The 57671-nt window shown below is 36.5% G+C and carries 49 protein-coding genes, 1 tRNA gene and 1 pseudogene (1 of these 51 running past the window's edge); 42 read left to right on the top strand and 9 right to left on the bottom strand.

Going from position 1 to position 57671, the window contains the following annotated elements:
* The 21 genes from A0F92_RS03790 to A0F92_RS03690 form a co-directional block, all read left to right on the top strand.
* On the top strand, window positions 1-5 hold the 3' end of the coding sequence (locus A0F92_RS03790; RefSeq protein ID WP_068241860.1) for a sulfate adenylyltransferase subunit 1. The gene continues 1237 nt to the left of window position 1, outside the view; the window shows 5 of its 1242 coding nt (coding positions 1238-1242); its start codon lies beyond the left edge, outside the window; it ends in the stop codon at window positions 3-5.
* A gap of 60 nt (window positions 6-65) precedes the next feature.
* Window positions 66-914: a serine O-acetyltransferase gene (locus tag A0F92_RS03785; protein WP_253810120.1), complete on the top strand. Its 849-nt coding sequence runs from the start codon at window positions 66-68 to the stop codon at window positions 912-914.
* A 16-nt stretch (window positions 915-930) separates the two neighbouring features.
* The gene (cysK, locus tag A0F92_RS03780) at window positions 931-1842 is read left to right on the top strand and encodes a cysteine synthase A (RefSeq protein WP_068241858.1); all 912 of its coding nucleotides are present in this window, start codon (window positions 931-933) and stop codon (window positions 1840-1842) included.
* Window positions 1843-1911: 69 nt separating this feature from the next.
* Window positions 1912-2766: a uroporphyrinogen-III C-methyltransferase gene (cobA, locus tag A0F92_RS03775; RefSeq protein ID WP_068241856.1), complete on the top strand. Its 855-nt coding sequence runs from the start codon at window positions 1912-1914 to the stop codon at window positions 2764-2766.
* On the top strand, window positions 2750-4444 hold the full coding sequence (locus tag A0F92_RS03770) for a diflavin oxidoreductase (RefSeq protein ID WP_068241855.1): 1695 nt from the start codon (window positions 2750-2752) through the stop codon (window positions 4442-4444). The genes cobA and A0F92_RS03770 overlap by 17 nt, the downstream gene beginning before the upstream one ends.
* Before the next feature lie 24 nt (window positions 4445-4468).
* A complete protein-coding gene (locus A0F92_RS03765; protein ID WP_068241853.1) occupies window positions 4469-6139 on the top strand; it encodes an NADPH-dependent assimilatory sulfite reductase hemoprotein subunit in 1671 nt (556 codons plus the stop codon).
* An 11-nt stretch (window positions 6140-6150) separates the two neighbouring features.
* A complete protein-coding gene (locus A0F92_RS03760) occupies window positions 6151-6861 on the top strand; it encodes a DUF2490 domain-containing protein (protein WP_068241850.1) in 711 nt (236 codons plus the stop codon).
* Window positions 6858-8420, top strand: a complete 1563-nt coding sequence (locus A0F92_RS03755; RefSeq protein ID WP_262490028.1) for a TSUP family transporter — start codon at window positions 6858-6860, stop codon at window positions 8418-8420. Before A0F92_RS03760 ends, A0F92_RS03755 begins: the two co-directional genes overlap by 4 nt.
* 109 nt (window positions 8421-8529) lie before the next feature.
* A complete protein-coding gene (locus tag A0F92_RS03750; RefSeq protein WP_068241978.1) occupies window positions 8530-8961 on the top strand; it encodes an RrF2 family transcriptional regulator in 432 nt (143 codons plus the stop codon).
* A 44-nt stretch (window positions 8962-9005) separates the two neighbouring features.
* Window positions 9006-11186, top strand: a complete 2181-nt coding sequence (locus tag A0F92_RS03745; protein ID WP_068241848.1) for a cbb3-type cytochrome c oxidase subunit I — start codon at window positions 9006-9008, stop codon at window positions 11184-11186.
* A 14-nt stretch (window positions 11187-11200) separates the two neighbouring features.
* On the top strand, window positions 11201-12229 hold the full coding sequence (locus tag A0F92_RS03740; protein WP_068241847.1) for a cbb3-type cytochrome c oxidase subunit II: 1029 nt from the start codon (window positions 11201-11203) through the stop codon (window positions 12227-12229).
* 19 nt (window positions 12230-12248) lie between these two features.
* Window positions 12249-12521 (top strand): hypothetical protein, encoded by a 273-nt coding sequence (locus A0F92_RS03735; RefSeq protein ID WP_068241844.1) that lies wholly within the window; start codon window positions 12249-12251, stop codon window positions 12519-12521.
* A 76-nt stretch (window positions 12522-12597) separates the two neighbouring features.
* Window positions 12598-13005 (top strand): cytochrome C, encoded by a 408-nt coding sequence (locus A0F92_RS03730; RefSeq protein ID WP_068241842.1) that lies wholly within the window; start codon window positions 12598-12600, stop codon window positions 13003-13005.
* Window positions 13006-13185: 180 nt separating this feature from the next.
* Window positions 13186-13464 carry a globin family protein gene (locus tag A0F92_RS03725; RefSeq protein WP_253810118.1) on the top strand — a complete coding sequence of 93 codons (279 nt, stop codon included), beginning with the start codon at window positions 13186-13188 and terminating at the stop codon, window positions 13462-13464.
* Window positions 13465-13522: 58 nt separating this feature from the next.
* Entirely contained in the window at window positions 13523-13984 is a 462-nt protein-coding gene (locus A0F92_RS03720; protein WP_068241840.1) for a hypothetical protein, read from the top strand.
* Window positions 13985-14009: 25 nt separating this feature from the next.
* Window positions 14010-14951, top strand: coding sequence for an iron-sulfur cluster repair di-iron protein (ric, locus tag A0F92_RS03715; RefSeq protein WP_068241838.1), 942 nt, complete (start codon window positions 14010-14012; stop codon window positions 14949-14951).
* A gap of 236 nt (window positions 14952-15187) precedes the next feature.
* Window positions 15188-15463 (top strand): hypothetical protein, encoded by a 276-nt coding sequence (locus A0F92_RS03710; RefSeq protein WP_068241836.1) that lies wholly within the window; start codon window positions 15188-15190, stop codon window positions 15461-15463.
* Between the two features lie 36 nt (window positions 15464-15499).
* On the top strand, window positions 15500-16330 hold the full coding sequence (locus A0F92_RS03705; RefSeq protein ID WP_068241833.1) for a DUF2249 domain-containing protein: 831 nt from the start codon (window positions 15500-15502) through the stop codon (window positions 16328-16330).
* 4 nt (window positions 16331-16334) lie between these two features.
* Window positions 16335-17597 carry a hypothetical protein gene (locus A0F92_RS03700; protein WP_068241831.1) on the top strand — a complete coding sequence of 421 codons (1263 nt, stop codon included), beginning with the start codon at window positions 16335-16337 and terminating at the stop codon, window positions 17595-17597.
* On the top strand, window positions 17594-17923 hold the full coding sequence (locus A0F92_RS03695) for a metal-sulfur cluster assembly factor (RefSeq protein WP_068241829.1): 330 nt from the start codon (window positions 17594-17596) through the stop codon (window positions 17921-17923). Before A0F92_RS03700 ends, A0F92_RS03695 begins: the two co-directional genes overlap by 4 nt.
* Window positions 17924-17931: 8 nt before the next feature.
* The gene (locus A0F92_RS03690; protein WP_068241827.1) at window positions 17932-18261 is read left to right on the top strand and encodes a 2Fe-2S iron-sulfur cluster-binding family protein; all 330 of its coding nucleotides are present in this window, start codon (window positions 17932-17934) and stop codon (window positions 18259-18261) included.
* Window positions 18262-18540: 279 nt separating this feature from the next.
* Here the strand turns inward: A0F92_RS03690 and A0F92_RS03685 are convergent.
* Window positions 18541-18613 (bottom strand) — tRNA-Lys (locus A0F92_RS03685).
* A gap of 134 nt (window positions 18614-18747) precedes the next feature.
* Between A0F92_RS03685 and A0F92_RS03680 the strand changes: the two genes are divergently transcribed.
* The 3 genes from A0F92_RS03680 to lpdA all read left to right on the top strand — a co-directional run bounded on the left by A0F92_RS03680 (window position 18748) and on the right by lpdA (window position 21965).
* Entirely contained in the window at window positions 18748-19551 is an 804-nt protein-coding gene (locus tag A0F92_RS03680) for an SDR family oxidoreductase (protein ID WP_068241824.1), read from the top strand.
* Window positions 19552-19578: 27 nt separating this feature from the next.
* Window positions 19579-20409: an SAM hydrolase/SAM-dependent halogenase family protein gene (locus tag A0F92_RS03675; RefSeq protein ID WP_068241821.1), complete on the top strand. Its 831-nt coding sequence runs from the start codon at window positions 19579-19581 to the stop codon at window positions 20407-20409.
* Between the two features lie 149 nt (window positions 20410-20558).
* Window positions 20559-21965, top strand: a complete 1407-nt coding sequence (gene lpdA, locus A0F92_RS03670; RefSeq protein ID WP_068241819.1) for a dihydrolipoyl dehydrogenase — start codon at window positions 20559-20561, stop codon at window positions 21963-21965.
* Window positions 21966-22165: 200 nt separating this feature from the next.
* Here the strand turns inward: lpdA and rplT are convergent, their stop codons facing one another.
* The 3 genes from rplT to A0F92_RS03655 all read right to left on the bottom strand — a co-directional run bounded on the left by rplT (window position 22166) and on the right by A0F92_RS03655 (window position 26195).
* Complete coding sequence (gene rplT, locus A0F92_RS03665; protein WP_068241817.1) at window positions 22166-22510, bottom strand: 50S ribosomal protein L20; 345 nt, start codon at window positions 22508-22510, stop codon at window positions 22166-22168.
* A gap of 43 nt (window positions 22511-22553) precedes the next feature.
* Window positions 22554-22751, bottom strand: coding sequence for a 50S ribosomal protein L35 (gene rpmI, locus A0F92_RS03660; protein WP_068241815.1), 198 nt, complete (start codon window positions 22749-22751; stop codon window positions 22554-22556).
* Between the two features lie 258 nt (window positions 22752-23009).
* Window positions 23010-26195, bottom strand: coding sequence for a sialidase family protein (locus A0F92_RS03655; RefSeq protein ID WP_068241812.1), 3186 nt, complete (start codon window positions 26193-26195; stop codon window positions 23010-23012).
* Window positions 26196-26710: 515 nt separating this feature from the next.
* On the opposite strand from A0F92_RS03655, the gene A0F92_RS03650 reads away from it, so the two are divergent.
* From A0F92_RS03650 to A0F92_RS03640, 3 genes are all read left to right on the top strand, one after another.
* On the top strand, window positions 26711-29188 hold the full coding sequence (locus tag A0F92_RS03650) for a gliding motility-associated C-terminal domain-containing protein (protein ID WP_167516787.1): 2478 nt from the start codon (window positions 26711-26713) through the stop codon (window positions 29186-29188).
* Between the two features lie 15 nt (window positions 29189-29203).
* On the top strand, window positions 29204-30187 hold the full coding sequence (locus A0F92_RS03645) for a PorP/SprF family type IX secretion system membrane protein (protein ID WP_068241808.1): 984 nt from the start codon (window positions 29204-29206) through the stop codon (window positions 30185-30187).
* Window positions 30188-30479: 292 nt separating this feature from the next.
* The gene (locus tag A0F92_RS03640) at window positions 30480-33185 is read left to right on the top strand and encodes an OmpA family protein (protein WP_068241806.1); all 2706 of its coding nucleotides are present in this window, start codon (window positions 30480-30482) and stop codon (window positions 33183-33185) included.
* Between the two features lie 292 nt (window positions 33186-33477).
* Here A0F92_RS03640 and A0F92_RS03635 read toward each other — a convergent pair whose 3' ends face one another.
* Window positions 33478-34632, bottom strand: a complete 1155-nt coding sequence (locus tag A0F92_RS03635) for an MFS transporter (protein WP_068241804.1) — start codon at window positions 34630-34632, stop codon at window positions 33478-33480.
* A gap of 212 nt (window positions 34633-34844) precedes the next feature.
* Between A0F92_RS03635 and A0F92_RS03630 the strand changes: the two genes are divergently transcribed.
* Window positions 34845-37769, top strand: a complete 2925-nt coding sequence (locus A0F92_RS03630; RefSeq protein ID WP_068241977.1) for a SusC/RagA family TonB-linked outer membrane protein — start codon at window positions 34845-34847, stop codon at window positions 37767-37769.
* 24 nt (window positions 37770-37793) lie between these two features.
* A complete protein-coding gene (locus A0F92_RS03625; protein ID WP_068241803.1) occupies window positions 37794-39098 on the top strand; it encodes a RagB/SusD family nutrient uptake outer membrane protein in 1305 nt (434 codons plus the stop codon).
* A gap of 52 nt (window positions 39099-39150) precedes the next feature.
* Here the strand turns inward: A0F92_RS03625 and A0F92_RS03620 are convergent, their stop codons facing one another.
* Together A0F92_RS03620 and A0F92_RS03615 are read right to left on the bottom strand one after the other, a co-directional pair.
* On the bottom strand, window positions 39151-41400 hold the full coding sequence (locus A0F92_RS03620; protein ID WP_068241800.1) for a Tex family protein: 2250 nt from the start codon (window positions 41398-41400) through the stop codon (window positions 39151-39153).
* Window positions 41401-41492: 92 nt separating this feature from the next.
* Window positions 41493-42818, bottom strand: a complete 1326-nt coding sequence (locus tag A0F92_RS03615) for an exonuclease domain-containing protein (protein ID WP_068241798.1) — start codon at window positions 42816-42818, stop codon at window positions 41493-41495.
* 111 nt (window positions 42819-42929) lie between these two features.
* On the opposite strand from A0F92_RS03615, the gene A0F92_RS03610 reads away from it, so the two are divergent.
* The 3 genes from A0F92_RS03610 to A0F92_RS03600 are packed head-to-tail and all read left to right on the top strand — an operon-like array spanning window position 42930 to window position 46707.
* Entirely contained in the window at window positions 42930-45566 is a 2637-nt protein-coding gene (locus A0F92_RS03610) for a valine--tRNA ligase (RefSeq protein ID WP_068241796.1), read from the top strand.
* A gap of 31 nt (window positions 45567-45597) precedes the next feature.
* Entirely contained in the window at window positions 45598-46206 is a 609-nt protein-coding gene (locus A0F92_RS03605; protein ID WP_068241793.1) for a phosphatase PAP2 family protein, read from the top strand.
* Between the two features lie 6 nt (window positions 46207-46212).
* Window positions 46213-46707, top strand: coding sequence for a GNAT family N-acetyltransferase (locus tag A0F92_RS03600; RefSeq protein WP_068241791.1), 495 nt, complete (start codon window positions 46213-46215; stop codon window positions 46705-46707).
* Between the two features lie 41 nt (window positions 46708-46748).
* Here A0F92_RS03600 and A0F92_RS03595 read toward each other — a convergent pair whose 3' ends face one another.
* Window positions 46749-47249 (bottom strand): Lrp/AsnC family transcriptional regulator, encoded by a 501-nt coding sequence (locus A0F92_RS03595; protein ID WP_068241788.1) that lies wholly within the window; start codon window positions 47247-47249, stop codon window positions 46749-46751.
* Between the two features lie 119 nt (window positions 47250-47368).
* Between A0F92_RS03595 and ahcY the strand changes: the two genes are divergently transcribed.
* Both ahcY and cysM read left to right on the top strand, forming a co-directional pair.
* Window positions 47369-48694 carry an adenosylhomocysteinase gene (gene ahcY, locus A0F92_RS03590; protein ID WP_068241786.1) on the top strand — a complete coding sequence of 442 codons (1326 nt, stop codon included), beginning with the start codon at window positions 47369-47371 and terminating at the stop codon, window positions 48692-48694.
* A gap of 150 nt (window positions 48695-48844) precedes the next feature.
* Window positions 48845-49726, top strand: coding sequence for a cysteine synthase CysM (gene cysM / locus A0F92_RS03585; RefSeq protein ID WP_068241784.1), 882 nt, complete (start codon window positions 48845-48847; stop codon window positions 49724-49726).
* Window positions 49727-49769: 43 nt separating this feature from the next.
* Here the strand turns inward: cysM and A0F92_RS03580 are convergent, their stop codons facing one another.
* Entirely contained in the window at window positions 49770-50681 is a 912-nt protein-coding gene (locus tag A0F92_RS03580) for a sugar phosphate isomerase/epimerase family protein (RefSeq protein ID WP_068241776.1), read from the bottom strand.
* Window positions 50682-50836: 155 nt separating this feature from the next.
* Between A0F92_RS03580 and A0F92_RS03575 the strand changes: the two genes are divergently transcribed.
* From A0F92_RS03575 to A0F92_RS03545, 8 genes and pseudogenes are all read left to right on the top strand, one after another.
* Window positions 50837-51673: a polysaccharide deacetylase family protein gene (locus A0F92_RS03575; RefSeq protein WP_068241774.1), complete on the top strand. Its 837-nt coding sequence runs from the start codon at window positions 50837-50839 to the stop codon at window positions 51671-51673.
* The gene (locus A0F92_RS03570; RefSeq protein WP_317038886.1) at window positions 51670-52191 is read left to right on the top strand and encodes a DUF2911 domain-containing protein; all 522 of its coding nucleotides are present in this window, start codon (window positions 51670-51672) and stop codon (window positions 52189-52191) included. Before A0F92_RS03575 ends, A0F92_RS03570 begins: the two co-directional genes overlap by 4 nt.
* 208 nt (window positions 52192-52399) lie before the next feature.
* Window positions 52400-54217: a BamA/TamA family outer membrane protein gene (locus A0F92_RS03565; protein ID WP_068241770.1), complete on the top strand. Its 1818-nt coding sequence runs from the start codon at window positions 52400-52402 to the stop codon at window positions 54215-54217.
* Window positions 54217-54339 carry a hypothetical protein gene (locus A0F92_RS15920; RefSeq protein WP_262490027.1) on the top strand — a complete coding sequence of 41 codons (123 nt, stop codon included), beginning with the start codon at window positions 54217-54219 and terminating at the stop codon, window positions 54337-54339. Before A0F92_RS03565 ends, A0F92_RS15920 begins: the two co-directional genes overlap by 1 nt.
* Window positions 54320-54672: pseudogene (locus tag A0F92_RS03560) on the top strand (YhcH/YjgK/YiaL family protein). The gene A0F92_RS15920 and the pseudogene A0F92_RS03560 overlap by 20 nt, the downstream one beginning before the upstream one ends.
* A gap of 61 nt (window positions 54673-54733) precedes the next feature.
* Window positions 54734-55525 (top strand): DUF2452 domain-containing protein, encoded by a 792-nt coding sequence (locus A0F92_RS15765; RefSeq protein ID WP_253810116.1) that lies wholly within the window; start codon window positions 54734-54736, stop codon window positions 55523-55525.
* Between the two features lie 396 nt (window positions 55526-55921).
* Window positions 55922-57286 carry a tyrosine-type recombinase/integrase gene (locus A0F92_RS03550; protein ID WP_068241766.1) on the top strand — a complete coding sequence of 455 codons (1365 nt, stop codon included), beginning with the start codon at window positions 55922-55924 and terminating at the stop codon, window positions 57284-57286.
* Window positions 57287-57309: 23 nt separating this feature from the next.
* Window positions 57310-57671 (top strand): DUF1016 N-terminal domain-containing protein (locus tag A0F92_RS03545; RefSeq protein WP_253810114.1); only part of this gene is annotated, 362 nt, incomplete at its 3' end.

Genomic DNA, 57671 nt, shown 5'->3' with positions numbered 1-57671 from the left:
AGTAAAAAGAAAGATATAGATGAATCTATTACAAAAATGTTGTAGGAAACTTTATTGAAAACCAGATGTTGTATACAATTATGGATGAAACATTATTTTTAGAAAAGTTATATCTGCGCAACGACAAATGTTTTCAGGTTTTTCCCGATAAAGCAGCAACCGAAAGTTTTGTATCTGATTTATTTCAATTATTGTTCATTCCAAAAAATAATGGAGAGGGTGGGTTGTTGGCGATACAACGCGATTATGCAGATTTAAGGGTACGCTTTCAAAGTATGATTAAAGGATTTATTCAGGAAGAATTGCCTGCAGACGCAATTATTCGCCGCTTTTTTGAACAATTGCCGAATGTGTATGATGCATTATTAGAAGATGCGCATGCCATTTTACAATCGGATCCCGCTGCACAAACATTGGAAGAAGTATTAGTAGCCTATCCCGGTTTTTTTGCTACAGCAGTTTACCGTTTTTCGCATGTGTTATGGCATTTGAATTTAAAGATTTTAGGAAGAATGTTTACAGAGTACGCCCATAGTAAAACCGGGATTGATATTCATCCCGGTGCACAAATTGGCCATGCTTTTTCTATTGATCATGGTACCGGTGTGGTAATTGGCGAAACCAGTGTGCTGGGTAATCATGTTAAATTATATCAAGGGGTTACGCTTGGTGCGTTAAGTGTTGATAAAAAAGATGCTGCCACCAAAAGGCATCCTACTATTGAAGATAATGTTGTGATATATTCTGGTGCAACCATTTTAGGTGGTGATACCATCATTGGCCATGATAGTATTATAGGTGGCAATGTTTGGTTAACCTATAGTGTAGAGCCATATTCGGTAGTGTATCACAAAAGTGAAATTAAAGTAAGAGATAATAATCCATTTCCCGAACCACTCAATTTTGTAATTTAAATTAATACATCATATCATGAAGGCAGGCAATATATTAGCAACTATTGGAAATACACCACATGTTCAGTTAAAAAAAATTTTTGGAACCCGACATCAGGTATGGATGAAATTGGAAAGAATGAATCCGGGTGGAAGTATTAAAGACCGGATTGCATTAGCGATGATTGAAGACGCAGAAAAAAAAGGATTACTGCATCCAGATAGTATTATCGTGGAACCTACTTCCGGCAATACAGGTATTGGTCTTGCTATGGTTGCTGCTGTAAAAGGATACAAAGTTATTTTAGTAATGCCGGAAAGCATGAGTGTTGAGCGCCGGAAATTAATGGCATTATACGGAGCCGAATTTGTGTTGACGCCTCGTGAAAAAGGCATGAAGGGGGCTATAGAAAAAGCGAACGAAATGGTATATGATAATCATAGAGCCTGGATGCCCCAGCAATTCGATAATCAGGCGAATACAAAAATTCACCATCAAACTACTGCACATGAAATTGTGGCTGATTTTCCGGATGGAATTGATTATTTGATAACGGGTGTAGGTACTGGTGGACATATTACCGGTGTTGCAGAAGTTTTGAAAGAAAAATGGCCATCCATCAAAATTTTTGCTGTTGAACCTGAATTATCACCTGTCATCAGTGGTGGTGCACCGGGGCCACATCCTTTACAAGGGCTTGGCGCAGGTTTTATTCCATCTATTCTCAATGTTAAATTACTAGATGGTGCCATTAAAGTAAGTAAAGATGATGCTTTTCATTATACGCAACAATTGGCAAAGAAAGAAGGCATATTGGCAGGTATTTCTACAGGTGCATCATTAGCAGCCATTGCACAACAACTATCTGACATTCCGGAAAATAATGCAATCCTTACTTTTAATTACGATACAGGCGAACGTTATTTATCTGTTGAGGGATTGTTTTAAAAACATTTTTATCTCTAATAAGATTAGAGATAATTTTTTGATATTTTATCCTACTAAAAAAGTAGACTAATGAAAACTACATACAAAGGAAAAGTAATCATCATTGGTGCAGGACCGGGAGATCCAGACTTAATTACTATAAAAGCGGTTCAATATTTACAACAGGCCAATGTGGTATTGGTAGACAGGTTGGTAAGTGAAGCCATACTGGAACGTTATGTAAATCCACATGCAACCATCATTCCGGTAGGTAAGCAATGCCGATATGGCTTGTCCACTTCGCAGGAAACCATCAATACTTTGCTAGTGCAGTATGCAACTTCACAACCATTGGTGGTGCGATTAAAAGGAGGAGATGTGTCTTTCTTTTCGAATGTACTAGATGAATTGGAAATTTTGAAAAAATATTCCATCCCTTTTGAAATTGTTCCCGGTATTACAGCCGCTTCGGGTGCTGCAGCTTATGCAGGTATTCCATTAACAGCTCGTAATTATGCCACGGCAGTCCGCTTTTTGACTTACTATAAAACAAATTTAATTCCTGATTCCTATTGGCACGATTTGGCCAAAACAGATGATACTTTGGTTTGGTATATGTCATCTGAAACTTTAGAACCTTTAATTGAACATTTACGGCAGTCTGGTATTGATGAACATAAATGGATATCCGTTATTGAACAGGCAACTACCTCTATGCAGCAGGTGTATGGTGCTCCTGTTCGTAATTTTTTATTGCAATTTGGTTCCATGCAATTTCTTTCTCCTTCATTGGTAATTATTGGGAAAGTGGCATCATTAAGCCATCAATTCAATTGGTTTAAAAGTAGTAATCCACAACATGCGCTTTATTTTCCATCCGTTACCGGCACTGCCGAACCTTATTTACATCATGAATTAATGCAACCTTATGTTAGCCGCACCTAAACTCAAAACAATCATTGATCTGGTTCAAAGCTCCAGTAAAGAAGAGCTTATATGGATAAACGGATATATTGCCGGAATTATTCAACAGGATACAACAGAAGTGGTTACTTTACCTGCTACAAACGTTAAGCCTAAATTAACCATTGTGTATGGAACCGAAACCGGTAATGCCAAACAATTGGCCACACAGTTTGCTTCGCTGGCTAAACAAAAGAAATGTTTGGTTAAATTAATTGGATTAGATCAATATACACCTAAAGATCTTGAAAAAGAATCTCTATTGGTAGTAGTTATTAGCACTCAGGGCGATGGAGAGCCACCTGCTGCTGCACTTTCATTTTATGAATATTTGCATCAAACACAAATTAACTTAAATCATTTGCAATATGCAGTGCTTGGTTTGGGTGATAGCAGCTATCCTTTGTTTTGTAAAACGGGTGAAGATGTGGATATGCAATTGAATAGGTTAGGCGCAAAAAGAATTCATGAACTGGCCAAATGTGATGTGGATTATGAAGTGGATGCCAATAACTGGTTTAATGGGCTCATTGAAAAATTGCTAACCAACAATTTTCCAGCATCAAATAATGCAGCATCTAAAAACGTTGCAATTGTATCCAAAACAGCAAAACAAACTTATAGCGGACTGATTGATAAAAAAATAGTATTGAACGATAAAGGTTCTTGTAAACAAACATTTCATATTGAAATTGCGGCAGATTCAGTTGATTATCAGCCGGGAGATTCCATTGGTGTTTATCCTGAAAATCCTGCTCATGTTGTGGATGAAATTTTACACTTACTTCAGGTACATCCAGAAAAAAAATTTTTATATAAAGATGAGTCCTATGCTATCGATACATTGTTGAGCAAAAAATTAAATATTTTGAACTTATCTGAAAAGATAATAAAAAAATATGCAGCATTAACGGAGCAGGATATTCCTGGAACCAGAATGGATTTATTGGATCTATTAAAAATTTATCCATTAAAAACTCAATCTCAATTAGAACCATTCATAGCATTATTGCAGGCGCAATCGCCCAGATTGTATACCATTGCTTCTTCACCTATTGCAAATGAAAATGCCATTCATTTAACCATAAATCTGGAAAGATTTTATATAAATGAGGCTGAAAAAAATGGTTTGTGCTCACATTATTTATCTGAAATGCCCCTCCAATCACCCATTCATTTTTTTGTGCAAAAAAACAAACGCTTCAAATTGCCACAGGATGATGTGCCCATAATAATGATAGCGCATGGAACAGGCATTGCACCTTTTCGTTCTTTTCTTTTGCAACGCGATAATGCAGGTGCAGAAGGGAAAAACTGGTTAATTTTTGAAGAAGATAATTTCACTACTGACTTTTTATATCAAACCGAAATTCAAGATTGGTATGCAACAGGGCATATACATCAGTTACATCTTTGCTTCCAACATAATGTAATGCAACCTGCAACATTAGTAGAAAAGTTACAGCATCATGCAGCCACTTTTATACAATGGATAGAACAGGGTGCCTATGTTTTTGTAAGTGGAGAAAAAGATTTTACAGGTGCAAAACTAGATCAGGCAATTATTGACATGATTGCAACTTCAGGAAAATATTCAAATGCAGTTGCTTTTTTTCAACAGCTAAAAAATGAAGGCAGGTTTGTAAAGGAAGTATACTAATTTTTAAAAAACAAAATTGTTTGTATGTCAGATAATATTAAACTTTCCAATATCGAAAAAATTAAAATGGCAAGTCGCGGATTACGTGGTACCCTTGCTGAAAGCTTGCAGGATGAACATACGGGTGCCATTCGGGAAGATGATCAGGCCCTCATCAAATTTCATGGAATGTATCAACAGGATGATCGGGACAGAAGAGAAGAACGCGCCGAAAAAAAATTGGAACGTTTGTATACATTCATGGTTCGTTTGCGATTAACGGGTGGTTTTATGTTGCCACAGCAATGGGTGGCCATACATCATGCCGCCGGTACGTATACTACCGGTGTTATAAAAATAACCAGCAGGCAAACCATACAATTGCACGGTATTATTAAAGCCAATATTAAACCAACATTGCAGGCATTTCATCATGCTGACTTAACAACCATTGCCACTTGTGGAGATATTAACAGGAATGTATTGTGCAGTGCACATCCTGCTTATTCACCTGTGCATGAACAAGTATTTGCCATTGCAGATAAAATCTGCGCCAGGTTGCTTCCTAAAACCAAAGGATATGCAGAGATATGGCTGGATGATCAAATAATATATGAACCGGAAGCAGAAAAGGATGATTTGTACCAAGACAGATACTTGCCCCGTAAGTTTAAAATTGCCATTGCAATTCCACCGAATAATGATGTGGATGTTTTTGCAAATGATATTGGTTTAATTGCGATTATTGAAAATAATGTGCTTATAGGATTTAATATAGCCATTGGAGGCGGTCTGGCATCTACACATGGTAATTCAGATACTTATCCGCGATTAGCAACGGTGATTGGATTTGTGCAGGGCGAGGAAAATGTTTTAAAAACAGTTTATGCTGTGGCAACCATACAACGCGATTATGGTAACAGAGCTGACAGAAAATTTGCACGTTTAAAATATACCGTTGATAAATATGGTATAGATTGGTTTAAAAAGGAAATTGAGGCCAGGAGCGGATATACATTTGAAACCGAAAAACCCTATCAATTTGTAGAAAGAGCAGATCAGTTAGGATGGCATCAAAACCACGTTGGTAAATGGTATTATACTGTTTTTGTTGAAAATGGCAGAATTACAGATACCCCCCACGTTCAATTAAAAACTGCTTTATTAAAAATTGCACAGGCAGGCATTGCAAATTTTCGGTTTACCTGTAATCAAAATGTAATTATCAGCGATATTGCACCGCAACATCAGTCAAGAGTTGCATCTATCTTAACTGAATATGGTATTATCACTCAAAATGAGTCTACTTCATCTGTTAGGCAACGGTCAATGGCTTGTGTAGCATTTCCTACCTGCCCTTTAGCTCTGGCAGAAGCACAACGCTATTTACCCGATTTGTTAACTAAAATTGAATTGCTGTTAAAAAAATACGAATTAGAGCAAGAAGCGATTATTATTAGAATGACCGGTTGCCCCAATGGTTGTGCCCGTTCTTATGCAGCTGAAATAGGCTTGATAGGCACTGCATACGGTAAATACAACTTATATCTTGGTGGCGATTATGAAGGATACAGACTCAATAAACTATATCGTGAAAATTTAGAAGAAGCAACCATTCTTGTAACTTTAGATAACTGCTTCCGGCAATTTAAATTGAACCGAAAATCAGGTGAACGTTTTGGTGATTTTGCGAATAATTATTTTTTTAATACCTAAAATTTTTTGCTTTGATCAGGCAAATCATATATACTATTTCATTTTCAGGGCTTTTTTGTAGTGTTGCAGCACAATCTGTGAATACAAGTACTTCCGCTGTTTGGGCCGGTTATTTTTTTTCAGCACCCGTTTCTGAAAAATGGAAAATTTCCGGCGATATGCAGTTGCGCTCCAAATACGGATTTTCGCAATTATCGCAAATGCTCATACGATCTGGGATTGCGTATTCAATCACACCGACATGGACAATTACAGCCGGGACTGCCTATTTTAAATCTGCCGGTCAGTTACATCTTGAAAATATTTATTTAGATGAATATAGATTATGGCAGGAAAATGCTTTTCAAATTCCAATCAATCACTTCACCCTCACGAACAGAACCCGTTGGGAAGAAAGATGGTTACAAAAAAAAGCTGTAGATGGCACACAATCTTTTGCTTATGCCAACAGATGGCGAAATAAAATGGCAGTTACATTTCCTGTTTCACCAATTTATGTTGGAGAAATCGGTACTGAATGTATGTTGGTTGCCAATAAAACCAATGTTGTGGATGTGTTGAGAATTTTTTCAGGTATTTATTATATGCATCATAAAACATTGAGCTGTCAATTGCAATATATGTACCAATGCCAATATAAGTCTGTCGGTGCGTTGGATTATAGAGATAACCAACATATCATTCGATTCAATATTTATCACGAATTCCATTCAAAGCCATGAATGTCGATATTATTCAACCATATTTAGAGGTAGCTCCTGCAAATGCAAACAGTACTGAGCAGAACAATTTGTTTCCCGTATTTTTCAAATTAGAAACAATGGCTGTATTGATAGTAGGTGGTGGAAATATTGCCATGGAAAAACTGCAAAGTATTGTACAAAATGCCCCTGCTACACCTATTACAATTGTAGCTACCGAAATTAAACCGGCAATTTATGCAATTGCTGCAGTCAATACGCATATTACTATTGTACAACAGAAATATGAACCTTCTTTCTTAAAAAATCAACAATTGGTGTTTGTGGCAGTAAATAATATTGAGTTGGCTGCAACCATTCGGGCAGATGCGCATGCAATGAATTTATTGGTGAATGTAGCTGATAAACCTGCACTATGTGATTTTTATCTGGGTTCAGTGGTGCAAAAAGGTAATTTAAAAATTGCCATTTCAACCAATGGTAAATCGCCTACCATTGCAAAACGATTAAAAGAACTATTGTATGAAATAATACCGGATGACGTAGATGCCTTGCTGTATAATATGCAACACATTAGAAATCAATTAGCTGGAAATTTTGCTGATAAGGTAAAGCACCTCAATCAGCTTACACAAACATTGGTTGCAAAAAATATGCAATTGAACGATATAAAATTACAGACCCCCAAGGAAAAAAAATGGCAACAAATTGTAAAATGGTGTTTGTTTGCTTTTGTGTTTATGATACTGGGGCATACAATTCTTTCATTGATTCCTGAATTTAGCTGGCGTGTGGGCTTGCACCATCTGGTACATTTAATTGATTGGCAGGTTTTTGCAATCATGTTATTAACCGGGTTTATTGCTCAACTGGTGGATGGTTCATTAGGCATGGGGTATGGCACCATTTCTACTACTTTTCTTTTGGCTAATGGTGTTAATCCTGCTATTGTAAGTAGCAGGGTGCATGCTGCCAGAGTTTTTTCAAGTGGTGTATCAGGTTATCAGCACCATCGGTTTGGTAACATTAATAAAAAATTGTTTAAAAGTTTAGTGGTGCCGGGCATGCTTGGTGCTGTATTGGGAGCCACATTGGCAAGTATGGTGCAGCAATATGCTTTTTATATCAAAATTCCATTATCATTTTACACTTTATTTCTGGGATATCATATAATATGCAAGGCATTTGCTGCACAACGTAATGGCAATAAAGTAAAGCGTGCCGGTTGGCTGGCGGGTATTGGCGGATTTACCGATGCTTTTGCCGGCGGTGGTTGGGGAACTTTGGTAACCAGTACATTAATTTCAAAACGTAAAAATCCGCGTTATGTAATTGGTTCGGTTTGTTTGGCTGAATTTTTTGTTGTATTTGCCAGCGCACTTACTTTTTTTATTGTATTAAAACATATTCCATTGTTTGATGTAGCCGGTTTAATTATTGGGGGTGTTTTGGCAGCGCCTATAGCCGCAAAATTAGCAGGGAGGTTGCCTGTCAAAAAAATGTATGTAGCGGTTGGTATAATGGTCATGATAACCAGTATTATCACACTATGGAAGGCATTACATTTCTTTTTTATTTAGCTTTTTTTAAAAACATCTGATTGTTAAAAAAAGAAATTTTTATTAATAAAAGATAAAAAACTCCTTTGTTTCTAATTTTATATTATTTTTGTGCCCACAAACCATGAATATGTTTTCAAAAACATGTGAATACGCTATCCGGGCAATTTTATATATTGCACAAAAGTCTAAACACGGCATAAAGGTTAGTATTAAAGATATTGCTAAAGGCATTGGCTCTCCGGAATATTTTTTAGGGAAAATATTACAAGACTTAAGCAGAAAGGGTTTAATACAATCTTTAAAAGGCCCAACTGGCGGGTTTTATTTAGATGAAAGTAATTTACAATATACACTGGCCGATGTTGTGAAAGCAATAGATGGCGATAAAATTTTTAACGGATGCGGATTAGGCTTAAAACAATGTTCTGAAAAATTGCCATGTCCCATTCATAACGATTTTAAGAAAATACGCGCTGAAATTTTTGAGTTATTGCAACGTGCCAGACTGGGTGAGTTTAATGAATTGTTGGAAAAAAAGCTGGCCGTTTTAAAAAGATAATTTTTTTGCTTTAATAAAAGATAAAAACCTCTTAATATATTTTTATGTTGAAAAAATTTAGACTATTTCTAATTGGTGCAATATTGCTGTTGGTTGCTTTTCCTTTGAACCATGTATTTGCACAGGATGGTATACCCAGTTCATTTAGTTTTCAATCCATTACAGGAATCATGCTCATCATTATTACATTATTAATTCTGGTATTACTGGCAGCCTTTGTACTTCAGTTAAAAGTAAAGGAAATGAATAAAGAACAACTTCAGTCTGATCAGGAAAATATTGAACAAAACATATCCACTTATATCAGTCGGTTTACAGCTGAGCAAATTGATCAATATTTTTTATGGAAGCAAAAAAGAAAGCGTAACAATCATCAAAATGAAAATAGTGGGGTGGGTACTGCAGGAAAGACGTTCTTGTTCTTAGTGTTCCTGTTTTTTGCACAGCAATTATTGGCGCAGGGCCCGGCTCAAACTGTAACCGGAGAGGCCGGAATTGTCATCACCACAATTCTAATTTTAACACCCATTTTATTGGGGATTATTATTATGATTGTAAAAGTGATGAATGTTTTAAAGCGATATCGAAATAATTTAAAAATTAAAGAAGCTGAAAAACTGGCGGAGTATCTGCAGCAAAAAGATGATGTGAATTTAGATGCAGCATTGATGCAAAGAAAAGCTGCTTTAGATTTTTCACTTCATAATAATGAATTATCAGGCAATGCCCCGCCGTTCGATAAACGTGGATTGATACAAACTGATCCTGATCAGACTGAATTGCCGATTGCCGCAGCAAAGAAACGTGCTTTGAAACGCCCCAATATTGACCCTGCTTTATCTAAATTGGTATTATGGTATATTGGTTGTGCCGCTTTTTGGCTAATTTTTGGAACAACAATAGGGGAGTACATCGGAATAAAATTTGTAGCACCAGATGCAGATCATATCAGTTGGTTAAGTTTCGGGCGTTTAAGACCTGTTCACACCAATTCGGTATTTTGGGGATGGGCTTCTTTAGGTATGTTGGGTTTAGGATACTATATTGTTCCAAAAGTGAGTAATGCACCATTAGCCAGTTTTAAAAAAGGATGGTATACGCTCTATTTCATTAATGCTGCAGTTATTTTAGGTTCAGTCTGTTTAATGGCTGGCATTAATAATGCCGGTGGCGAGTATCGTGAATATATTTGGCCGGTAATGGCATTGTTCGGAATAGGATTGGTGTTAACCCTCATTAATTTTTTACAAACTATTGCCAGGCGCACCACCAAAGAAATTTATATTTCTAACTGGTACATTGTTTCCGGTATTATGTTTGGGTTGGTCATTGCATTGGTTGCCTATCTTCCTTTTTGGCAGGATGCATTAGGCGAAACCATCATACAAGGTTATTATATGCACCAGGGCGTGGGTATGTGGTTTATGCTGTTTACTTTAGGTATTGTGTATTATTTTTTGCCACAACAACTGAATAGACCCATCTATTCTTATAGCCTTGGTATATTGGCTTTTTGGACTCAGATTTTATTTTATACGTTAATTGGCACACACCATTTTGTTTTCAGTGCTATACCCTGGTGGTTGCAAACTGTTGCTATAGTGGGTAGTGCAGGTATGGCCATTCCGGTAATTGCAGGTACCACCAACTTTCTAATGACATTTAAAGGAGCATGGTATAAGGTATCTGATAGTTATACTTTGCCTTTCTTTCTGGTAGGCATCATCTTTTATTTTTCGGGTTCTATGCAGGGAACGGCCGAGGCTTTTCGTTCTTCTAACCTAATCTGGCATTTTACCGATTTTACTGTTGCACATTCACATTTAACCATGTATGGTATCATTTCTTTTTTTCTTTGGGCAGGTATTTATGCAGTTGTACCGCGACTAACAGGAAAAGAGGCGCCACAGCTTACCATTGGTGCACATTTCTGGTTTGCTTTGGTGGGGTTATTATTTTATACCATACCATTAATGATTGGGGCTACATTAAAAGGGAATATGTGGATAGAAGGGAAACCATTTATTGATTCGGTAGTCATGATGGCGCCTTATTGGTTGTGGAGGGCTATTGGCGGAAGTTTAATGTGGTTTTCACATCTGCTGTTTGCGTACAACTTATATAAAATGTTTTCAGGAAATGTTGAATTGAATGTAACGGAGGTGGCCTTGGAAAAGTTAGTTGTAAACAATTCAAGTGAAAGTGGAGCACAAGCAATTATTTAATTTATTTAACAATTATGGAACTGTTTGATAATCATAAGAAGTTATTTTCAGCTGCGGCTTTATTCTTTATTGGCCTTACAATATTGGTTGCTATTTTGCCGGCCTGGCGCAATCAATACAACAATGCCCCATTGCCTAATGCCACGCCGATGTCTGAAGATGCCATTAAAGGCAAAGAAGTATTTATTTCAAACGGATGTGTTGCCTGCCATACACAACAGGTACGAAACATTGCTATGGATAAAGTTTGGGGTGAACGCCCCAGTATTGCTGCTGATTATGCAGGAATACATCGCCAGAGTATTTGGGTAAATACTGCTACTTTAATGGGTACTGAACGAACCGGGCCCGATTTAACCAATATTGGCTTACGCCAGCCCAGCAAAGAATGGAATCTGGTGCATTTGTATAATCCAAGAATTGTAGTAAAAGAATCTGTAATGCCTGCTTATTCCTGGTTATTTGAAATAAAAGAACAACCCGCTAAAAATGATGTAGTGGTTAATGTTCCGGATGCTTTTTTATATGGCCAAAAAGGGAAGGTGGTAGCTATGCCCAAAGCTTTACAATTGGTGGCTTATCTCGAATCATTAAAACAGACTAAATTACCCGATGGAAGCCCTTCTCCCGATTTTTTATACAAGCAACAAGTGGCTGCATCTGAAGCAAAAACAGGTACCAGTACCGGCGCTACCGTATTGAATGGAGAAGCCTTGTATACAGCCAATTGCCAAAGTTGCCATCAGGCTAACGGTGAGGGATTGCTCGGCGCTTTTCCTGCATTGAAGGGAAGTAAAGTAGTGCTGGATGATAATGCTGCCTTAATGGTCAATATTATTATGAATGGTTACACAGGAAGGGAAAAAGAGGGATTTGGCCCAATGCCTGCAGTGGGTACCAATAATAATCTTTCTGCAGATGAAATAGCTGCCATCATGAATCATGAAAAAACAAGCTGGGGTAATAATGCCAAAACCGTAACTGCCGACGAGGTGAAAAAATTAATGGATTTGGTAAAAGATTCTGCTACTGAAAATAAATAATAATAAAAATTTATTTGTTATGATAAAAAAAATATTTTTCGCAATTCTGCTTCTCCTCAATTTTACCGGTAAGGTATGGGCATGCGCTGCCTGTGAGGAACAGCAGCCCGCATTTTTAAAAGGAATTACCCATGGCCCGGGCCCGGATGGTAATTGGGATTATTTCATTGTAAGCATTGCTATGATAATTGTGTTGGCTACATTGTATTACTCGGTAAAATGGTTAATTAAACCGGGAGAAACCAATGCCAATCATATTAAACAAACGATATTTAAGAAAGATGGATTTTGAAACATTTGTTATTGTTGAAATTAAAAATGTTTAGTATCTATTGCAACCAATTTATATTATTTTAAACGCATGATTCATGAAAGATAAAAGCACTATTACGGTATTCCTTGATGATGAAGTGCAGCCCATTTCAACTTTTGAATCGCCTGTACGGTTTGAACTGGATACCAGAAAACTGGTAGATGGGGATCACGTACTTCGTATTGTAAGTAAAGATCCTACAGGTAAGGAGGGTATACGAATTATTCCCTTTGTTGTACGGAATGGCCCCGCCATTGAAGTAGAAGGAATTAAGGAAAATGCGGTAGTAGATGGTATTTTACCCTTAATGATTAATGCCTATGGAAAAGGAAATCAAAAAGAATTTTTAATTGTGGGCAGCGAATCTCCCAAAAGTATACCATCATGGGTATGGGTAATCACCATCTCATTTATTGCCTGGGCAATATTTTATTTGGCACGTTACTTAACAATTCGGCAATAAACCACATTAAAAAAAATTACAATAATAAAAGGCAAAAAGGTATTTTAATAACTACACAATGCACACCAAAAAAGACATAGTAACATTTCAGGATATTCAAGTTTTAGTAAATAGTTTTTACGATAAGGTTCAAAAAGATGAACTATTGGCACCCATTTTTAACAACGTTATTCAAAACCATTGGTCCGAACATTTAGAAAAGATGTATCGCTTTTGGGAAACAGTTCTGTTGGATGCAAATACTTATTTCGGTGCACCATTTTTACCGCATGCCAACCTGCCGGTGCGGTGCAGCACGAACATTTTGAGCATTGGATAGCATTATTTATGGAAACTATTGATACTCATTTTGAAGGAATAAAAGCAGACGAAGCTAAGTGGCGGGCAGGTAAAATGGCTGTTATGTTTGAAAGCAAGATCAATTATCTATCTAAAAACACATTAAAGCCTTTAATGTAATGTTTCAGAAGTGTATGCATTACGCAAATTCGAGATTGAAACAGTTAAAATATTTAAAATGACTAAGTTAAACGATATGATGGTATCTGCTGCACTGATTTGGATTGGTTTTACCGGAGCCATCAGTTTTATGGAGGCCTGGATTAAATTTAAGGCGCCGGGGGTAACACTTCCTATTGGTTTAGGGATTGGACGATTGGTTTTTAGCGCACTTAATAAAGTGGAATGGGCGCTGGCTTTCATTATTGCCGTTGTATTCATTTATCAGTTCGTTGCAGTAAACGAAAACAATTTACATGCTATAATCGACCTGTGTTTCACTTTTGTTATTGTACTGGTTATTTTAGTTTTAGAAACTTTTTGGTTATTGCCAAAATTAGATAAAAGGGCTTCTGCTATTATTGCCAGCAATAGTTTACCCGCTTCATCACTTCATATTTATTTCATTGGTGCCGAATGCATTAAAATTGGTTTGTTGATTTATTTCTCCATTCAGGTTTTTCTTTTTAAACATCCATAATTATTCATTTTTAAAAAACACAACTATGAGTACTATTCAAACTTTAGATGTAACACAAATACCACCCAAGTTAAAACATCCCACCATTTTTCAGAATTTTGATGCACTCAATGCAGGAGAGGCGTTTTTAATTTTAAATGATCATGATCCCAAACCGCTCTATTATCAGTTATTAGGCGAAAGAGGTAATATTTTTACCTGGGATTATTTGGAAGCCGGCCCGCAATGGTGGCAGGTTAAAATAGCCAAAAAGCCTGCTGCTGCACCATCAGATACCGTAGGCGCCATTGCAGCAAAAGACCTGCGTAAAGCAGAAGTATTTAAAAAAATGGGAATTGATTTTTGTTGTGGTGGGAATAAAACAATTCATGAAGCTGCTGCCGAGGCCGGTGTAGCTGAAGCAGATGTAAAAGCTGCTTTAGAGGCCGTTGAAAATCAAACCCAAAAAGCATCGCAGGATTTTAATAGTTGGGAAATTGATTTTTTGACCGATTATATTGTACAAACGCATCACCGTTATGTAAAAGATGCATCCGCTATTATAGACCAGTTAGCCGATAAAGTTGCCCAACAGCATGGTACTAATCATCCTGAGCTGTTTGAACTTTCTCAAAAAACACATGCTTTTTTAAGTGATATGAATAGCCACATGTTAAAGGAAGAAAAAATTTTATTCCCTCAAATTAAATTATTGGTTCAGAAAAAAAGAGATCATCAAAATGTAACCGTTTCCGATGGTTTAATTTCTGCAGCCATAAAAATGATGATTACAGAACATGAAGTGTCCGGTAAAGATTTAAAGTTTTTCAGAAAATTAACCAATGAGTATTCACTTCCCGCAGATGCCTGCAACAGCTATGCTTATTTGTTTGATAAAATGAAGGAATTTGAATCTGATCTGCTATTACACATTCATTTAGAAAATAATATTCTTTTTCCAAAAGCATTGGCATTAGAACAAGCTTAATTTATTTAACCATTTAAAGTGATGCTATATGACAAATAAACCTATTCAACGAAAAAGTATTTAGTGCCATTGTCTAAAGAGCATCACTTTGTTCTTTTGTTTTGCTGAAAATTAAAAGAGGGCATAAAGAACCATACTTCAGTTGAACGTCTTGCAAAGTATATTGATTATTTCTGGAAACCCATCTTAAACTTCATTTTAGTGAAGAGGAAATTACATTGTTTAGTCATATTTCAATGCCTGAAATTAAGTTTGCTTATCAGCACCATAAAAATATTGAAATGCAAATTGAACAATGTTTAAGTCCAACGAAAACATCATTTCAACACATCAAAAGTCTTGTTGAAATGATTGAACAACATACCCGATTTGAAGAAAGAATTTTATTTCCTTTAATTGAACAACAAATGAATGAAACTGATTGGGCAAATGCAGGCATTAAATTGGCTTCGTTCCTTAATGCGCATTCAGAAGATGGTTATGCAGATGTTTTCTGGCTGAAGCAAAAATGATAGTTGCTAACAAGCATCGTATAAAATAAATTATTTATGAATACCATTGATTCACATACAAAAATTTCAAAGATTCTGCAAGAAAATAAAGCAGCAATTGAAGCCATTGTCTGTTTGGCAAAGCCTTTGGAAAAATTAAGAAATCCATTGATGCGAAAAATAATGGCATCCAGAGTTACTATTGCTGAGGCTGCTAAAATGGGCGGTTGTACCATTGACGATTTTAAAAAAGCATTGCAACCACTCGGATTTGTTTTTGAAGAATCAACAACCGATGCGCTTGCAAATAATAGCGTTGTTGAAAAACCCCAGTGGTTGATCCATACACCCATTGAGCAGATTCATTTTTTTGATGTACGGCCAATGCTACAATCAGGTAACGACCCTTTAAAAGAAATTATACAACGTTTAAAAGGTATGGCACCGCAAGGCATTCTCTGTATTATTAATTCATTTATTCCGGTACCACTCATTCGTTTATTAGAAAAAGATCAGGCATTGTCTTTTACCGAAACTATATCTGATACAGAGTATCGTACTTATTTTCTGAAGGTAGATAAGCAAAAAGACGTTGCAGCAGCTCAACAAGATTTTGTTATTATGGAAGATACTGATTCTTTTCAACAAATCATCAATAAATACACTGCCCATAAAATTGTTACCATTGATGTGCGTTCAATACCTATGCCCGGCCCTATGGAAGCAATACTTTCTCAATTAGAACAATTAAAGAATGATGAAATTTTATTGGTACATCACAAGCGAATTCCTGTGTATTTGCTGGAGTCGCTGGCCGATCAATCCTGGATAGTGCATATTCACAGCATTAGTGATACTGCGGTAAATATGTTGATTCATAAAAAATAAAATTATGGCCGATATTAATATTGCTAAAGCACCCAAAGGTTATGCAGTATTGCCATTTTATGCTGTAGGCAGTTTGTTTTTCTTAACCTTATCAGCCCTGCTTTTTTTTTCTCATCAAATTGTTATTGTACAATTTTTACATCCGCATATTCTGGCAATTGTTCATGCCACAACTTTGGGTTGGGTTACTATGGTAATTTTTGGCGCTTCGTATCAGTTACTGCCTGTAATTTGCGAAAGAAATTTATTTAGTAACGTACTGGCATTGTTGTCATTTTTTATTTTATTACCCGGCGTTATCATTCTCATCATTTCCTTTTGGTTTTTTTTAACCGGTTTTTGGATGATTACCGGCGGCTCATTGGTTGTAATAGTTGCAATTTTATATGCAATTAACGCAACGGGCACTGCTCAAACATGCAATAAGCATTCCATTCAAAAATGTTTTGTTCTAAGTGCTGCTTTTTGGCTATTGGTTACCACTATTTTCGGATTATTATTGGCCATCCATTTAGTATTTCCAATTTTTAATTCTAGTCAGTTGAAATTGATTGCCATGCATGCGCATATTGGATTTGCAGGCTGGTTTTTACAATTAATTACCGGTGTATCTTCTAAACTGGTACCCATGTTTTTATTGAGCAGAAATAAGCCCAATGGTTTTTTGCAAGGTGCATTTTGGTTTCAAAATGCCGGATTGCTTATTTTGATTATTGCAGCCCTATTGGGTTTATGGAATGGTTTCATTTGGATAAGTTACATATTGGTTGTTGCAGGCATTTTATGCTGGTTATTTTATATTGTAGCTACTTATAAAAGTAGGGTGCGAAAGCCACTCGATTTTCAAATGCGGTTTACTTTACTTTCATTTCTATTTCTTTTTCTAGCGTTAATTCTGCTCCCTTTTTTGATGCATGGTTGGGGTATGCCATACATTCAATTATATGGGTTACTTATTTTAATGGGTTGGTTATCGGGTATTATTTTAGGCCAAACATTTAAAACATTACCGTTTATTGTATGGAACGATCATTATAAAGCTTTGAATGGGAAAGTAAAGGTTCCGTTGCCAAAGCATTTGTATCATGAAAATTTTGTAAAACTGAATTTTTATTTTTTTATCGCTGCACTGGTAATGCTATGCGCCGGACTATTGTTCAGTGAAAATATTTTGATGTTGGCGGGTAGTATTCTTTGGTTGTTGTTGGCTATTTTTTTTGTGTGGAATGTTTTCACGATTTTATTACATAAAACAAGAAAATTATGATTATAATTTCGAAAAATGATCAGTTTTATACCGAAAAATCAAAAATATTGCAGGCGTTGTATCAGGTAATTGATCCTGAACTATTCATTAATATAGTTGATTTGGGTTTGGTATATGATATTGTATTTTCTGAAAACAATATTACCATTGAAATGACTTTATCTACCCCACATTGTCCTTTGGGTGATGCCATTACTTTCGGAGTTAAAAATGCTTTATCTGTGTACTATCCGAATCATGAAATAACTGTTCAATTAGTGTGGGAACCCAAGTGGACTTTTGAAATGATGACAGACACGGGTAAAAAATTATTAGGGATTGCTTAAACCTTTTCATGCATAATAATATCATTTCTTTTCATATAATTTTTGGTAATGAAACAAAGCAGGTGCATACCTATACCAATGCTTACAGAAACCTGATGCATTTGTTAGAAGATCAATTTAATGTAGAAGATTTTGGAGAATGCCGGGGAATGGGTAAATGCGTTATCTGTATGATTGAAGTAATAACTGCACCCAATTTGTTGGAGGGCTTGCAACGAAATGAAATGACTACATTGAAAAAAGCAGCTATGTTGAAAAAAAATATTCAATTATCCTGTCAGATATTCATCAATGATAGTTTGCAGGATGCGGTTCAGAAAATTTATGAATGGCAATGAAAGTGCTTATTACCCCCAAGTTCCAATATCTACTAAAAGAGGCTTTAGCCTCTTTTTTTTGTAGCGCTTATTTGCTTTTTTCGTCATTGACGTTCCGTTTTAAGAAGGCTTTATTAAAAATTACTGAATTACTGAAAAGGTTATAAGAAAGCATGTTAAGGCACAAACTAAGGTATTACCATTTAAACTTTACAGATGAGTGATTCAATACTTTCTGGCAATAATTCAAAATTAAAAAAGCCTCATCAATTTTTTTGATAAGGCTTTTTTTGTTGTTTGTGATCCCGCTGGGACTCGAACCCAGGGCCCATACATTAAAAGTGTATTGCTCTACCAACTGAGCTACGGAATCATCCCGTTTGTTTTTGGGAGTGCAAAAATAGGCGAAAAGTTTTTCTGTCCAAATTTTTTTCAAATCTATTGTAAAGATATTTATTCACAACCTACAACAACAGAACCTTATTTTTGCAAATAATAATTTGAATCATGGTATTTAATAATAAAGTTGTTGTAATTACCGGTGGCTCTGAAGGAATTGGAAAGGCACTGGTAGAGGCTTTTATGGTGCAGGGTGCTAAAGTGGCTACCTGTGGCCGTAATTACGATAAATTATATTTTTTACAATCCATCCATGCAGGCAAACCTTTAATGGTTCAGGCTGCAGATGTTAGCAATGAAACTGATTGTAAAAATTTTATAAATGCGGTAATTAAATTGTATGGCACCATCGATATTTTAATTAATAATGCGGGCATTTCCATGCGTTCGCTTTTTAAAGAAACCAATTTAGAAACGCTGAAACGTTTAATGGACGTAAATTTTTGGGGTGCTGTTTATTGTACAAAATATGCATTACCCTACATTATTCAAAACAAGGGAACTGTTATGGGTGTTTCGTCCATTGCAGGATACAGGGGTTTACCGGGACGAAGCGGTTATTCTGCGTCAAAATTTGCCATGAATGGCTGGCTGGAAGCATTAAGAACAGAATTAATGGATGAGGGTGTGAATGTAATGTGGGTTTGCCCTGGCTTTACTGCATCTAATATTCGCAATGCAGCATTAAACAAAGATGCGCAACCACAAGGTGAAAGTCCGATGGATGAATCGAAATTAATGACGGCAGAAACCTGTGCCATATATATCATGAAAGCAATTGAAAAACGAAAACGTACATTGGTGCTTACTTCGCAGGGAAAACAAACCGTATGGCTGAATAAATTTTTTCCAGCACTGGCAGATCGACTTATCAAAAAGTTTTTTTATAAACAAGGTGAGTTGGTAAAATAATATTATTGCATCCAACGTTCCACAAGCATGTCAATTGTTACTTTATCATCCGATATTGGTGTTCAGGATTATATTTTAGGGGCTATTAAGGGTCAAATAATTACGCAATTTGCACAAGCCAATATTGTAGATATCAATCACGATTTAAATGCTAATAATTATCCGCATGTGGCATATATATGTAATCATGCATTCAAATATTTTCCAAAAGGCACCATTCACTTAATTTTGGTAGATTGTTTTGAAGGAAATAACGAACAATTTATTTTAGCTGAAGTAAATGGACAAATTATTATATGTCCTGACAATGGCCTCCTAACCATGATTGCTGAAAAGCAACATATTCAGCCATTTTCTATTTCAGTTCATTCAGCTGCTACTATTTTAGAAATTACACAAATATTGGCAGGCATTATTGGAAGATTATTGCAGGGAGAGCCCTTAATCCGGCTTGCTGATACAGCTATTACTTTTCAACAAAAAATTTCTTTACAACCCTCTATGGGTAATGATTGGATAGAAGGTCAGGTATTATTTATTGATAAATTTGATAATGTAATTATCAATATTTCAAATCAGCAATTTCAGGAAGCAGCAGTCAACCGGCCATTTGAAATTAGCATCCCAAATAATGTTTCCATCAATAAAATCAGTAAAAGTTATGCTGATGTACCCAGGGGCGAGGTGCTGGCTATGTTTAATGCTGCAGGATATTTAGAACTGGCTGTTAATAATGGTAAAATGGCTGCATTATTTGGTCTACGCAGTTTTGCATCCAATAAAAATGCACCGGGCAGTCTGCATGCCAATGCCTTATTTTATCAAACTATAAGAATTTATTTTCTTAAAATATCATGATTAAATTAGTATAAAGAATTTTTTGCAATGAAATCTTATTCCTTTTTGAACTCTCTTTTTTCCATTTGCAGATTAGCCAGTATTTTTGCATCTGTTATTTTTTGGTTGTACAATATTGTTTTCAACCACTCATCTTAATTATTTAAATTATGGCATACGATGTTATTGTAATTGGAAGCGGACCAGGAGGGTATCCCGCTGCAATCAGAGCTTCACAATTAGGTTTTAAAGTAGCGATTATAGAAAAAGAAAGTTTAGGTGGTATTTGTTTAAACTGGGGCTGTATACCCACCAAGGCATTAATTAAAAGTGCGAATGTGTACGATTACATAAAACATAGTGCTAACTATGGTATTAATGCAACCGGTACGCAGGATTTTCCGGCCGTAATTCAGCGAAGCAGGGGTGTGGCAGATAAAATGAGTAAAGGCGTTCAATTTTTGATGAAGAAAAATAAAATTGACGTGATTATGGGTACCGGTAAAGTAAAAGGCAAAGGTAAAGTTGAAGTAACTGCTGCGGAAGGTACCAAAAAAATCATCGAATCAAAATATATTGTGATTGCAACCGGTGGCAGAAGCCGCGAATTGCCGAATTTAAAACAGGACGGTAAAAAAGTAATTGGTTATCGTGAAGCAATGGTATTACCGGTTCAGCCCAAAAGCATGATTATTGTAGGCAGTGGTGCAATAGGAGTAGAGTTTGCTTATGTATACAACAGCATGGGTACAAAAGTTACCATTGTTGAATTTTTGTCTCGAATTGTGCCGGTAGAAGATGAAGAAATTTCAAAAGAATTGGAAAAACAATACAAAAAACAAGGTATTGAAATTTTTACCAATGCATCGGTTGAAAGTGTAGATACTTCAGATAATGGCGTTAAAGCACAGGTGAAGAAACAGGATGGCAGTATGATGACTTTAGAAGCAGATATTGTTTTAAGTGCCGTAGGTGTTGTAGCCAATATAGAAAATATAGGGCTGGAAGAAAATGGCATTAAAACCGAAAAAGGTAAAATTATTGTTGATAAATATCAGCAAACTACCATACCCGGTATTTATGCAATAGGCGACTGTACGCCCGGTCAGGCTTTGGCACATGTTGCCTCAAAAGAAGGAATTAATGCAGCAGAGCATATGGCTTATTTAGAAAAGAAAATAGCACATTTGCCCGATGTAATTGATTATAACAATGTTCCAGGTTGTACCTATTGTACACCCGAAATTGCCAGTGTTGGTTATACTGAAAAAGCAGCAAAAGAAGCAGGGTATGATATTAAGGTTGGTAAATTCCCTTTTATTGCCAGCGGTAAAGCCAGCGCTGCAGGTGCTACAGAAGGTTTTGTAAAAGTAATTTTCGATGCAAAATATGGTGAGTTTCTGGGTTGCCACATGATTGGTGCCAATGTAACAGAAATGATAGCAGAAGCCGTTGTTGCCAGAAAATTAGAAACAACTGCCCATGAAATTTTAAATGCTATACATCCGCATCCAACCATGAGTGAAGGTTTGAAAGAAGCTACTGCTGCTGCTTATGGTGAAGCAATTGATATTTAGTTGTAAAGTAAATTGCTTATAGAAAAAGTTCAGTGCCAATTGAAACACTGAACTTTTTTTATGGTTGTACATGTTAAAAATTTATATATAATAATTTTGAATGAACGCTTGTGAAAATTTTGATGGGTTGCTTTGTACGGAGGGTGTTAAAACAAAAAAACCGGGACAAGCCCGGTAATGATTCATTCTGTCTATTTTTCTTACTTCACAGAAGCTACTAAAGATTTAAAACTTTCAGGATTATTCATGGCTAAGTCAGCCAATACTTTTCTGTCTAAATCTATGCCTTTCACAGACAATTTGTGAATAAACTGGCTATACGTTAATCCTTCTTCTCTTACGGCAGCATTAATACGTGCAATCCACAATTGGCGATATTCTCTTTTTTTCAGTTTACGACCAACATAACTGTAGGTCATCCCTTTCTCAACAATGTTTTTAGCTACGGTATAAACGTTTTTACGTTTACCATAGTAGCCTTTAGCCTGATCTAATATTTTTTTTCTTCTTGCTCTTGAAGCAACTGCATTAACGGAACGTGGCATATTTTAATATTTTAACTCTTTTAAAAGAGATGGTGTAATAATTTTATTTTAAACGTAATAAGCGCATTACAAAATCTTTGTTGGTAGAACCAACAAGACCTTTTTTGTTGAGTGTTCTTTTTCTTTTCTTGGTTTTCTTGGTAAGAATGTGTCGTTTAAAAGCTTTTTGGAAGGTTATTTCACCTGTTCCGGTAACTTTAAAGCGTTTTTTTGCGCTTGAGTTTGTTTTAACTTTTGGCATAAATAATCTTTTATTCAGATTACACCCTGCTGGTGGTATCCACGGGGATACACTTGTTGAACCTTACGGGAAAATTTTGGAGTGCAAAAGTAGGTATAAATAAACATATTTAGCAAGATTAGTCCATAATATTTTTTGCAATCATTTTATTATAGCCAGATCAGACTGTATAATAAACATTTTCAAAGCATGATGGTAACAATCTACCTATCACTGATCTGGCTGTGAGTTTCATCTGGTTTTTACTCAATTTTAGTTTTATAAGGCAATAAATGGTTGTTTCTGATTCGCAATCCATTGATTAATGGCAGGAACATTTTTTTGCAGCAGGTTTCTAAAATTGTTGAATTGTATGTCAATTTGCTCTTTTAGATTTTGATAGCTGCTGTACATAGAAGCAGTGGGAGGGGCATCTGCTTGCTGAACGGCTACATTGAGTGCCGACAATTTTTCTTCTAACCGAACCGGAAAACGTAAATCATCCTCACTTGCTAAAATTTTAGGATTCATTAAAGTTATTTCAACTATCGTTAAACTATCTAATAATGGTTTTGTAAGTGCATTGAATTGTTGAATAGAATCTGAATGGGAAAGTGTGCCGGCAAAATCCTGAATTTTTTTCCTGATCTTCCGTATGTTTTTTGTTGTAGTTCCAATTACATTGAGGGTATTGTGAATTTGTTGGGCTAATTCAAATTGCTTTGCCAGATCATTTGTTCCAAATGTATTTCTTGGGTCGTTTACAATGGTGAGGGGTTGTTTCTGAATCAATTTATCACCAACATACAATGCAATGGTATAATTTCCGGGCACTGCCATTGGGCCGGTTAAAGCACCTTCAAAAGTGGCAGAAGTATCAGCTTTTGCATCCGGGTAGCGCAAATCCCAGATAAATGTATTCATTCCGCTATCTGCTGTTAAAATACCGGATTGTTTTTTCTTGTGATTTTCAATAAAATTTTGATTGTGCGTAATGGATTCTCCAAAATAATTTTTTTGAGAAGAATAGGTAATAATACTGTCGCCCTTTTCAGTTTGAATGGCTAAACGTACCTCACCGGATGGTTTATTTTTGAAATAATAATGCACAATAGCACCAGCGGGGGCATTTTGCCCTTCGTGTACCGGTGGGGTAGGGTTATTATTTCCTAAAGGAGTTCTGTATGTATTTTTTGGTTTGAATAAAAAAGCTTTACTCATTGCCATCTGCTCATTTAACTGGTAAAGCGGTGTAATGTCATCTAATACCCAAAATGACCGGCCATGTGTTGCAACCACCAAATCATTATCGCGGGTTTGAACCTGTATGTCTCTTATCGGTGTATTGGGTAGATTGAGTTGCAGGCTTTGCCAATGTTCTCCTTCATCAAACGAAACAAGAATACCGGTTTCTGTGCCGCAATACAAAATGTTTTGGTGGGTTGGGTCTTGTCGAATACAGCGGTTATAGCTTTGAACACCTTCAGAAATAGATGTCCAGGTTTTGCCATAATCATGTGTTTTAAATAAATAGGGTTTGGTATCATCACTTTGATAGCGTGTAGCAGCAACATAACAGGTAGCTGCATCAAAATGAGAGGGTTCCACATAATTAATGAGTGCCCATTTTGGGATGGCTGATGGTGTAACGTTTTGCCATGTTTTGCCATCATCTTTACTTAGATGCACCAACCCATCATCTGAACCGGCCCATAAAACACCTGATTGTACAGGCGATTCTGCAAATGCAAAAATGGTTCCGTATACTTCGGCTAAACTGTTATCTAAAGTAATGGGTCCGCCACTGGGCTGAAGGGTTGCCGGATCATTTCTGGTTAAATCCGGGCTGATGGTTTCCCAGGTTTGTCCGCCATCGGTTGTTCGGTGCACATGGTTAGAAGTAACATACATCATTTTATTATTGTGCGGCGAAAAAGCGATGGGATAGGTCCAATTAAAGCGATATTTCATTACAATAGCCCCTTCTCCGCTGTGCTGTTCGGAATAAACGGATATATTTCTGTTTTGATCGGTTAATTTATTGTAGGTACTAAGTTGTCCGTCATATTCTCCTCCATAAGTGATTTGTGCATTCAGGGGGTCAGGTACAATATAACCGGCTTCTCCACCTGCCACCGGGTACCAGTCACGTATACCAATTCCTTCATTGGCAGTTCGGCTGGCAATTCTAACACTTGTATTGTCTTGTTGTGCACCATATACATGATATGGAAATTCATTATCTAAGTTTACATGGTAAAACTGAGCAGTAGGTAAATCAGGTGCAGTAAATTTTTTACCACCATCAAAAGTAATTTGCGGGCCGCCATCATCGCCCATTATCCAGTTAGATGGGTTTTGAGGATTTATCCACATATCATGGTTATCGCCATGCCTATTGGTAATTTTTTCCCAGTTACAGCCATCGTCAATCGATTTCCAAAATTCTACATTCAACACATAAACCGTATTGGGGTTTTTGGTATCGGCAAAAATCTGGCTAAAGTACCATGGGCGTTGGGTTAAATCGTTTTTGGTACTTACCAATTGCCAAGTAGCACCACCATCCTCTGAACGAAATACACCACTGTGTTCATTTTCAACAATGGCCCAAATTCTTTCATGCTGCACCGGAGAGATGGTGCAAATCATTTTTCCTTTTAATCCCTTGGGCATACCCGGATTTTCGGAAAGCAACTGCCAGGTATTGCCCCCATCCAGCGACTTATATAAACCCGAGCCCCTGCCACCGCTGCTTAATGAATAAGGAGTTCGATAAGCCTGCCACATGGAAGCATAAACGATGAATGGGTTTACCGGATCTATTTTCACATCCACACAACCGGTACTATCATTCACATACAAAATTTGTTGCCAGGTATTGCCCCCATCATTGGAACGATATAATCCGCGTTCTTTATTGGCTCCATATACTTTACCCATGGCAGCCGCATAAACCTGATTATCATTTTCAGGATTAATGGCAATGGTTCCAATGGCATAAGTTTTTTCTAAGCCAATATGCTTCCAGCTTTTACCGGCATCGGTAGATTTGTAGATACCATCTCCAAAAGAAATATTGTTACGCATTTCTACCTCACCGGTACCGGCATAAACTATATTTTGATTGATATGTGCTACAGCAATGGCACCCACTGAACTTGAGGTAAAAAAAGAATCAGATACACATTTCCAGGAATTACCCCCATCTGTTGTTTTCCATACGCCGCCTCCGGTTTGTCCGGCATAGTAGGTGTGTGGATCATTGGGTATACCCATTACCGCCAAACACCGGCCTGAACGCCATGGGCCAATATTACGCCAATGCATCCCGTTGTATAAATGAAGGTCATAGACGGGTTTGTTTTTTGAAGTGCTTTGATACTGAGCAGATACTTGCAGCAATGTGCCTATCAATAAAATACCTAAACAGATTTTTTTAGAAAAGCATTTGAATGGAAGCATAGTGTTAGTCTTGTAAATATGATTAAAATCGGAAAAAATATTTCCAGAATACTAATATATAAATTTAAAATTGATTTTTTTCTTTTAACCAACACTATGCTATTTTAATTGTTTTATAATGTCTGAATTTACACTTTTTCGCCAAAAGTTTATAAAAAAGCAGCATGTTTTGCAAAAATTGAATCTTCTTTATTACAATTGTAAAATGTGGAAGGAAGTTATTATTACCGGCTGTAATGCAAGTATTTAAAATAAGATATAATTAGAAAAAATAGTTATTTGCTTAGAATTTATCAATAGAATACCGGTTTTATTGAAAATAATGTGTATTTTAACATGCTTATACAATATTTTATTCCCTCTGCCGTTTAATGAAATTAAGTAATTATATAATGGTTTTTCATTGATGCTTATCTGGGTGATAATTCATGAAAAATAAAAAACCAATTACGACTCCCGGTTTCAGAATAATTTTTTTGAATATAAAACGGGAGTATCACTTTTATTTTGAACGCATGAATAAGTATTTTACTTTATCGTTTTTATTGGTAGTTTTTAGCACTGTTTTACTGGGTTTTGCACCTAGTGGTTTTTTTCATGTACATTCTTTACATAATGCAAGCAGTTCATTAGGGGAAATAACATTCCCTTCCTTTGAAAGGAATACATCTGTCAAAATCAAACCTGCATTTTCAAACGAACATAATCCTATATCCTTTTCATTTGATAGTGCAATTGCTCCTTTTTCTTGTCCGGCTAAGTTAATTGTACAAAAAGATACCACAATTTGTAAAGGAGATACCGTTACCCTTACTGCCATTAAACCGGTGCATGTTGACAGTGAACCACCCGGGGTTTGGGTATTATTAATTAGTGGAAATAATATTGACCAAACTGCTTTTAACCTCAAGGCATATGGTTATGATAAGGTAAATCAGTATTTGTATTCAATCATTAACAAAAGAATTATTCGGTACGATTTAAAGAACAAAACCAGTACCGAAATTTTTGCCAATAACTGGCCGGGATGGCCGGGTAACTATACCGAATTTACGTATGACTATACCAACAACAGGCTGATTTTATGGCGTGCAGGAACAGACAATGTTTATGCAGTACCGGCTACCGGTGGTGCATGGACACAAATAGGCAACGGTGCTTTTGATAATGCTGACTATAACGCCAGCTCATACTGGAATCCCATCACAAATAGTCCCGGTTTTTATGGAGGTTATGGTGGGTTTACTGTTAAGAACTGGATTTATGAAAATAATTTATCCTGGATACAAAAACGCCCCAATTTAAGTGATTGTAATCCACCAAAAGGTGGAAATTTAATGGGCACATCTGCTGATGGGAAAACTTTGTTTTTATTTTCGGGGCAGGGTAGTTGCGATGGGAATGAATTAAGCGGCACCTGTTCTTTAGGAAGCCCTTGGGCTACAGCCAATGGTATGTTTTGCTGGTTGAAAGATTTATATGCATTGGATTTAAATACGTACACCTTTACCAATATTTTGCCCACTAATAACAGCACTATTCAATATGAAGGTGCTATGACTTACGATTATGACAAGAATAGATTTTATTTATTCGGTGGATTTCAACCAACAGGCGATTACCCATTGAATCAATATTTAGTGAATACCAAAAAAACCTTTCGGTTTAACTGGGGAACTGATAATGGATTCAGTGAGTTTGTAGGAACAGGTGCAGTACCACCTGCTGCTCCTTTAAATGCATCCAACGGTTATGCATATTATGATCCGGTTGATAAAAGAGTGATATGGGCTAGAATTGATGGAATTTGGGCATATTATCCTGATTCTTCTCTTATAAAACAACCCAAACCAACATTAGTATGGTCTACCGGTGATACTACTACTACCATCAAAGTTTATCCTTCACAAACTACCACATATTCTGTTACCTATACCGACAGTCCTTATGTTTGTAAAGATCAGGTTACAATAAAGGTGGATGCGCTAAAAACTTTGTTAGCTGCTACCACAACTGTTTGTAATGACACTTCTAAAGTATTGAATGCCGGTACAGGCTTTACCAGTTACTTATGGTCAACCGGCGATACAACGGCATCTACTACTGTTGATTCAAATGGAGTATATAAAGTTAAAGTAACAGATAGTATTTGTACGGTTACCGATAGTACAAAAGTTCAATTTGCAACAAGTCCAAAACCTTTTACCATTCAGGCAACTTCAGATACAGTTTGCCCGGGTACAGCCGATACATTATCCATAGTGAATCCTGAAACAGGCGTAAATTATAATTGGTATAAAGTGGGTAACAATACACTTTTATTTACTGGTACTTCATATACAACACAACCCATTAGTCAGGCTACCAATTATGTTGTATTAGCCAACACAAATCCACCTATTTGTGCAGCTACAAATGCATCTATTGGCATTCAGGCAGCTTCTGCATTAAGCACACCCGTTGTTCAGGCAGACACCATAACCGCAAACAGTGTTTTGTTTAGTTGGTTACCGGTTCCCGGAGCAGTGAGTTACTTAATCAGTTTAGACAACGGTGCCACCTTTCAGTTACCCGCTGCCGGCCTCACTGCCTTAGAAGAATTGGTAACCGGATTAGGACCCAACCAAACTATCAATTTTAAAGTAAAAGCCTTAGGTAAGTTGGCTTGTCAGGAAAGTGCACCGGGCAGTATTACAGTTACAACTTTAAACCCTATTGGTGATGCCATTTTTATTCCTAATTCATTTACGCCCAATGGAGATGGTAATAATGATTTATTCTTTGTTTATGGGAATACTATAAAGACAATGAAATTGTCTATATACAATCAGTGGGGGCAATTAATTTTTTATACTTCCACACAATCTCAAGGATGGAATGGAAGTTATAATGGTACAAAAATGCCGGTAGGTGTATATTATTATTCCTTCGAAGCAACATTACAGAGTAATGAAAAAGTAAAACGAAGGGGTTCAATAACACTTATTCGTTAAGGAAATCAGGATTGTATGATTAAAATGAGATACTTAATGATTGGTTTATTATTTTGCGTTTCTATTGCAGAAGCGCAAATAGACCCTCATTTTACACAGTATTATGCAAGCCCTATGTGGTTAAATCCTGCAATGACAGGGGTAATAGACGGAGATTATCGAACTACAGCTAATATTCGTAATCAATGGGCATCTGTTGCTACACCATTATTAACGAAAGGGATTAGTTTAGATGCAGCATTACCGAATAATTTTGGAGTTGGTTTAATGGTTTTAAATCAATCAGCGGGCGATGGTGGTTATAATTACACCAATAGTTATTTATCACTTTCTTATCAAGTTCATTTAAGTGAATATAAAAGATTAAGTGGTGGATTTCAATTTGGATTTATTTATCGAGGTGTTGATCCTTCCAAACTAAAATTTGGCAACCAGTTTAATCCATTGGTAGGTTACGATCCCACCTTGCCGTCGAATGAAATTTTTTCAAAAACATCAGCATATACTTTGGATGGAAGCGTTGGCGTAATGTATTATGATGGTGATCCTAATAAAAAAGTAAATCCATTTATTGGAGTAAGTTTATACCATCCCACACAACCAACTGATAAATTTTTACAAGCCAGTAATAGTTTTATACCGGTACGTTATTCCATTCATGCAGGTACCAGAATTGCAGTGAACGATTTATTGCAATTAACGCCACATGTTATTTATGAAAGACAGGGAGCTGCATCTGAAATTGCCGGTGGATTATATCTAAATTATACACTTGATTATACCAAAGATCTTATTGCAGGGGTTATGTACAGAAATAATGATGCCATTGCGCCTAATATTGGAATTAATTTAAATGGTTTTATTGTGGGGCTTAGTTATGATATCAATATTTCAACCCTAAACAGTGCGTCGGCTTACCGGGGCGGTTATGAAATTTCAATCAGTTATGTACATCGCAAAAAAATACCGGCTACTAAGTTTATTTGTCCCCGTCTTTAATCCAACTGCTATTCAGGTTAGTGAATTGTTATTCTGTTGCATTACAGAATAACTTTTTTATTTTAATACTGCACACTTTGCATGCTTCGTCGGTATAATTTCTAATAAATTTTCAAATATGCAATAAATGTTACCCACATAATGTTAAAAACTTATTGGGCTGTTTTTACATCCTTCCTGTAAAGTGTGCCTATATTCACACATAGAAAATCTCTTTTATAACATTAGCATGCTGTATAGAGTTACATTACTAACCTGTTTTTTATTTAAACGCATTACTATATTTTTAGTGATGTTTTTTTGCGTATCTGTTGTAAATGCTCAATCTGTCAGAGCTTACACGAAAAGAGCAGACCAGTTGTTCAAGGAAAAAAATTATTATGGAGCTGCACAGTTGTATCATAAAGCACTTAATGGTAACATTGATAATGGGAATGGAGTATTGCCTTATATACCTGGAGTGCATAAACGCGGCAGAAAGCCAAAAGGGGCAAAAGAAATTTATATTACCCATCAATTAGCTGAATCATACCGGTTATACCACGATTATCAGGATGCTTTGCCAAACTATGAACGATACTTAAGTCTTGAAAAAAAACCGGATATCATGGCCTATTTATGGTATGGAGTATCACTGCGTGCCATGAACGAACCGGATAAAGCGATTGAAGCATTATCGAAATTTACGGCAGAACATACACAGGAAGATGCTTATTCAGCTTTGGCTTTAAAAGAAATGGCAGATTGTCGTTTTAATATTGAAGAACAACAAAACCTGCAACGTTTTTCAATACAAAAAATGCCTGCACCTGTGAATGCATTAGGGTCTAATTATGCGTATACTAAATTAAATGACAGCATTTTTGTTTTTAGCAGTTCCAGACCAGATACTGTTGGAAAAAATAAACAGGTAGTCTACCGATCAACACTGTATCAGTTTAATACCAATCAAAACAATATTAGTAAAGCTTTTCCGCAAGGTTTAGCTTATGATGCTGCCGCAGCACAGTTTTCGGCAGATGGATTGCATATTTATTTTACCGGATGGAATGAAGATCAGCAAAACAAAGCCAATAAATACATCATATATACCGCAACACGTTCAGGTTTGGATGCTCCGTGGGATGCGCCTTATCCTTTAGATACTTTGGTGAATGCAAAAGGCTACAATGCACGCCATCCATTTGTTACAAAAGATGGTAAATTTTTATTTTTTGCTTCAGACAGACCCGGCGGAATGGGAAAATATGATATCTGGAAAATTGCTTTAGAAGATGGTTTGCCAACCGGTACACCCGATAATTTAGGTGCCGCCATTAATACCAGTGAAGATGATGTTGCGCCAGTTTTTATTGCGGATAGTGCCCTTTTGTATTTTAGTTCGAATGGAAGAGTTGGTTTAGGTGGTATGGATATTTATAAAAGTAAAGGCAACATCGTTACCAACCAGTGGAATACTGCTCAAAATTTGGGATTACCCATTAACTCTGTAAAAGATGATATTTATTACAACAGCATTGGCGATGCCGATACTGCTTATTTTACTTCCGATCGTGAATCACCCTGTTGTTTAGAAGTTTTTCAGTCTATTAAATTACCACCATTACCAAATACTTCAAAAGTGTTGGCTATTGATACATCAAAAGCTAATCAAACAGATACCACTGTACAAAATGCGCCCCCTGTTATTACAGTGCCGGTAAATAAGTTAAGTGATGAAGAACAAATGCGCAGGCATATACTCGATTCATTAAACAGCGCAACTGTAAAAAGAGTATCTGTTAATTTTGATTTCTACAAAGCGAAAGTACGTTCGGAAGACAGGAATAGTTTAGATACCATTATACAATTATTGAAAGAAAATCCGGAATTAAATGTAGTAATTGGTTCGTTTACCGATTGTAAAGGCAAATTTGAATTGAACCTGCGTTTATCGAAAGCCCGTTCATTGGCAGTGAAAATGTACCTGATTAAACATCATATTAATGCATCCAGAATTAATGTTGATTTTTATGGTGAACAGCATTTAATATTGCCTTGTAAAGATGATGATACTTACGATACTGCACAACAAATTGTAAATCGCAGATCGGATGTAATTGTAACCAGATCTAAAAATCCCAAATGGGTTCCATCAGGTAAGGAGTTGGATATTGATCAAATTTTAGATGATATTAGAAATGGAAGGCGTCCGTACAGATTTGAGCCGGATGAACCCACAATTAAATCTAACAATAATTTAAAAGCAGAAAGACAATTACTACGGGAAGAAAAAGCACGAGCCAGAGCAGAACATTTAGCTGAGGTGAGAGCAGAAAGAAAATTAAAACAACAACAGCAGGAAGACGCTGCACGCTTAAGAAGAGAAAAAAAAGCAAGGGCAGCAGCCGAACGCAAAGCCAGATTACAGGCAGAAAGAGAAGCCAGACAGGCAGCAGCGCGTAAACAAAAAGAACAGCAAACTGCTGCGAACAATAATCCGTATGTAACTGCAATACCATCAAAAGTTAACAATAATGCGGCTATTACTAAAAATAATATACCACCGCATATTGAAAACGAGTTGTTACAAAAAGACAAAAAAATTGCCACACTCGATTCTATTTCACAAATCAAGAGCAGATTGTTGTTAACCGCCATTAATCACAGATCCATCAATCAGGTGTTTACGGTTTATACTACCTCCGATTCTGTACATGTTGATTTGTATGACAATGGGACTTTTGATCACGATAGTGTATCTGTAATTTACAATTCAGAAATAGTGGCGTACAAACAGGAATTGAAAACTGATAAAGCCATTACTTTTAAAGTGCCGGTAGAGCCGAATGAGAAAAAGAATGAGATGATATTCTTTGCTGAAAATTTAGGCGATATACCACCTAACTCTGCATTGATGGTAATTACAGATGATCAGGGAAAACGCACTGAAGTGAGTATTTCGAACGATTTAATGCATAATACTATTATTTACTTTGTAAAATTGAAGAAGCAATAATTACTAACCATTTCTATTCCTTTGGTATTGCAAACCCTTTTTAAACTTTGTTTGAAGAGGGTTTTTTATATACAACAGGTAACTGGATGAACGGGAAACGCGTAATCATAAATTTTGCATGTGATGAACATGTATACACGTATGCCTGCTGCCAAATTTTCGGAACGATGAAGTGATTGCGACGCAACAGGCGATGCCATATAAAACAAATGCCGGTATTATTATTTTATTGATCTGGCATTGATGCAAGAAAATGGAGAAGCCAATTTATATACTATATAAAAACCGATGATTATTTTTTGCCTGTTAGCAAAAATATAATCCAACCTAAAATAATTAAACTAACGGAGCCGGCTATTACACCAGGCCACAATGCCCATTTCCAAAGCAACAGCCCCATTGCAGAACCAAATGTGGTACCTGCAAAACTAAGACTCATGAAAATAGTATTTAATCTATTTCGGGCTTCGGGCATCAATGCATAAACCCTTGTTTGGTTGGTAACGTGAACGGATTGCTGTGCAATATCAATCAAAATGGTGCCAATAATCATCAGTATAACACTGCTTCGGCCAAAATATAAAACCGATAAACTTATGAGAAACAGCAATAACCCTACTTTTAAAGTGTTACGTGGTGTGCCCTTATCGCTTAATTTACCAACAAAAGGTGCGGTTATGGCACCGGCCGCACCGGCAATGCCAAACAAACCAATTTGATGGGTAGCAAAATGAAAGGGAGCTTTGGAAAGCAGTAAAACCATGGTTGTCCAAAAACTGCCAAACACGGCAAAACAACACATATTAATGGCAGTAGCTTCTCTTAAAATAGGTTGCTCTTTAATCAGATGAATTAAAGATTGCATCAGGTGGCCATAGTGGCCTTCAAAAACAATCTGATTTTGAGGAAATCTTTTTTGCATGAAAAAGGCTAAAAAAATGCACAGTATGGCTGCTATCCAAAACATACTTCGCCAACCCAGCCATTCTGCAACAGCTCCACTTAATGTTCGGGAAAGTAAAATGCCCACCAAAAGCCCACTCATAACGGTTCCCACTACTTTACCTCTTTGAGTGGGATCGGAGAGGGTGGCCGCCAATGGCAGAATGAGTTGTGGTACAATAGAGCCTGCGCCAACAAAAAAACAGCAAATCTGCAAGGTTAAAAAATTGGGCGATATGGCTACACCAATCAAAGCAACTATTGCCAATACTGTGGTGGCAATAATTTGTTTACGACGCTCCATCATATCACCTAAGGGTACCAAAATCAGGAGCCTTGTTGCGTAGCCGGCCTGTGTTAAATAGGTTGTGCTTCCGGCTATATTTTCCGGCACATGAAAACTTTGTGCAATTAAAACAATCAGGGGTTGTATGTAATAAATATTGGCAACAATTAATCCGGTGCAAATGGCCATTAAAACCACATCTTTCTTTTGTAAATGCATGGCGCAAAATTGGGGATATTGTATGTAGTCTGCAAATTCTGTTTTGAATACATTTTTACAATGTTTTTTAGCTGCCAGTGATCGTAAATATGGATGATATTTTATATGAATTGCTAAATTATTTAATTATGATAAAAATATTTAAAAACGGTTTTAAATTCAATAATAATAAGCTATTTTTAAGATTCAAATTTTTCACCAAAACTACACTTATGCAAAACAAATCAAGTATGTTGCTATTGTGTTGGCTATTGTTGCTTTTGCCCGCAATAGCATTTGCACAACAAAAAAACATTAGCGGAAAAATTACAGACCAAAACGGAAGTCCTGTAGCAGGCGCCAACATTGCAGTAAAAGGCAGTACAGGTGGTACTATGAGTGACGCGCAGGGTAATTTTTCATTGAAAGTATCTGTTGGTGCAACCATTGAAATTAGTTTTACTGGTTTTAGAACACAAACTTTAAAAATTACGAATGAAACCAATTCCTTTAATATTGCTTTAAAGGAAGACTATGCTCGTTTAGATGAAGTAGTGGTTACGGGTTTGGCAACTACAGTTAAAAGAAGCAATGCTGCCAATGCAGTTGCTGTAATTGGTGCCCGTGAGTTAGCTGGTACGGCACCGGCTCAAACTTTTGATGCTGCATTGAACGGTAAAGTAGTGGGGGCAAATATTATTGCCAATTCGGGTGCACCTGGTGGAGGTACATCCATTAAATTACGTGGTGTTACTACTATTTTTGGAAATTCGCAGCCCTTGTTCGTGGTAGATGGAGTAATTGTGAACAATTCAGCCACTTCTGCCGGTTTGAATGCAGTAACTGCTGCTGCTGCTGCCGGGAATTCATCCAATCAGGATAATGCATCGAATCGAATTGCTGATTTAAATCCTGAAGACATACAAACTGTGGAGGTATTAAAAGGTGCTTCTGCTGCCAGTATTTATGGTGCACAGGCTGCTGCCGGTGTGGTCATTATCACCACAAAAAGAGGTCGTGCAGGTAAAACGCGTTTTAATCTATCACAGGATGTTGGATTCAACTCAATTATTAAATACTTAGGTCAGCGACCATTAACCGATAAAATAGTGCAGGATCAGGGTTGGGATGTTGCAGCTTATGATGCAGCCAAAGCAGCAGGAAAATTATATGATTATGAAAAAGAAATGTATGGACAAAAAGGCTTTATTCGCGACTCCCGCTTATCTATTAGTGGAGGAAATGATAAAACCACTTTTTATATGGCTGGTGGTTTACGAAATGAAGATGGAATTATTAAAGGTACCGGATATGCTAATAATTCATTGCGGGTAAATATTGATCATCGTATTAGTGATAAAATTAAACTAAGTTATAGTTCAACTTACATCAACTCATCTGCTAACCGTGGGCTAACCAATAATGATAATGCCGGTGTTTCATTTGGAGTGGCATTATCTTCTACCCCTTCTTTTGCGCAATTGTTTCCAGATGCCAATGGTATTTATCCCAATAATCCTTTTGCGGCTTCCAATCCTTTGCAAACAAGAGATTTGATGACGAATAATGAATTAACCAATCGGTATATTGGTGGAGTAAATGTAGAAGCCATTTTGCAGGAGTCAGCAAAAATGACAACAAAGCTCATTGCACGTGGCGGCTTAGATTACTATAATTTAAAAACAACAGCTTTATTTCCCTCTTCATTACAATTTGAGGTGAATACTACAAAGGGACATAGTATTCAGGGAAATACCAATAATGTAAATACCAATTGGGCTGGCTTTTTGGTAAATTCTTATAAGCCTTCAGATAAACTTTCATTTGTAACTACAGCCGGTATTACGCATGAATTTGGCAAGTATGATAATATTCTGAATGTTGCAACGCAATTAATTGGTATACAAACAAATCTTGATCAGGCAGGCGCCATCAATGTATCGCAGTTTAGAATAAAATATAAAAACGATGGCGCATTTGTGCAGGAAGAATTTGCTTTGAATAATTATTTGAACATCACTGCCGGTGTGCGGTTTGACCAGTCAACCAACAATGGGGATTATAAAAAATACTTTACTTATCCCAAAGCCAATGTGGCCTGGAATTTATCTAAAATGAATTTTTGGAAAAGCAATACCATTAATGATTTGAAATTAAGAGTTGCTTATGGTGAGTCAAGTAATTTTCCTGCTTACATCAGCAGATTTACACCACTGAATTCTGCTAATATAGGAGGTTATGCAGGCTCGTTGGTAACTACTGTTTTAGGAGATGGCAACATTGGTTCAGAGCGGCAAACAGAATTAGAGGCTGGTGTGGATGTAAGTGTTTTAGAAGGTAAACTAAGTTTGGAAGCAACTTTCTACAATAAAGTAGTGAAAGACTTACTGTTACAAGGTCAGGTACCTGCATCAACCGGTTTTAGTACCCGTTATTTGAATGCAGGCAGTTTAAGGAACCGAGGTGTTGAACTAAGTATAAAAGCTATACCGGTAGATAATAAAAATTTCAGATGGAGTTCAACTACTAATTTTTGGATGAACCGTTCATTGATTACACAGTTGAATATACCTGCCTTTCCGTTAGGTGCATTTGGAACTACTCTGGGTACCTATTTCATCCAGCAAGGTGCCACTGCTACCCAAATTGTAGGGCTGAATGGAAATGGTGGAGTTGGTAAACTTGGCGATGCCGAGCCCAATTTTCAAATGAATTTCCTGAATGATTTTACCATTCACAAAAACTGGTCATTGCGCTTTTTAATACATTGGAAACAGGGCGGCGATGTGATTAACTTAACACAGTTGTTAACAGATTTAGGTGGTACCAGTCCTGATTTTGATGTGCTGCAAAGCAATGGCAAAACTGCAGGTGAAAACAGGATTGCAGCTTTAGGTGTTTCATCCAGACCATTTGTGCAAAATGCAAGTTTTGTAAAATTTAGAGAAATTGGTTTGTATTATACGCTACCATATAAAATAAAAAATATTGACAGAATTCAGTTAGGTGTATCCGGTAATAATCTTATTGTAATTACGCCATATGTTGGTTACGACCCGGAAGTTTCAAATTTTGGAGTGGGTTTCTCATCCGGAGTTGATGTAACACCATTTCCAACATCTAAACGTGTTCAGTTTCATGTATCCATTGCATTCTAATTTTATAAATAAAAATATTTATATATGAAAAAATATCTTCTAAGAATTGGCATCATTAGTATATTTATTCTAATGAATACTGCCTGTAAAAAAGAACCCATCCCTTATTTGAATGCCCCTACTTCACAACAAATAACCACAGATGCTACGATTAGCGAATTGAATAATCTGGTAACCGGTACTGAATCGTCTTTGCGCAATAATGTTTCTATATATTTGGATGTGGTAAGCATGATTGGACGAGAAGGATATCGTTTTTCCGGTTCTGAACCGCGTTATACATCCGACTTACTGGGCGCAGGGAGTGCAATTTTGGATAACAATACATTTTATTTAACCAATCCCTGGGGTTCTCGTTACAATACCATTCGTAATGCCTATATCTTAATTCAGGCAGCAACGAATTCATCTTATTTAACTGATGCACAAAGAAAGGCTTATACCGGATGGGCCAAAACCATTATTGCGTATCAACTGTTATTGAATTTAAATTTAACCTATGAAAATGGTATCAGAGTTGATGTGGCCGATTATAATAAGATGGGCCCCATTGTTGGTTTAAGTGATGCATTAACGGCTATCTCCAATTTGCTCAGTCAGGGGCGAACAGATTTAACTGGAAGTGATGTTATATTTAATTTGTCATCAGGCTTTAGCGGATTTACAACTGCTGCGGGGTTGGTGCAATTTAACCGCGCTTTAGCTGCCAGAGTAGATGTTTATCAACAAAACTGGACGGCAGCTTTAACCGACCTGAATGCATCATTCTTTAATTTGAATGGAAATTTTAATACAGGTATTTATCATGTTTTTTCTACTGCATCCGGCGATCAGTTAAATCCACTGTACCTGCCTTTAAACAATACTGGTGAAAATCGCTTGGCGCAACCATCCTATGTTACTGATATTGAGCCTGGTGATGACAGAATTAATAAAGTAGCTTTACGATCAGCACCTGCTACACAAAGTGGTTTAACCAGCAATTACGATTTGGCTGTATTCAAAACAAATATAGATCCGGTTTCAATCATCCGTAATGAAGAATTGATATTAATTTATGCTGAAGCAAAAATTCAAAATAATGCTTTGACCGATGCACAAACTGCTATTAATATCATTCGTAACGGACACAACTTGCCGAATTACAGTGGCCCTTTAACACAGACAGCTTTGCTTACAGAAATGTTAAAGCAAAGAAGGTACTCATTGTTTTATGAAGGATACAGATGGATTGATGTGCGCAGGTATAATTTACTGAACACATTACCTTTAGATCGCCCTACCGATCATATCTGGAAAGAGTTTCCTTTGCCTTTCTCAGAAAATTAATTATACTAATATTTTCACAAAACAACCGCAGTTGAATTGCTGCGGTTGTTTTTTATTTGCCAAACTTCTTTTTTAATAATGAAAGTGCATCGGTAACGCTTAAATTACTTAAATCATCAGTTTGCTGATGCTGTTTTTTGTGGATCGGTTTATTTGTTTTTTTATGTTGTTGGGGTGTTTCCTCGGCCTGTTTAATGGATAGGGCAATTCTTTTTCTGGTTGCGTCTACTTCTAATACTTTTACTTTTACCTTATCATTTAGTTTTAATGCTTCTGATGGATCTGAAATATACCGATTGGCAATTTCACTCACATGCACCAAACCATCCTGTTTTACACCAATATCCACAAAAGCACCGAAGCGGGTAATATTGGTAACCATACCGGGTAAAATAGTGCCTGGTTTTACATCATCAATGCTGTAAATACCTGCAAATTCAAATTGCTCTATTTCATTTCTGGGGTCTAAGCCGGGTTTTTTCAGTTCATTTAAAATATCCTGAATGGTTAAAGTACCAATGGTTTCAGAAATGTATTTTGAAGGTTTTATTGATTGCAATAAAGTTTCATTACCAATAATGTGTTGCACATCTGTTTGTAAGTCTTTGGCAATTTGTTCAACAATTGGATAAGCTTCCGGATGCACGGCACTGGCATCTAAAGGATTATCACCCGCTTGTATCCGCAAAAAGCCTGCACATTGTTCAAAAGTTTTTTGACCTAATCGCGGTACATTCAGTAATTGCATTCTATCAGTAAATTTTCCAATGGTGTTTCTGTATTCAATAATTTGTGCCGCTAAAGTTGGCCCAATACCACTTACGTAACTCAGTAAATGTTTGCTCGCAGTATTAATATTTACTCCAACTGCATTTACACAATTTACTACAGTTTGGTCAAGTTTTTCTTTTAACCTGAATTGGTTTACGTCGTGTTGATATTGACCAACTCCAATACTTTTTGGATCAATTTTTACCAACTCTGCCAATGGATCCATTAATCTTCTGCCAATACTCACTGCGCCACGAACGGTAACATCATAATTGCCAAATTCTTCTCTGGCAATTTCTGAAGCAGAGTAAATAGATGCACCATCTTCATTCACCAAAAACACAGGCAAGCCGGTTTGTAATTGTTTAATGAATTGTTCTGTTTCTCTGCCAGCAGTTCCATCGCCAATGGCAAATATCTGCATGTTGTATTGTTGAATCAATTGTAAAATAACGGTGGCGCTTTGCTGTTTTTTGTTGGCTTCATGTATATAAATCAAATCGTGGTGTAATAAAGCTCCGGTTTCATCTAAGCAAACTACTTTACATCCGGTTCTGTAGCCGGGATCAATTGCTAAAATTCTTTTGCTGCCTAATGGTGCACTCAATAATAGTTGTTTTAAATTTTCAGCAAATACCTGAATGGCCTCCTCATCTGCTTTTAGTTTTAAGGCGGTTCTTAATTCCGATTCAAGACTAGGCTGCAAAAGTCTTTTATAGGCATCTTTAATGGCTTTTTTGATTTGTTCAGCCGATGGGTTTCCAAAAGTTGTAACATATTTTTCTTCTATAATAGTAATGGCTTCCTCTTCGTTGGGGGCAATGCTGATTCGTAAAAACCCTTCTAAAAATCCGCGAAGTATTGCCAGAATGCGGTGTGAAGGAATTTTGGAAACAGATTCCTGAAAGTCAAAATAATCTTTAAATTTAATTCCCTCATTTTCTTTATCAGTGAGTACCTTACTTTGAAATATCGCTTTTTGTTCAAACAAATACCTGAGTTTGGCTCTTATTTCAGCATCTTCATTTATCGTTTCCGCAATAATATCTCTGGCGCTCTGCAGTGCTGCATTGGTATCTGTGATGGTTTCATTCAAAAATTGAACAGCAGCCTCTTCGAGGTCAATATTTTTTTGTTCCAGAATTAAGGTGGCTAAAGGTTCTAATCCATTTTCACGGGCCGTTTGAGCTTTGGTTTTTCTTTTGGGTTTAAAAGGAAGATATATATCTTCTAAAGTTGCAACGGTGGTGGCTTTGTTTAATTGTTCCTGTAAAGCCGTTGTCATTTTTCCCTGTTCTGTAATAGTTTTTTCAATACTGGCTTTTAATTGGAAAAATTGTTGTAAGCGTTTATGCTCTTCCTGAACTTTTTCAATTTGCACTTCATCTAAACCACCGGTACGGTCTTTTCTGTATCGGGCAATGAATGGAATGGTGGCACCTTCGGTTAATAACTGAATAACAGTTTCAACCTGCTTCAATGAAATTTGAACGTTAGCAGCAACCAGCGAAATAATGTTTTGTTCAGACATAGTTTTATGCATTATTTATATACAAATCAATTAGGACAGCGAATATATGGGCTGTGCAGTAAAAAAAATTTTTTAAAATAAATGGAGAATGTTTAGTGGGAAGCAATATCAAAATGAATCACATCCTCCGGATGATTGCGGATATATTGCTGAATTAAATGTTTAATAACATCATTTTCCGGATAGGGTGTTAAAGCATTTTTAAGGGTTTCTATTGATAAAGTAGTTTGTTCCGCTTCTATATACCCCATTCCAAAGAAAACACCTTTTTCAATCAGAATATAGTGTGCGCCATCTTTAATTGAACAGATAATGGAATCTGCTTCTAATGATTGTATTGCTGCCTGTACCCGTATATTGTATGATTCAGCATCGGGGATGGGTTGGGTAATTGCTGTTTTATCGATAAAACACAATCCGGGTAATAATTCAAACCGGCGAATCAGATTCCATAAAAGATTGTAAGCTTCCGGCAAATGCCTAAACGATGCCCAAGGATGTAATTGTTTCTTCCATTTATCAATGGCCAGTCTTTCATAGCCCTTGCTGTCAACAAAATGGTATAAGCCATATTTCTGTTCCTTAAATTTTTGGCTTTTATTGTATTTAGGCCACCATTTTTTTATTTCAATACTTTCTAAAATTGATGCAGTAAACTCACTGCTGCAAACGGTAAACTGAATGGCATGTATTTCTCTTAAAAACGCTTGTTTTTGTGCAGTTGTTTTATTGTTGGCAAAATGCTGTGTTACTCTTTTTTTTATGTTTTTTGCTTTGCCTATATATATCACTTTTTTTTCCTGATTATAAAAATAGTAAATGCCGGATTGTTCGGGTAAGGCTTTAAATTGTTCTTCATTGATATGAGGCGGCAAATACGCTGCAGATTGCTTACTCTTCATCATTTTTTGCAGATGTCCGCTGGTATCATTTTGTATCAGTAATTTTAATAGTTCGGTAGTAGCCAATGCATCACCTGCTGCTCTGTGTTGTTGTGTATGTTTAATTTGTAAGGCACTGCAAATACTGCCCAAACCATATTTAGGTAACCCGGGGAAAATTTTTCTGGATAGCCTTATGGTACATAATTTATGGTTGTTTAACTCAAATCCGCAATTTGCCAATTGTTGTTTTACAAATGCATAATCAAAATTTACATTGTGTGCTACAAAAATCCGGTCTTTTAGTAAATGGTAGATATGTGGTGCAATGGCCGGGAATACCGGCGCTTTGGTTACCATTTTTTGGGTAATGCCGGTTAAAGATTGCACATAGGGCTGAATGGGCATTTGCGGATTTACCAATGTTTCATAAATGCCTTCGGTTTTTTTACCGTCAAATAATACCACCGCAATTTCGGTAATACCACTATACTGTGCATGCCCTCCCGTTGTTTCAATATCTACAATTGCAAACATGTTGGTGTGAAATTAATATTTTTTTTCTTTTCTTGGTTAAATTCAGTGCTTTTAAATCTATCATGCCCGAGGCATTTCCTTACATTTGCAGCATTTCAATGTTGTAAATGTATGTTTGAATTAAGTAAAAATTTTATTCCGGGAGCGATAGAAACCAAATGGTATACCCATTGGATGGAGCAAGGTTATTTTAATAGTAAACCCGATGACCGGGAACCATATACTGTAGTGATGCCTCCACCAAATGTTACCGGTGTTTTGCACATGGGGCATTGTTTAAATAATTCCATTCAAGATATATTGGTACGAAGGGCAAGAATGCAGGGTAAAAATGCATGCTGGGTGCCGGGTACTGATCATGCATCAATTGCAACTGAGGCAAAAGTAGTGGCTATGTTGCGGGAAAGGGGTATTGCAAAATCTACCTTATCTCGCGATAAATTTTTAGAATATGCCTGGGAATGGAAGGAAAAATATGGCGGTATTATATTGGAGCAACTTAAAAAATTAGGCTGTAGTGTTGATTGGAACCGAACCACATTTACAATGGATGATGATTATTATAAATCTGTTATCCGCGTATTTATCGATTTATATCAAAAAGGGTTCATCTATCGCGGACAGAGAATGATACACTGGGATGTGAAAGCAAAAACTGCATTAAGTGATGAAGAAGTAATCAGAAAAGAAACCCGTCAAAAATTATATTATATCAGGTATGCACTTGCTAACACTGATGGGCTTACGCAGGAATATATTACCATTGCTACTGTAAGGCCGGAAACCATTATGGGCGATGTGGCCATTTGTGTACATCCCGATGATGAACGTTACAGGTATTATCATGGCAAAAAAGCCATTGTTCCTTTAATACATCGCGAAATTCCAATTATAACAGATGCTTATGTGGCAATGGATTTTGGTACAGGTGCATTAAAAATTACACCGGCGCATGATGCCAACGATTATATGTTGGGACAAAAACATCACTTACCTGTTATTGATATCTTGAATGAAGATGGTACTTTAAACGAAGCTGCGCAAATAGGAGTGGGCTTAGACAGGTTTGAAGCCAGAAAAATGATTGTAGAAAAATTAACTGATGCCGGCCATATTGTTTCAACGGAGGATTATACCAGTGAAGTAGGGTATTCAGAAAGAACAGATGTGGTAGTAGAACCAAGGTTAAGTTTGCAGTGGTGGGTAAAAATGAAAGAGCTGGCCGAACCGGCATTGCAAGCTGTAATGGAAGATGATATTTGTTTTCATCCTGTAAAATTTAAAAATTTATACCATCATTGGATGGCCAATATCAAAGACTGGTGCATCAGTCGGCAGTTGTGGTGGGGGCATCGCATACCGGCCTGGTATGATCAGCAAGGCAATTTTGCAGTTGCAGAAAATGCGCAGGATGCTTTCATACAATTACAACAAAAAAATCCACAACTTACACCGGAAGATGTTGTTCAGGATGAAGACTGTTTAGATACCTGGTTCTCATCTTGGCTATGGCCTTTTGAAGTGTTTAAAGGGCTCAGTAAACCGGGAAATGAAGAGGTTCAATATTATTATCCCACCAACACTTTGGTAACTGCACCTGAAATCATTTTCTTTTGGGTAGCCAGAATGGTAATGGCTGGATTCGAGTTCATGGATAAAAAACCCTTTAACAATGTTTATTTTACCGGCATTGTAAGAGATAAGCTGGGAAGAAAAATGAGTAAGAGTCTTGGTAACTCGCCCGATTTGCTGGGTTTAATTGATATGTATGGTGCCGATGCAGTGCGTTTCGGTATCATGATTGCTTCCCCTGCAGGCAATGATATTTTATTTGATGAAAGCAGCCTGGAACAAGGAAGAAATTTCAATAATAAAATTTGGAATGCTCTCAAATTAATTAAACTATGGGAAAGCAGAATTGCAGATCATACAGACACATCTAACGACAATGCCTTTGCGTTACATTGGTTTGAAAATAGATTGATACAGGCTCAATTGGAAGTAGAACAATTAATGGTTCAATTTAAATTAAGTGAAGCATTGAAAGTGATCTACTCACTCATTTGGGATGATTTTTGCAGTTGGTATCTGGAATGGGTAAAACCAGGTTTTGAAAAGCCGATAGATAGCAAAGTATATCAAAAAACCATTGCATTTTTTGATGAATTATTGCAGTTGCTGCATCCTTTTATGCCCTTTATCACAGAAGAAATTTATCACTTATTGGCAGATCGGACAGATGATTTGTGTGTAAAGCAAATTACACCTGCTAAAAATTATGATGCAATTATTTTACAGGAAGCTGAGTTTTTAAAAAAAGTGATTACAGCCATTCGTGAAACACGGATAAAAAACAATATAAAGCCCAAAGATGCGATTGAAGTTCTTGTACAAACAGATCAGCCCAAAGTTTTTAGAAGTATACAGCAAATTATATGCAGGCAAATCAATGCTTCCTCATTTACAATTGTTGAAAGTGCTGTGCCCAATACCATTGTTGTAGCCATTGAAACAGATAAATTTTATATACTTTCTACAGCCGCATTAGATAATGACACATTAAAAGACACATTATTAAAAGATTTGGCATACCAAAAGAATTTTTTGCAAAGTGTAGAGAAAAAACTCAGCAATGAAAAATTTGTTCAAAATGCGGCCCCGGCTGTTGTTGCTATTGAACAAAAGAAAAAAACAGATGCTTTGGCCAGAATTAAAACCATTGAGGAATCACTTCAGGCATTAAGCTAAACAATTTTTGCCAGGCACTCAATCAAAAAATATGAAAAAGTATTTTCCTTTATCTGTTTTGTTGTTCGGTATATGCCAGGTGAATGCTCAAAATATTGATATCAATATTTTGAAAAACATCAATCCACAACAACCCAATAATATTATTTGGCGGGGTGCAACCAGTTCTGCTTATCCGGTTAGTATTGGTGTGCCTGCCGGTATTTGGCTGGTTGCAACTATCGAGGGTAATTCCTCTTTACAACAAAAAGCTTATGCAGTGGGCAGTGGTGTTATACTTTCTGCCGGTGTTGCAGAACTGATTAAATTATCTGTAAACAGAGCAAGACCCTATACTACCTATCCACAATTAATCCATCCTTTTGATGCTACTGAAGCAGGATATTCACTTCCATCAGGGCATGTATCCTTAGCATTTTCCAATGCAACGGGGTTGGCACTGTCTTTTAAAAAATGGTATATAACGGTACCGGCTTTTGCATGGGCAAGTGCTGTGGGTTATTCTCGTTTATATTTAGGCGAACATTATCCCAGCGATGTATTAATTGGCGCGGTAGTAGGTTCGGGTAGTGCTTTGTTGAGCCATTGGCTCACTGAAAAATATTTTCAAAAACGAAAAACGATTCGTTCAAAACAATAATGCGTTATGAGCACTGTTATTCAAAAAGCGACTATTGCCGATATTCCCGCGATTCAACAAATTGCCTTTACAACCTGGCCCAAAGCTTATGGCACAATTTTAAGTAAAGAGCAAATTACTTATATGCTGCAATTAATGTATAGCCAGGATGAATTAATACAGCAAATGAATAAAGGATATACCTATTTATTGGCCGTAAATGATGCGCAAATCATTGGCTTTGCTGCCTATAATGCTATTACACCAATTCAATACAAACTTCAAAAATTATACATGCTGCCTGCAACACAAGGTACAGGTATTGGCAAACAGCTTTTACAAACAGTCATTCATCAGGTTAAATCAGCAGGTGCTACCAACTTAATTTTAAATGTAAACCGACAAAATAAAGCCATTGGGTTTTATACCAAAATGGGTTTTCAGATTTTGAAAGAAGAAGACAATGATATAGGAAATGGGTATTTTATGAATGATTATGTAATGGCAATTGAGCTCAATTAAATTATTTTATCCTGAAACATTCATTGCATTTCTTTTATCAGTTACGATAATAAAGTATGGGTTTGTTTCACAATACCCATAACAAACACACTTTGTACATGACCTATGTTTTCAGCTTCGCTTAATTGATTTACATGAAAATCATAATATGATTCCATGTCTTTTACTGCCACCTTCAACATAAAATCAAATTCACCTGATATATTATAACATTCTTTCACTTCAGGCATGGTCTGTATGGCTTTTATGAATTTTGATCCTGCACTTTTATTGTGTTGTTTTAATGATACATAACAAATTACCCATAAACCTTTATTGACCTTGGCGGCATTTAATAAAGTAACATATTGCTGAATAATACCGGATTGTTCTAATTTTTTTATTCTGTCATGAACCGGTGATGTACTTAAATGCACTTTGTCGGCTATTTCTTTAATCGTCATTCTTGCATTGGATTCCAACAATTGTAAAATTTGCCAGTCAATTTTGTCTAAACCATCTGGTAAAATGTTCTTTTGTTCTTTTTTCTGTGCTTCCTGCATACTGTTTCAGTTTTTTATACTGTTATAATGATTAAAAGTATAATAATTTCCTGATTTTATAGCAATAACGAAGCTTTTTATTCTTCTCAACTATCTTTGCACGGAAAAAATACGCTAATATGTCAAATACCACTTACGCAATTGATTTTAAATTGCCTTATAAAGTTGCCGATTTAAGTTTGGCCGAATGGGGTCGTAAAGAAATTAAACTGGCTGAAGCCGAAATGCCCGGTTTAATGGCTTTAAGGGCCGAATATGGAGCCTCACAACCATTAAAAGGTGCCAGAATTGCCGGTTGCTTACACATGACTATTCAAACAGCAGTACTCATAGAAACCCTTGTTGCTTTGGGCGCTGAAGTAAAATGGAGTTCCTGCAATATTTTCTCAACACAAGATCATGCTGCTGCTGCCATTGCTGCTGCAGGTATTGGCGTATTTGCCTGGAAAGGACAAACCGTTGAAGAATCTGACTGGTGTATAGAACAAACATTATTCTTTGGTAGTGCAGGCAAACCATTGAACATGATTTTAGACGATGGTGGCGATTTAACCAATATGGTGTTAGATAAATATCCTGAATTGGTTAAAAATATTCGTGGCTTATCTGAAGAAACTACCACAGGTGTACATCGTTTATATGAACGAATGGAAAAAGGTACGTTGCCTATTCCGGCTATTAATGTAAACGACTCTGTTACTAAATCGAAGTTTGATAACAAATATGGTTGTAAAGAAAGTTTGGTAGATGCTATTCGTCGTGCTACTGATGTAATGATGGCCGGTAAAGTAGCCGTTGTAGGTGGTTATGGTGATGTGGGTAAAGGTTCAGCTGCCTCATTAAGAGGTGCCGGGTGCCGCGTAATTGTTACTGAAATTGATCCTATTTGTGCTTTACAAGCTGCAATGGATGGTTACGAAGTAAAACCCATGATTGAAGCAGTAGAAGAAGCTGACATTATTGTAACCGCTTCAGGTTGTCGCGATTTAATTACGGAGGCGCATTTTCGTAAAATGAAAGATAAAGCCATTGTTTGCAATATCGGTCACTTTGATATTGAAATTGATATGGCCTGGTTAAATGCCAATTACGGGCATACCAAAAACACCATTAAACCACAGGTTGATTTATATACCATTGAAAACAAAGACGTAATTGTTTTGGCCGAAGGCCGTTTAGTAAATCTGGGTTGTGCAACAGGGCACCCCTCATTTGTAATGAGTGCCTCATTCACTAACCAAACACTGGCACAAATTGAACTTTGGAACCATGCTGATCAATACGAAAACAAAGTATATGTGTTGCCCAAAGTATTGGATGAAAAAGTGGCACGCTTGCACTTAAGCAAAATTGGTGTTCGTTTAGATACTTTAACCGATACGCAGGCCAGTTATCTGGGTATTCCTAAAAACGGACCATTTAAAACAGAAATGTATCGTTATTAAAATTGCTTTATTGATAAAGAAAAAAGCCTGTGGGATATACCTGCAGGCTTTTTTGTTGCACACTTCAATATTAAATTTTCTTAATTAGCAAATGGAAGTGGTTGCATTTTCGCCGGTTTATCAGAACTTGCAACCTTTAATGATTTTACTATGGCAGGTATTTTAGATTGTATTGGTAATACTCCTTTGGTGGAACTAACATCAATTACCCAAAATAAAAATGTACATATTTTCGGAAAATTAGAAGGTAATAATCCCGGTGGAAGTGTGAAAGACAGGGCTGCCTATGGTATGATAAAAGGTGCAGTTGACAGAGGCGAATTAAAGCCGGGTATAAAATTGATTGAAGCTACAAGTGGCAATACCGGAATTGCATTGGCTATGATTGCACGATTATTTAATGTGGAAATTGAATTAGTGATGCCCGAAGATGCTACACGTGAACGCGTTTTAACTATGCAGGCATATGGCGCTAAAGTTGTTCTTACACCAAAGTCCGGTTCCATGGAAGCAGCAATTGATTATGCCAATGCTCAGGTGGCCAAAGGTGGCTATTTAATGTTGAATCAATTTGCCAATCCGGATAATTATAAAATGCATTACGCTACCACAGGCCCGGAAATATGGCGCGATACAAAAGGAGTAGTTACTCATTTTGTATCATCAATGGGTACTACCGGAACGATTATGGGTGTTTCCCGGTTTTTGAAAGAAAAAAATCCAAGCATACAAATTGTAGGTTGTCAGCCTACTGATGGGTCTAAAATTCCAGGCATTCGTAAATGGCCGGAAGCTTATTTGCCAAAAATATTCGACAAGAGCCGGGTAGATAGAATAATGGATATTGATGAGAAAGATGCCCGTATTATGGCGAAGCGATTGGCAAGAGAGGAAGCAGTTTTTGCCGGTATGAGCAGTGGTGGTGCGGTTCATGCTGCATACCGGCTATCTGCAGAATTAGATAAGGGGGTAATTGTTTGTATTATCTGCGATCGTGGTGATCGTTATCTTTCTTCCGATTTATTCGATTAATTAAAAAATATGTTGTTGGGGTATTTAAAATTGAGTTCAACTTTTAATAACCCCAACCTTTCATGATGGCTAAATTTTCTTTTGCACAGTCTAAAGGTGCTTTACCCTGATAGGCTTCTTGTTCAATAATAAATAAATGGGTACCACCTTTTTCTTTACCATAATCAATGGCTTCTTTTACCGGTACAATGCCCTTATTAAGCAAACTACTTTCATACATTTCTTTGCCATCTGTAGCTTTAATTTCATTTTTTACATGCATGGAAGCAAACCTACCCGGATATTTTTGTAAAACGGACATAACAGTGGCATTGCCATTGTACAGGTTACCCATGTCTAATTGCTGAATTACGAGGTTGGGGTCTGTATTTTGAAGAATTACATCATAGATGGTGGTGCCCGGTGTAATTTCTTTGAATTCAAAATCATGGTTGTGATAGCCAAACTTCAATCCCCATCTGTTGCACAGCATACCGCATTTATTAAAAACATCCATAAAACTTTTTAAGCTATCTATATTGGTACGCATAGAATCATCTAACCAGGGACTGATTACATATTGCTGGCCTGCAATGGCAGCATCTTCAATGGTATGTTTCCATTCTTTGGTAAAATCTTTTTTCCCCCCATCCCAATGTTTGGGCTGTAAAACAGTATGTCCACTGGGCATATTCATTCCCAGATTACTCAATATTTTTTTAAATGCTTTTGGCGAATAGCCATAAAATTTTCTTTCTATATAATTCGCATGCTCCACTTGTGTATAGCCCATTGCAGCCAATTGTTGTAATGTTTGAAGTGGATTTAGTTTCATGTCATCACGAACCGAATAAAGCTGTAGTCCGGTAATAAATGGATTTCCTGTCAATAATCCGGTTACGTATTTGGGTAATACAGCTGCGCTAATGGCCGCCATTGAACTGGTATATAAAAACTTTCTTCTTGAGGTTGGCATAAGCAATTTTTTAGAATGATTTGTAATGTTCTAAAATTATGGATTTTTTTTTAACTATCCACATGCTATCTTTAACAGGTATAAATATTTTGAATTGAATATTTTTACACAATCATTTTCATTATACAATTTCACTTCATTACTCAAATCTTTTTATGGTGTCAGGAAAATTTTTATTTAGTATCACTCTATGCCTGGGCAGCCTGTTCCTATTTTCATGTAATAACGGTTCTCAGCAATCCAAATCTGCCGATTCAACACAAAAAAAAGCGGTAGTTAATACCATGGTGCCGGGAACACCTATTCATTACGACAGTTCCAAGCGATACATTTTTTTAACCTGGGACGATTCCCCACAACCACCCGGCACACAAAACTGTGCCCGTACATTTAGAGAACAGGGTGTAAAAGCAACTTTTTTTTCTGTTGCCGCACATTATAATATTGACCCATTGCGTAAAAGGATTTTAGACAGTTTGAAAAAAGCCTATCCTGAATTTTTAGTTGCCAACCATAGTTATACCCATGCATTCAGAGATAATTATAATTTTTATTATACGCATATTGATAGTGCCGTGAACGATATTTTAAAAGCACAGCAGGATATGCAAATTCCTTTAAAAATTGTTAGACTTCCGGGTAGAAATACCTGGGCAGGTAATGGCGAATTTAGAGGGCCTAAAACCAGTGAAAAAGTGGCAGGTAGATTAGATTCATTGGGCTACAAAATTATTGGTTGGGATATAGAATGGCAATTCATTAAAGGCAATATTCCTAAACAAAGTGCAACTGCTTTGGCCAAAGATGTTAATGATAAATTTGATATTGGTTACACCAATCAGCCCAATACCATGGTGATATTGGCACATGACAGAATGTTTGCCAAACAACAATACGTTGATTCTTTGAAAACATTTATTCAACTACTTAAGCTAGATCCACGCAACGTTTTTGAAACCATTGATCATTATCCAATTGTTCAACAAAAATAACATATATTAAAAAATTAATTTTATTTTCGACACTATTCAGCACTGTTTTTATTAGTTTACAAGCATGTGCTCAGGATAAAAGCAAGCGACCAAGTCCGCCTGCTACCGTTACTACTACAACCAATTCTGGAGTAACCATTCAAATTGATTATAGCCAACCCGCAATAAAAGGAAGAACCATTGGCATAGATATTGCACCTTTTGGTGCAATATGGCGCACCGGCGCAAACGAAGCCACTGTATTTCAGGTAAATAAAGATGTTATGATTGATGGTAAAGCACTGAAAGCAGGAAAATATAGTTTATATAGTATTCCAGGAGCAAATGGATGGACTATTATATTGAATAAATCTTGGAATCAGTGGGGAACCATTTATAATCAAAAGGATGATGTAATGCGCATTCAGGTAAAGCCAATGCAGCATGCATTGACAGAAAGAATGACTTTTACAATCAATAAGTCAGGTGAAGTTGCTTTGTTATGGGGTAATATTCAGGTCGGATTTATGGTTAAATAATTGTGATATCCATATTTTTAAAACTCCGGTGATTAATCCGGAGTTTTTTTTATAAGCTGTTGTAGGCAACGCCATCCTATAATTTTGATGAACTTTATTATTTATCTTAACTTTCTAATGGTTATATTGCCCGGCTATAAACAAATCACCAACCCAGCAAATGCGGCTTAACAAGCATCATATAAGTCCCTATATTCTATGTATATGTATGCTGCTTTGCATAGGTACAGCATCTTCTGCGCAGGAAAAAAAATCGGTTGAGGATACTACTTTGCAGTTTTTAACACCCAAAAAAGGGTTGTTTGAAAAATTGGTGAAAAGCATTACCAACAATAATCCTGTTTCGGAAGATACTGCAATTGTTACCATCAATAACATTACACCATTTGCTTTGTACCGGGGTGCTATCATTCGTAGTGTTAATATTGTAAATGTGCGTTTTGGCGAATCGGTGAATGATACTGCCATTAAAAAAAAGAATTTGTTTGATGAAATTGGAAATTCCATTCACCGTAAAACAAGAAAAACTTTTATCAACAATAATTTATTCTTTAAGGCGGGAGAGGAGCTTTCTCCTTATCTGGTTGCTGATAATGAACGTTTTTTGCGCGACCAGCCTTATTTGCAGGATGCCAGAATTCAGATTACCGGAATTTCTCCCAACGATGATTCAGTAGATCTTACCGTATTTTATAAAGATGTATTCTCTATTAGTGGCTCCGGTGATGCGGGCAGTGGCAACAGTGTTTATGCAGAAGTACAGGATGAAAATTTTCTGGGTGATGGGCAACGAGTGAAAATAGAAAACCTGTACGATTTAAACAGGCGCAACAGATACGCATTTGGTATGGAATACGTGCGCAGAAATATTGCGCATACATTTGCTAATATTACAATGGGCTATCAGGGCAATGCACCTGCCTTTAACAGTGGTAGAAGAGAAGAAACTACTGTTTATTCGTCACTGGATTTGCCATTGGTGAGTCCGTACGCTTTATGGACGGGTTCATTTAACGCAGCATTGCATTATACCACCAATCAATACATCAACGATTCATTGTATAATGCAAACTTTAAGTATCGTTATGCCTCATACGATTTATGGGCCGGCTATAATATTTCTGCAAGAAGATTATTGCATGAAACTACTTCCAGAAAAACCAAAGATTTTGTAGCACTTCGGTTGGTGAAAAATGATTTTTTAGAAATACCCAATATTTATGAAACCCAATACAATTTTCAATATGCCAATTTGGTAAGTGTGTTGGGGGCATTTACCCGGTTTAAACAAGATTATTACAGAACTAACTTTATTTATGGCTTTGGCCGAAATGAAGATATTCCATCCGGATATAATGTATCAGCATTGGCCGGATGGACTAATAAACAAGGTTACACCCGTCCTTATGCCGGCTTCGATTTGCAGAAATATGTGGTTACACCCAAACAGGCCTTTTTCAATTATGAACTAAAATTTGGTGGTTATTTTAATGATGGAAATTTTCAGGACATTAGTTTTTTAGCGAGTTTAGAATCGTTTTCAAGGTTACGAAGGTTGGGTAATAGCAGATGGTTAGTGCGGCATTTTATTAATGGTAGTTTTACACAACAAATTAATACTTTTTTAAATGAATCATTACGGGTAAACAGTGCTTTTGGTATCCCTTCTTTTAATAATATTATTGGTTACAATGGTTCAAGTCGTGCAACCGGCAGTTGCGAATCTGTTTTTTACAATACCTGGAAATTTTTTGGATTTAGTTTTGCACCCTTTGCATTTGGAAATGTTTCTTATTTAAAACCAATAGGGCAGGGGTTTAGTTATGGTGATGTATATACCGCCTGGGGTGGAGGTGTACGAACCAGAAATGAAAACTTAGTTTTTGGTACCATTGAATTGCGTATTCAGTATTTTCCCAGAACTACAGTCGGCATGTCGCCTTGGAATATTGGCATTCAATCTAATTTACAATTCAAATATAACAGTCAGTATATTAAAAAACCCGATTTTGTAACCGTAAATTAATGTGGATGATTATTGATTATTTAAACAATATACCTAATTATAATTTTCAACAGCATTTATTAGATGCTATTGCATTTTTAAAACAACCCGCATTTAGAAAATATACCCAATGGGAAATATGAAATTAGTGGCAATACTATTTTTGCACTGGTCAACTCGTATGAAACAGTGTTGCCAGAAAAGGAGTGTTTGGAATCGCATCTTGTTTATACCGATATACATTATATTATTAGTGGGAAAGAGCAGATTGGGTATTGTTTTTTAAACCAACAGCCCGAGCAGCAATTATTGGATGTTGCCAATGATTGTATAACCTATCAAACACCTCCTTCTTTTTATTCTATATTAGAGCAGGGTATGTTTGCTATTTTTTTCCTGCTGATATACATATGCCGGGCATTTACTTACATGAAAAATCTTTTATAAAAAAAATTGTTATCAAAGTGAAATTATAATTCGCAACAAATTGGAGTTGCAATTGTAATCATTACAATTTAAAAATGAATAGCGTAAGCAATGGTACAAGCGTATAATTTTTTAGCCGGTTGGCAATTATTTCCTGAAAAATGTGTGTACGAATTCGGAATTGTACCCAAAAGCGGCAATTACAAAATAGAATCTATTTTAAATGGAAAATCGCTTCAAATTAGTATGAACTGGATTACAGTTGAAAATGAAGCCTATTATGTACAGTTTTCGGTAGTTCCTGATGGTAGCCTGCAACCCTGTGAATACCAGGAATTAGCAGATACCGTAACAGCAGTTATACCCGATACCTCCACGCTAATTCATACCTTTTATAAAAATGAAGCTCAGGTGTTATCTGTGCTACATCGCATTTTATCAAATGGGTTTCTTGAATTGGTTTATGAGGGCATTACTACTAACGGCGCTGCATTTGTGAATAAAGAGGTATATCACAAACAAATGAGTGTATTGCCTTATGCTTCATCAGTGGGCAGTGTAGCCATTCAACCAACCAAACAAGGAATGATTAAACATAAAGCATTAACTGCAATGGAAGAACAAACCAATATGCAGTTAGAGCAAATTAAACAACAAATTGAATTACTTGCCAGACAGGCTCAGGAAATCAGAAAACGCAGGGAATTAAGTTTAATGATTTATGATGCCCAAATCAACTTCAAACCACAAATTGGACAGGTGTATCATTTATATGAGAAAAAAGATGGTAATTATTTATTGTCATTGGTTGCACCCAGGGAGTGGGCGGGCAGTGGGCCCTTTAAACAATTTGTGGCATCTGTGCAGTTATTAGCCGATCATACCTGGGTCGAAGTAGCCTGAAACCTAAATAATTGATACAAAAAAAGAGGATGTATCAAAAGTAAAATGAAGGGGCTGAGATTTGCATAAACGAAAATTTTCTCCAATCCCCTCTTACCGAGTAAAAAGAGGCTGCATAGCACTTTTGATACAGCCTCTTTAAATTTTTGGTGACCCCGTCAGGATTCAAACCTGAAACCTTTTGATCCGTAGTTGGAAAATATTCTTTTCTTCATTTAATCTGCTTTAACCGGTTTTATTCTAAATCATTTGATTTCAGTTTATTGCATGAGATTTGCTTTTCTGTTTTAACAACAGCAAATGCTGTTTTAATACCTGTTTGTTTGCAAATTGTTTGCAAATCCATTCGTGATTTATGATGTGAGAATGAATGGTGATAATGTAAAATCATAAATTATGTCAACTACAATTTCTATCATCCTTGATACACGGAGGATGAAAAAAACTGATAAGTACCCTGTAAAATTAAGGGTAACTTTTCAACGTGTAACCGAATATTATCAAACAATATTTGACCTGGCAAAAGAAGAATGGGAAAAACTACCTGCTTCAAGAATCAGTAACGAATTACAGCCCATAAGGGATAAGTTAAAAGACATCGAAAGAAAGACTGAGAATGCCGTAAAAGAATTAACGCCCTTTAATTTTGCAGAGTTTGAAAAGGATTTTATAAGGGGCAATACAAATTTTCGCCAAAGAAATTTCAAAACAGAAGTAATTACTCCAAATGGTGATGAATTTGATTACTCCCCCTTTTACAAAAAAATTCCGCTATTTATTGAGACGGCTGGTAAGCCTGGGCTAATTTCTTATTCCTATCTAAAATACATTAAGCAATTAATTCGTGAAGGCAGAATAAGCAGCGCTATTAATTATCACTGTAGTTATGTTTCATTAAGGAAATTCAGGGGAGATGTGCCGTTTTTTGTTATTACAACTACATACCTCAAAGAGTATGAGAACTGGTTGAAAAACCAAGATATATCGAAAACTACTATCGGGATATATCTACGACCACTCAGGGCCCTCTTTAATGAGGCAATAGAAGACGGTATCATTAAAAGAGAAAAATGTTATCCATTTGGCAAACGTAAATATAGAATCCCAACATCAAAAAATGTAAAGAAAGCACTTGAACTGTCAGAAGTTGAAAAAATATATTTCTATGAATGCAACCCTGAATTAATGGGTGAGCAACAGGCAAAGGACTATTGGCTATTCAGTTATTTCGGTAATGGCATGAATCCAAAAGATATTGCCAGCCTGAAGCATAAAAATATTGATGGGGACTACCTCACTTTTGAACGTTCAAAAACGGAACGGTCATTACGAAGCGACCCCAAGCCTATTACTATTTTTCTCACCGATGACATGAAAAAAATAATTGAACGAAGGGGCAATAAAAATAAAGCCCCCAATAATTATCTGTTTCCGATACTGGAACATGGATTATCTCCACTCCGGCAGTATGAACTAGTACAAAACTTTGTTGGCTTTATCAACGATTGGATGAAACGTATTTTCAAAAATTTAGGTATTGATAAAAAATGGACAACTTATGTAGCAAGGCATACTTTCTCCACAGTTATGAAACGTTCTGGTGCCAGTACTGAATTTATACAGGAAGCACTTGGGCATTCTGATTTGAAAACGACTGAAAACTACCTTGACAGTTTTGATAAAGATGTGAAGAAAGAGTTTGCACAACGGCTTACTTCCTTTAAAAAAGAACGATTGCTGCAAGCAGATTTGATGGAATAATTATTAATCTTAAAATGACGGTTATGAAAATTGATAAAAATTATGTAGAGTTTATTCACTCTCTAAAAAAACAAATTGTGCAAAGCCGGTATGTGGCAGCCAGGCTGGCCAACCAGGAGCAACTGATGCTATATTTTAAAACTGGTTTGATGATTTCAGAGAAGATAAAGGCCCAAAAATGGGGTGCCAAAGTGCTTGACCAAATTTCGGCTGACCTGCAAAAAGAGCTACCCGGATTAAAGGGATTTTCGCCGGGAAACCTCAAAAAGATAAGGCTGTTTGCAGAGGCTTATGCACCCCATTTGGTAATTGGTTCGACGGCGTCGAACCAAATTGGGCTGGCAAGCTCCGGAGAGGGTTTTTCAATTAGTTCGGCACTGGCGAC

It is taken from the genome of Hydrotalea flava (assembly GCF_001623405.1).
GTDB classification, from domain to species: domain Bacteria; phylum Bacteroidota; class Bacteroidia; order Chitinophagales; family Chitinophagaceae; genus Hydrotalea; species Hydrotalea flava.
Note: the sequence above shows the minus strand (reverse complement) of the source record. Positions and strands in the feature narration are given on the sequence as shown.

What these genes read in the sequence shown, in the direction of transcription:
- rpmI (WP_068241815.1), bottom strand. Translation starts at nt 22,751, where the DNA reads ATGCCAAAAGTTAAAACAAACTCAAGCGCAAAAAAACGCTTTAAAGTT.
- A0F92_RS03745 (WP_068241848.1), top strand. Translation starts at nt 9,006, where the DNA reads ATGTTGAAAAAATTTAGACTATTTCTAATTGGTGCAATATTGCTGTTG.
- A0F92_RS03580 (WP_068241776.1), bottom strand. Translation starts at nt 50,681, where the DNA reads ATGCCAACCTCAAGAAGAAAGTTTTTATATACCAGTTCAATGGCGGCC.
- A0F92_RS03575 (WP_068241774.1), top strand. Translation starts at nt 50,837, where the DNA reads ATGGTGTCAGGAAAATTTTTATTTAGTATCACTCTATGCCTGGGCAGC.
- A0F92_RS03710 (WP_068241836.1), top strand. Translation starts at nt 15,188, where the DNA reads ATGCCTGAAATTAAGTTTGCTTATCAGCACCATAAAAATATTGAAATG.
- A0F92_RS03750 (WP_068241978.1), top strand. Translation starts at nt 8,530, where the DNA reads ATGTTTTCAAAAACATGTGAATACGCTATCCGGGCAATTTTATATATT.
- A0F92_RS03615 (WP_068241798.1), bottom strand. Translation starts at nt 42,818, where the DNA reads ATGTTTGCAATTGTAGATATTGAAACAACGGGAGGGCATGCACAGTAT.
- A0F92_RS15920 (WP_262490027.1), top strand. Translation starts at nt 54,217, where the DNA reads ATGTGGATGATTATTGATTATTTAAACAATATACCTAATTATAATTTT.
- A0F92_RS03735 (WP_068241844.1), top strand. Translation starts at nt 12,249, where the DNA reads ATGATAAAAAAAATATTTTTCGCAATTCTGCTTCTCCTCAATTTTACC.
- cysK (WP_068241858.1), top strand. Translation starts at nt 931, where the DNA reads ATGAAGGCAGGCAATATATTAGCAACTATTGGAAATACACCACATGTT.
- A0F92_RS15765 (WP_253810116.1), top strand. Translation starts at nt 54,734, where the DNA reads ATGGTACAAGCGTATAATTTTTTAGCCGGTTGGCAATTATTTCCTGAA.
- A0F92_RS03700 (WP_068241831.1), top strand. Translation starts at nt 16,335, where the DNA reads ATGGCCGATATTAATATTGCTAAAGCACCCAAAGGTTATGCAGTATTG.
- A0F92_RS03565 (WP_068241770.1), top strand. Translation starts at nt 52,400, where the DNA reads ATGCTGCTTTGCATAGGTACAGCATCTTCTGCGCAGGAAAAAAAATCG.
- A0F92_RS03630 (WP_068241977.1), top strand. Translation starts at nt 34,845, where the DNA reads ATGCAAAACAAATCAAGTATGTTGCTATTGTGTTGGCTATTGTTGCTT.
- rplT (WP_068241817.1), bottom strand. Translation starts at nt 22,510, where the DNA reads ATGCCACGTTCCGTTAATGCAGTTGCTTCAAGAGCAAGAAGAAAAAAA.
- ahcY (WP_068241786.1), top strand. Translation starts at nt 47,369, where the DNA reads ATGTCAAATACCACTTACGCAATTGATTTTAAATTGCCTTATAAAGTT.
- A0F92_RS03675 (WP_068241821.1), top strand. Translation starts at nt 19,579, where the DNA reads ATGTCAATTGTTACTTTATCATCCGATATTGGTGTTCAGGATTATATT.
- cysM (WP_068241784.1), top strand. Translation starts at nt 48,845, where the DNA reads ATGGCAGGTATTTTAGATTGTATTGGTAATACTCCTTTGGTGGAACTA.
- A0F92_RS03635 (WP_068241804.1), bottom strand. Translation starts at nt 34,632, where the DNA reads ATGCATTTACAAAAGAAAGATGTGGTTTTAATGGCCATTTGCACCGGA.
- A0F92_RS03600 (WP_068241791.1), top strand. Translation starts at nt 46,213, where the DNA reads ATGAGCACTGTTATTCAAAAAGCGACTATTGCCGATATTCCCGCGATT.
- A0F92_RS03625 (WP_068241803.1), top strand. Translation starts at nt 37,794, where the DNA reads ATGAAAAAATATCTTCTAAGAATTGGCATCATTAGTATATTTATTCTA.
- A0F92_RS03680 (WP_068241824.1), top strand. Translation starts at nt 18,748, where the DNA reads ATGGTATTTAATAATAAAGTTGTTGTAATTACCGGTGGCTCTGAAGGA.
- cobA (WP_068241856.1), top strand. Translation starts at nt 1,912, where the DNA reads ATGAAAACTACATACAAAGGAAAAGTAATCATCATTGGTGCAGGACCG.
- A0F92_RS03655 (WP_068241812.1), bottom strand. Translation starts at nt 26,195, where the DNA reads ATGCTTCCATTCAAATGCTTTTCTAAAAAAATCTGTTTAGGTATTTTA.
- A0F92_RS03765 (WP_068241853.1), top strand. Translation starts at nt 4,469, where the DNA reads ATGTCAGATAATATTAAACTTTCCAATATCGAAAAAATTAAAATGGCA.
- A0F92_RS03645 (WP_068241808.1), top strand. Translation starts at nt 29,204, where the DNA reads ATGATTAAAATGAGATACTTAATGATTGGTTTATTATTTTGCGTTTCT.
- A0F92_RS03595 (WP_068241788.1), bottom strand. Translation starts at nt 47,249, where the DNA reads ATGCAGGAAGCACAGAAAAAAGAACAAAAGAACATTTTACCAGATGGT.
- A0F92_RS03610 (WP_068241796.1), top strand. Translation starts at nt 42,930, where the DNA reads ATGTTTGAATTAAGTAAAAATTTTATTCCGGGAGCGATAGAAACCAAA.
- lpdA (WP_068241819.1), top strand. Translation starts at nt 20,559, where the DNA reads ATGGCATACGATGTTATTGTAATTGGAAGCGGACCAGGAGGGTATCCC.
- A0F92_RS03705 (WP_068241833.1), top strand. Translation starts at nt 15,500, where the DNA reads ATGAATACCATTGATTCACATACAAAAATTTCAAAGATTCTGCAAGAA.
- A0F92_RS03690 (WP_068241827.1), top strand. Translation starts at nt 17,932, where the DNA reads ATGCATAATAATATCATTTCTTTTCATATAATTTTTGGTAATGAAACA.
- A0F92_RS03550 (WP_068241766.1), top strand. Translation starts at nt 55,922, where the DNA reads ATGTCAACTACAATTTCTATCATCCTTGATACACGGAGGATGAAAAAA.
- A0F92_RS03605 (WP_068241793.1), top strand. Translation starts at nt 45,598, where the DNA reads ATGAAAAAGTATTTTCCTTTATCTGTTTTGTTGTTCGGTATATGCCAG.
- A0F92_RS03755 (WP_262490028.1), top strand. Translation starts at nt 6,858, where the DNA reads ATGAATGTCGATATTATTCAACCATATTTAGAGGTAGCTCCTGCAAAT.
- A0F92_RS03770 (WP_068241855.1), top strand. Translation starts at nt 2,750, where the DNA reads ATGTTAGCCGCACCTAAACTCAAAACAATCATTGATCTGGTTCAAAGC.
- A0F92_RS03695 (WP_068241829.1), top strand. Translation starts at nt 17,594, where the DNA reads ATGATTATAATTTCGAAAAATGATCAGTTTTATACCGAAAAATCAAAA.
- A0F92_RS03620 (WP_068241800.1), bottom strand. Translation starts at nt 41,400, where the DNA reads ATGTCTGAACAAAACATTATTTCGCTGGTTGCTGCTAACGTTCAAATT.
- A0F92_RS03730 (WP_068241842.1), top strand. Translation starts at nt 12,598, where the DNA reads ATGAAAGATAAAAGCACTATTACGGTATTCCTTGATGATGAAGTGCAG.
- A0F92_RS03640 (WP_068241806.1), top strand. Translation starts at nt 30,480, where the DNA reads ATGTTTTTTTGCGTATCTGTTGTAAATGCTCAATCTGTCAGAGCTTAC.
- A0F92_RS03740 (WP_068241847.1), top strand. Translation starts at nt 11,201, where the DNA reads ATGGAACTGTTTGATAATCATAAGAAGTTATTTTCAGCTGCGGCTTTA.
- A0F92_RS03720 (WP_068241840.1), top strand. Translation starts at nt 13,523, where the DNA reads ATGACTAAGTTAAACGATATGATGGTATCTGCTGCACTGATTTGGATT.
- ric (WP_068241838.1), top strand. Translation starts at nt 14,010, where the DNA reads ATGAGTACTATTCAAACTTTAGATGTAACACAAATACCACCCAAGTTA.
- A0F92_RS03650 (WP_167516787.1), top strand. Translation starts at nt 26,711, where the DNA reads ATGAATAAGTATTTTACTTTATCGTTTTTATTGGTAGTTTTTAGCACT.
- A0F92_RS03785 (WP_253810120.1), top strand. Translation starts at nt 66, where the DNA reads ATGTTGTATACAATTATGGATGAAACATTATTTTTAGAAAAGTTATAT.